The sequence below is a fragment of the Epibacterium sp. MM17-32 genome, assembly GCF_022348205.1.
GTDB lineage: Bacteria > Pseudomonadota > Alphaproteobacteria > Rhodobacterales > Rhodobacteraceae > Epibacterium.
This window is the reverse complement of record NZ_JAKRFC010000013.1, coordinates 1-53,859: the sequence shown is the minus strand read 5'-3', so window position 1 is coordinate 53,859 and position 53,859 is coordinate 1. Positions and strand designations below refer to the sequence as shown.

The 53,859-nt window shown below is 60.3% G+C and carries 66 protein-coding genes and 1 pseudogene (1 of these 67 only partly in view); 28 read left to right on the top strand and 39 right to left on the bottom strand.

Annotated features, from left to right (window positions below):
* The 7 genes in view from MHM88_RS17990 to MHM88_RS17960 are tightly spaced (at most 43 nt apart) and all read right to left on the bottom strand, a layout consistent with a single transcriptional unit that may run on beyond the window.
* A protein-coding gene (locus MHM88_RS17990; protein ID WP_204318809.1) for a lytic transglycosylase domain-containing protein crosses the window boundary here: on the bottom strand, positions 1–142 show its 5' portion. Its footprint begins 1,013 nt before the window's first position; only the first 142 of its 1,155 coding nucleotides appear in the window; the start codon lies at positions 140–142; its stop codon lies beyond the left edge, outside the window.
* Positions 132–299, bottom strand: coding sequence for a hypothetical protein (locus MHM88_RS17985; RefSeq protein ID WP_170846621.1), 168 nt, complete (start codon positions 297–299; stop codon positions 132–134). The genes MHM88_RS17990 and MHM88_RS17985 overlap by 11 nt, the downstream gene beginning before the upstream one ends.
* A complete protein-coding gene (locus MHM88_RS17980) occupies positions 296–2,686 on the bottom strand; it encodes a type IV secretion system protein B4 (RefSeq protein ID WP_239367951.1) in 2,391 nt (796 codons plus the stop codon). Before MHM88_RS17980 ends, MHM88_RS17985 begins: the two co-directional genes overlap by 4 nt.
* Positions 2,661–2,939 carry a VirB3 family type IV secretion system protein gene (locus MHM88_RS17975; RefSeq protein ID WP_239367949.1) on the bottom strand — a complete coding sequence of 93 codons (279 nt, stop codon included), beginning with the start codon at positions 2,937–2,939 and terminating at the stop codon, positions 2,661–2,663. Before MHM88_RS17975 ends, MHM88_RS17980 begins: the two co-directional genes overlap by 26 nt.
* A complete protein-coding gene (locus tag MHM88_RS17970) occupies positions 2,932–3,225 on the bottom strand; it encodes a TrbC/VirB2 family protein (protein ID WP_163851989.1) in 294 nt (97 codons plus the stop codon). The genes MHM88_RS17975 and MHM88_RS17970 overlap by 8 nt, the downstream gene beginning before the upstream one ends.
* Positions 3,222–3,842 (bottom strand): lytic transglycosylase domain-containing protein, encoded by a 621-nt coding sequence (locus MHM88_RS17965; RefSeq protein WP_163851987.1) that lies wholly within the window; start codon positions 3,840–3,842, stop codon positions 3,222–3,224. Before MHM88_RS17965 ends, MHM88_RS17970 begins: the two co-directional genes overlap by 4 nt.
* Positions 3,843–3,885: 43 nt before the next feature.
* A complete protein-coding gene (locus tag MHM88_RS17960) occupies positions 3,886–4,239 on the bottom strand; it encodes a hypothetical protein (protein ID WP_163851985.1) in 354 nt (117 codons plus the stop codon).
* Between the two features lie 224 nt (positions 4,240–4,463).
* Between MHM88_RS17960 and MHM88_RS17955 the strand changes: the two genes are divergently transcribed.
* The 4 genes from MHM88_RS17955 (at position 4,464) to MHM88_RS17945 (ending at position 5,786) form a co-directional block, all read left to right on the top strand.
* Positions 4,464–4,703, top strand: coding sequence for a hypothetical protein (locus tag MHM88_RS17955; RefSeq protein ID WP_204318811.1), 240 nt, complete (start codon positions 4,464–4,466; stop codon positions 4,701–4,703).
* 124 nt (positions 4,704–4,827) lie between these two features.
* Positions 4,828–5,085, top strand: coding sequence for a helix-turn-helix transcriptional regulator (locus MHM88_RS17950; protein ID WP_028284972.1), 258 nt, complete (start codon positions 4,828–4,830; stop codon positions 5,083–5,085).
* Between the two features lie 169 nt (positions 5,086–5,254).
* Positions 5,255–5,482, top strand: a complete 228-nt coding sequence (locus MHM88_RS23230) for a hypothetical protein (RefSeq protein ID WP_058239122.1) — start codon at positions 5,255–5,257, stop codon at positions 5,480–5,482.
* 97 nt (positions 5,483–5,579) lie between these two features.
* On the top strand, positions 5,580–5,786 hold the full coding sequence (locus MHM88_RS17945; RefSeq protein WP_162797850.1) for a hypothetical protein: 207 nt from the start codon (positions 5,580–5,582) through the stop codon (positions 5,784–5,786).
* Here MHM88_RS17945 and MHM88_RS23225 read toward each other — a convergent pair.
* From MHM88_RS23225 to MHM88_RS17935, 3 genes are all read right to left on the bottom strand, one after another.
* Positions 5,690–6,028 (bottom strand): cytochrome c, encoded by a 339-nt coding sequence (locus tag MHM88_RS23225; protein WP_370687511.1) that lies wholly within the window; start codon positions 6,026–6,028, stop codon positions 5,690–5,692. The two genes, MHM88_RS17945 and MHM88_RS23225, sit on opposite strands and share 97 nt — an antisense overlap.
* A gap of 245 nt (positions 6,029–6,273) precedes the next feature.
* Positions 6,274–6,741, bottom strand: coding sequence for a DUF411 domain-containing protein (locus tag MHM88_RS17940; RefSeq protein ID WP_163852060.1), 468 nt, complete (start codon positions 6,739–6,741; stop codon positions 6,274–6,276).
* A 51-nt stretch (positions 6,742–6,792) separates the two neighbouring features.
* Complete coding sequence (locus MHM88_RS17935; protein ID WP_163852058.1) at positions 6,793–7,137, bottom strand: helix-turn-helix transcriptional regulator; 345 nt, start codon at positions 7,135–7,137, stop codon at positions 6,793–6,795.
* 56 nt (positions 7,138–7,193) lie between these two features.
* On the opposite strand from MHM88_RS17935, the gene MHM88_RS17930 reads away from it, so the two are divergent.
* From MHM88_RS17930 to MHM88_RS17915, 4 genes are read left to right on the top strand one after another with little or no spacing between them, the layout of a single operon-like run.
* Positions 7,194–8,042 carry a cation transporter gene (locus MHM88_RS17930; protein ID WP_037207713.1) on the top strand — a complete coding sequence of 283 codons (849 nt, stop codon included), beginning with the start codon at positions 7,194–7,196 and terminating at the stop codon, positions 8,040–8,042.
* A complete protein-coding gene (lspA, locus tag MHM88_RS17925) occupies positions 8,039–8,548 on the top strand; it encodes a signal peptidase II (protein WP_058314162.1) in 510 nt (169 codons plus the stop codon). The genes MHM88_RS17930 and lspA (MHM88_RS17925) overlap by 4 nt, the downstream gene beginning before the upstream one ends.
* Before the next feature lie 37 nt (positions 8,549–8,585).
* Complete coding sequence (locus MHM88_RS17920) at positions 8,586–9,107, top strand: TRAP transporter small permease subunit (protein ID WP_232279250.1); 522 nt, start codon at positions 8,586–8,588, stop codon at positions 9,105–9,107.
* Complete coding sequence (locus tag MHM88_RS17915) at positions 9,097–10,470, top strand: TRAP transporter large permease subunit (protein ID WP_239367947.1); 1,374 nt, start codon at positions 9,097–9,099, stop codon at positions 10,468–10,470. The genes MHM88_RS17920 and MHM88_RS17915 overlap by 11 nt, the downstream gene beginning before the upstream one ends.
* Before the next feature lie 219 nt (positions 10,471–10,689).
* On the opposite strand, the gene MHM88_RS17910 is transcribed toward MHM88_RS17915, so the two are convergent.
* The 6 genes from MHM88_RS17910 to MHM88_RS17885 form a co-directional block, all read right to left on the bottom strand.
* The gene (locus MHM88_RS17910) at positions 10,690–11,385 is read right to left on the bottom strand and encodes a hypothetical protein (protein WP_230802396.1); all 696 of its coding nucleotides are present in this window, start codon (positions 11,383–11,385) and stop codon (positions 10,690–10,692) included.
* 302 nt (positions 11,386–11,687) lie between these two features.
* Positions 11,688–12,050, bottom strand: a complete 363-nt coding sequence (locus MHM88_RS17905; protein ID WP_050532584.1) for an STAS/SEC14 domain-containing protein — start codon at positions 12,048–12,050, stop codon at positions 11,688–11,690.
* Positions 12,022–12,987, bottom strand: coding sequence for a cation diffusion facilitator family transporter (locus tag MHM88_RS17900; RefSeq protein WP_007803480.1), 966 nt, complete (start codon positions 12,985–12,987; stop codon positions 12,022–12,024). Before MHM88_RS17900 ends, MHM88_RS17905 begins: the two co-directional genes overlap by 29 nt.
* On the bottom strand, positions 12,977–13,540 hold the full coding sequence (locus MHM88_RS17895; RefSeq protein WP_007803479.1) for a transglutaminase family protein: 564 nt from the start codon (positions 13,538–13,540) through the stop codon (positions 12,977–12,979). The genes MHM88_RS17900 and MHM88_RS17895 overlap by 11 nt, the downstream gene beginning before the upstream one ends.
* Before the next feature lie 69 nt (positions 13,541–13,609).
* A complete protein-coding gene (locus tag MHM88_RS17890) occupies positions 13,610–14,230 on the bottom strand; it encodes a cation transporter (protein WP_239367945.1) in 621 nt (206 codons plus the stop codon).
* An 82-nt stretch (positions 14,231–14,312) separates the two neighbouring features.
* On the bottom strand, positions 14,313–14,741 hold the full coding sequence (locus MHM88_RS17885; RefSeq protein ID WP_007803476.1) for a helix-turn-helix domain-containing protein: 429 nt from the start codon (positions 14,739–14,741) through the stop codon (positions 14,313–14,315).
* A gap of 213 nt (positions 14,742–14,954) precedes the next feature.
* Between MHM88_RS17885 and MHM88_RS17880 the strand changes: the two genes are divergently transcribed.
* The 10 genes from MHM88_RS17880 to lnt are packed head-to-tail and all read left to right on the top strand — an operon-like array spanning position 14,955 to position 22,407.
* A complete protein-coding gene (locus MHM88_RS17880) occupies positions 14,955–15,521 on the top strand; it encodes an SCO family protein (protein WP_007803475.1) in 567 nt (188 codons plus the stop codon).
* A 5-nt stretch (positions 15,522–15,526) separates the two neighbouring features.
* Entirely contained in the window at positions 15,527–15,949 is a 423-nt protein-coding gene (locus tag MHM88_RS17875) for a disulfide bond formation protein B (protein WP_007803474.1), read from the top strand.
* Positions 15,946–16,605, top strand: a complete 660-nt coding sequence (locus tag MHM88_RS17870) for a thioredoxin domain-containing protein (RefSeq protein ID WP_054540605.1) — start codon at positions 15,946–15,948, stop codon at positions 16,603–16,605. Before MHM88_RS17875 ends, MHM88_RS17870 begins: the two co-directional genes overlap by 4 nt.
* A gap of 22 nt (positions 16,606–16,627) precedes the next feature.
* A complete protein-coding gene (locus tag MHM88_RS17865) occupies positions 16,628–17,098 on the top strand; it encodes a copper chaperone PCu(A)C (RefSeq protein ID WP_008327335.1) in 471 nt (156 codons plus the stop codon).
* Positions 17,098–17,724 carry an SCO family protein gene (locus MHM88_RS17860; protein WP_007803468.1) on the top strand — a complete coding sequence of 209 codons (627 nt, stop codon included), beginning with the start codon at positions 17,098–17,100 and terminating at the stop codon, positions 17,722–17,724. The genes MHM88_RS17865 and MHM88_RS17860 overlap by 1 nt, the downstream gene beginning before the upstream one ends.
* Positions 17,721–19,094 carry a M23 family metallopeptidase gene (locus MHM88_RS17855; RefSeq protein ID WP_007803467.1) on the top strand — a complete coding sequence of 458 codons (1,374 nt, stop codon included), beginning with the start codon at positions 17,721–17,723 and terminating at the stop codon, positions 19,092–19,094. The genes MHM88_RS17860 and MHM88_RS17855 overlap by 4 nt, the downstream gene beginning before the upstream one ends.
* Before the next feature lie 3 nt (positions 19,095–19,097).
* Positions 19,098–19,556 (top strand): DUF411 domain-containing protein, encoded by a 459-nt coding sequence (locus MHM88_RS17850; protein ID WP_007803465.1) that lies wholly within the window; start codon positions 19,098–19,100, stop codon positions 19,554–19,556.
* A gap of 22 nt (positions 19,557–19,578) precedes the next feature.
* Positions 19,579–20,361 (top strand): ZIP family metal transporter, encoded by a 783-nt coding sequence (locus MHM88_RS17845; protein WP_054540603.1) that lies wholly within the window; start codon positions 19,579–19,581, stop codon positions 20,359–20,361.
* 4 nt (positions 20,362–20,365) lie between these two features.
* Complete coding sequence (lspA, locus tag MHM88_RS17840) at positions 20,366–20,839, top strand: signal peptidase II (protein ID WP_007803461.1); 474 nt, start codon at positions 20,366–20,368, stop codon at positions 20,837–20,839.
* On the top strand, positions 20,836–22,407 hold the full coding sequence (gene lnt, locus MHM88_RS17835) for an apolipoprotein N-acyltransferase (RefSeq protein ID WP_009807490.1): 1,572 nt from the start codon (positions 20,836–20,838) through the stop codon (positions 22,405–22,407). Before lspA (MHM88_RS17840) ends, lnt begins: the two co-directional genes overlap by 4 nt.
* A gap of 261 nt (positions 22,408–22,668) precedes the next feature.
* Here lnt and mntR read toward each other — a convergent pair whose 3' ends face one another.
* The gene (mntR, locus tag MHM88_RS17830; protein WP_008327326.1) at positions 22,669–23,127 is read right to left on the bottom strand and encodes a manganese-binding transcriptional regulator MntR; all 459 of its coding nucleotides are present in this window, start codon (positions 23,125–23,127) and stop codon (positions 22,669–22,671) included.
* A 97-nt stretch (positions 23,128–23,224) separates the two neighbouring features.
* On the opposite strand from mntR, the gene MHM88_RS17825 reads away from it, so the two are divergent.
* The 4 genes from MHM88_RS17825 to phnE are packed head-to-tail and all read left to right on the top strand — an operon-like array spanning position 23,225 to position 27,514.
* Positions 23,225–25,102: a cytochrome c peroxidase gene (locus tag MHM88_RS17825; protein ID WP_239367943.1), complete on the top strand. Its 1,878-nt coding sequence runs from the start codon at positions 23,225–23,227 to the stop codon at positions 25,100–25,102.
* Positions 25,102–25,977: a phosphate/phosphite/phosphonate ABC transporter substrate-binding protein gene (locus MHM88_RS17820; RefSeq protein ID WP_163851979.1), complete on the top strand. Its 876-nt coding sequence runs from the start codon at positions 25,102–25,104 to the stop codon at positions 25,975–25,977. The genes MHM88_RS17825 and MHM88_RS17820 overlap by 1 nt, the downstream gene beginning before the upstream one ends.
* Positions 25,974–26,756, top strand: coding sequence for a phosphonate ABC transporter ATP-binding protein (locus MHM88_RS17815; RefSeq protein WP_163851977.1), 783 nt, complete (start codon positions 25,974–25,976; stop codon positions 26,754–26,756). Before MHM88_RS17820 ends, MHM88_RS17815 begins: the two co-directional genes overlap by 4 nt.
* Positions 26,756–27,514: a phosphonate ABC transporter, permease protein PhnE gene (phnE, locus tag MHM88_RS17810; protein ID WP_163851975.1), complete on the top strand. Its 759-nt coding sequence runs from the start codon at positions 26,756–26,758 to the stop codon at positions 27,512–27,514. The genes MHM88_RS17815 and phnE overlap by 1 nt, the downstream gene beginning before the upstream one ends.
* A gap of 3 nt (positions 27,515–27,517) precedes the next feature.
* Here the strand turns inward: phnE and MHM88_RS17805 are convergent, their stop codons facing one another.
* Positions 27,518–28,027, bottom strand: coding sequence for a murein L,D-transpeptidase family protein (locus tag MHM88_RS17805; protein WP_037953501.1), 510 nt, complete (start codon positions 28,025–28,027; stop codon positions 27,518–27,520).
* Between the two features lie 66 nt (positions 28,028–28,093).
* Positions 28,094–30,280: a cation-translocating P-type ATPase gene (locus MHM88_RS17800; RefSeq protein WP_007803450.1), complete on the bottom strand. Its 2,187-nt coding sequence runs from the start codon at positions 30,278–30,280 to the stop codon at positions 28,094–28,096.
* Between the two features lie 360 nt (positions 30,281–30,640).
* On the opposite strand from MHM88_RS17800, the gene MHM88_RS17795 reads away from it, so the two are divergent.
* The gene (locus MHM88_RS17795; protein ID WP_012187176.1) at positions 30,641–30,913 is read left to right on the top strand and encodes a hypothetical protein; all 273 of its coding nucleotides are present in this window, start codon (positions 30,641–30,643) and stop codon (positions 30,911–30,913) included.
* Between the two features lie 47 nt (positions 30,914–30,960).
* Here the strand turns inward: MHM88_RS17795 and MHM88_RS17790 are convergent, their stop codons facing one another.
* From MHM88_RS17790 to MHM88_RS17780, 3 genes and pseudogenes are all read right to left on the bottom strand, one after another.
* Positions 30,961–31,626, bottom strand: a complete 666-nt coding sequence (locus tag MHM88_RS17790) for a L,D-transpeptidase (protein WP_007803448.1) — start codon at positions 31,624–31,626, stop codon at positions 30,961–30,963.
* A gap of 193 nt (positions 31,627–31,819) precedes the next feature.
* A complete protein-coding gene (locus MHM88_RS17785) occupies positions 31,820–32,542 on the bottom strand; it encodes a cytochrome c biogenesis CcdA family protein (RefSeq protein WP_007803446.1) in 723 nt (240 codons plus the stop codon).
* A pseudogene (locus MHM88_RS17780) lies at positions 32,530–32,649 on the bottom strand (IS5/IS1182 family transposase); the annotation flags it as partial. The pseudogene MHM88_RS17780 and the gene MHM88_RS17785, both read right to left, overlap by 13 nt.
* Before the next feature lie 109 nt (positions 32,650–32,758).
* Here MHM88_RS17780 and MHM88_RS17775 point away from each other — a divergent pair.
* The gene (locus MHM88_RS17775) at positions 32,759–33,403 is read left to right on the top strand and encodes a hypothetical protein (protein ID WP_163851973.1); all 645 of its coding nucleotides are present in this window, start codon (positions 32,759–32,761) and stop codon (positions 33,401–33,403) included.
* 7 nt (positions 33,404–33,410) lie between these two features.
* Here the strand turns inward: MHM88_RS17775 and MHM88_RS17770 are convergent, their stop codons facing one another.
* The 5 genes from MHM88_RS17770 to MHM88_RS17750 form a co-directional block, all read right to left on the bottom strand.
* A complete protein-coding gene (locus MHM88_RS17770) occupies positions 33,411–34,736 on the bottom strand; it encodes an APC family permease (protein ID WP_163851971.1) in 1,326 nt (441 codons plus the stop codon).
* Between the two features lie 48 nt (positions 34,737–34,784).
* A complete protein-coding gene (locus MHM88_RS17765; protein ID WP_370687510.1) occupies positions 34,785–37,073 on the bottom strand; it encodes a copper-translocating P-type ATPase in 2,289 nt (762 codons plus the stop codon).
* A gap of 135 nt (positions 37,074–37,208) precedes the next feature.
* A complete protein-coding gene (lgt, locus tag MHM88_RS17760; RefSeq protein WP_027238585.1) occupies positions 37,209–38,129 on the bottom strand; it encodes a prolipoprotein diacylglyceryl transferase in 921 nt (306 codons plus the stop codon).
* 105 nt (positions 38,130–38,234) lie between these two features.
* On the bottom strand, positions 38,235–38,621 hold the full coding sequence (locus MHM88_RS17755) for a DUF302 domain-containing protein (protein ID WP_007803435.1): 387 nt from the start codon (positions 38,619–38,621) through the stop codon (positions 38,235–38,237).
* Positions 38,622–38,761: 140 nt separating this feature from the next.
* Positions 38,762–39,250, bottom strand: coding sequence for an EF-hand domain-containing protein (locus tag MHM88_RS17750; protein WP_092813086.1), 489 nt, complete (start codon positions 39,248–39,250; stop codon positions 38,762–38,764).
* 463 nt (positions 39,251–39,713) lie between these two features.
* On the opposite strand from MHM88_RS17750, the gene MHM88_RS17745 reads away from it, so the two are divergent.
* Entirely contained in the window at positions 39,714–40,325 is a 612-nt protein-coding gene (locus MHM88_RS17745) for a hypothetical protein (RefSeq protein WP_054540624.1), read from the top strand.
* 76 nt (positions 40,326–40,401) lie between these two features.
* Here the strand turns inward: MHM88_RS17745 and MHM88_RS17740 are convergent, their stop codons facing one another.
* The 4 genes from MHM88_RS17740 to MHM88_RS23145 all read right to left on the bottom strand — a co-directional run bounded on the left by MHM88_RS17740 (position 40,402) and on the right by MHM88_RS23145 (position 43,705).
* Positions 40,402–41,067: a L,D-transpeptidase gene (locus MHM88_RS17740; protein WP_012187180.1), complete on the bottom strand. Its 666-nt coding sequence runs from the start codon at positions 41,065–41,067 to the stop codon at positions 40,402–40,404.
* A gap of 42 nt (positions 41,068–41,109) precedes the next feature.
* Positions 41,110–41,595 carry a disulfide bond formation protein B gene (locus tag MHM88_RS17735; RefSeq protein ID WP_239367994.1) on the bottom strand — a complete coding sequence of 162 codons (486 nt, stop codon included), beginning with the start codon at positions 41,593–41,595 and terminating at the stop codon, positions 41,110–41,112.
* Positions 41,596–41,735: 140 nt separating this feature from the next.
* Positions 41,736–42,998: a multicopper oxidase family protein gene (locus MHM88_RS17730; protein ID WP_239367939.1), complete on the bottom strand. Its 1,263-nt coding sequence runs from the start codon at positions 42,996–42,998 to the stop codon at positions 41,736–41,738.
* Between the two features lie 125 nt (positions 42,999–43,123).
* Positions 43,124–43,705, bottom strand: a complete 582-nt coding sequence (locus tag MHM88_RS23145; protein WP_012187183.1) for a L,D-transpeptidase — start codon at positions 43,703–43,705, stop codon at positions 43,124–43,126.
* Between the two features lie 179 nt (positions 43,706–43,884).
* Here MHM88_RS23145 and MHM88_RS17720 point away from each other — a divergent pair, with 179 nt between their 5' ends.
* Both MHM88_RS17720 and MHM88_RS17715 read left to right on the top strand, forming a co-directional pair.
* A complete protein-coding gene (locus MHM88_RS17720; RefSeq protein ID WP_239367937.1) occupies positions 43,885–44,721 on the top strand; it encodes a DUF305 domain-containing protein in 837 nt (278 codons plus the stop codon).
* Positions 44,722–44,733: 12 nt separating this feature from the next.
* On the top strand, positions 44,734–45,498 hold the full coding sequence (locus MHM88_RS17715; RefSeq protein ID WP_239367935.1) for a glutaredoxin: 765 nt from the start codon (positions 44,734–44,736) through the stop codon (positions 45,496–45,498).
* Positions 45,499–45,519: 21 nt separating this feature from the next.
* On the opposite strand, the gene cueR is transcribed toward MHM88_RS17715, so the two are convergent.
* Both cueR and MHM88_RS17705 read right to left on the bottom strand, forming a co-directional pair.
* Positions 45,520–45,918, bottom strand: coding sequence for a Cu(I)-responsive transcriptional regulator (gene cueR, locus MHM88_RS17710; RefSeq protein ID WP_038008399.1), 399 nt, complete (start codon positions 45,916–45,918; stop codon positions 45,520–45,522).
* Positions 45,919–45,930: 12 nt separating this feature from the next.
* Entirely contained in the window at positions 45,931–48,441 is a 2,511-nt protein-coding gene (locus tag MHM88_RS17705) for a heavy metal translocating P-type ATPase (RefSeq protein ID WP_152449575.1), read from the bottom strand.
* 152 nt (positions 48,442–48,593) lie between these two features.
* On the opposite strand from MHM88_RS17705, the gene MHM88_RS17700 reads away from it, so the two are divergent.
* Positions 48,594–48,794: a heavy-metal-associated domain-containing protein gene (locus tag MHM88_RS17700; protein ID WP_163852054.1), complete on the top strand. Its 201-nt coding sequence runs from the start codon at positions 48,594–48,596 to the stop codon at positions 48,792–48,794.
* A gap of 42 nt (positions 48,795–48,836) precedes the next feature.
* Here the strand turns inward: MHM88_RS17700 and MHM88_RS17695 are convergent, their stop codons facing one another.
* The 6 genes from MHM88_RS17695 to MHM88_RS17670 all read right to left on the bottom strand — a co-directional run bounded on the left by MHM88_RS17695 (position 48,837) and on the right by MHM88_RS17670 (position 53,810).
* Positions 48,837–49,568 carry a DsbA family protein gene (locus MHM88_RS17695; RefSeq protein ID WP_163852052.1) on the bottom strand — a complete coding sequence of 244 codons (732 nt, stop codon included), beginning with the start codon at positions 49,566–49,568 and terminating at the stop codon, positions 48,837–48,839.
* A gap of 1 nt (position 49,569) precedes the next feature.
* Complete coding sequence (locus MHM88_RS17690) at positions 49,570–50,052, bottom strand: cytochrome c (RefSeq protein ID WP_007803408.1); 483 nt, start codon at positions 50,050–50,052, stop codon at positions 49,570–49,572.
* Entirely contained in the window at positions 50,049–51,443 is a 1,395-nt protein-coding gene (locus MHM88_RS17685) for a multicopper oxidase family protein (protein ID WP_239367933.1), read from the bottom strand. Before MHM88_RS17685 ends, MHM88_RS17690 begins: the two co-directional genes overlap by 4 nt.
* A 43-nt stretch (positions 51,444–51,486) precedes the next feature.
* Positions 51,487–52,404, bottom strand: a complete 918-nt coding sequence (locus MHM88_RS17680; RefSeq protein ID WP_054540598.1) for a cytochrome c — start codon at positions 52,402–52,404, stop codon at positions 51,487–51,489.
* A 2-nt stretch (positions 52,405–52,406) separates the two neighbouring features.
* A complete protein-coding gene (locus MHM88_RS17675) occupies positions 52,407–52,979 on the bottom strand; it encodes a cytochrome c (RefSeq protein ID WP_054540597.1) in 573 nt (190 codons plus the stop codon).
* Between the two features lie 372 nt (positions 52,980–53,351).
* Positions 53,352–53,810: a cytochrome c gene (locus MHM88_RS17670; RefSeq protein ID WP_163852047.1), complete on the bottom strand. Its 459-nt coding sequence runs from the start codon at positions 53,808–53,810 to the stop codon at positions 53,352–53,354.
* Positions 53,811–53,859: the final 49 nt, after the last annotated feature.

The following is a 53,859-nucleotide window of genomic DNA, read 5'->3' as shown; positions in this document are numbered from 1 at the left end:
GGATCGCGAGGTCTGCCTCGCGATCGCCAGTCTCGACGATATCACGCGCGGTCAGCCCACTGTCATTGGTCGGCACGCCCTGAGACAAGGCGAGACCTGGCAGCAGGCAAAGCGCTAGGATATGAGGCAGGCTAGACTTCAATGTCCCCCTCCGGGGTGCCAAGGGGCGTGAAGTCACAATCAGGCGCGACGGGTGCTGTGGACGCAAGGAACGTGAAGCAATTGGCCTGCGGCTCCCGATACTGGGTGCAGGAGGCCAGCGCGCCGAGCGCAGCCAAAGCGATAAGAATACGGATCATGAAAGCCTCCAAAAATCTGGGCGGTCGCGGTAATCGGCGCCGACGAGCGCCTCGCCTTTCTCCATGCCGCCGAGGATGGTGAGATTGGGCCCGAGAGCACTGAGATCGGCATCGACCACGATCGAGCCCTGATCGTCGCGGATCAGTGCGAGGCGGCTGTTGCTGCCCGTGTTGAGAAGGACGTCGAGCTCCTTCTCCGTGAGGTTCAGCATGGCGTAGTCCGCAGGCTGCGCGCGGATATTGGGCAGCAGGATCTGCGTCGGAACGGCTTCGACGATGGTCTTGCCGGTCCGGGTGCGCTCAAGCTGGCTGGCATATTGCGTCATCATCACCGCGACGGTGTTCTGCTTGCGCGCAGTCACGAGCCAGTTCGACAGCCGTTCGGCGAAATATGCGTTGTCGAGCGCCTTCCAGGCCTCGTCGATCACGATGATGGTGGGGCGGCGGTCCTCGATCTCGCGCTCGACCCGGCGGAAAAGATAGGAGAGAACAGCCATCCGCTCCTTGTCGGCCTCGCTGTCGAGAATGCCGGTCAGATCGAAGCCCACCACATCGCCTTTGAGCGAGAACGTGTCCTCGAGGTTCTGCCCGAAGATCCAGCCGTAGCGGCCGTCTTCGGTCCACTCGAGCAGGCGCTGGTGCAGATCGCCGCCATCATCTGTGGACACAAAAAGCGATGCGAAATCCCGCCAGTTCCGCAGGGCCGGATTGGAGGCCTGGGCATTCTGGCGCACGACTTCCTGGATGCGGTTGGTCTGCGCCGGGGTCAGGGGTTTGTCGGCGCGGTAGAGCAGCGTTGTGAGCCAGTCCGAGAGCCAGGCGGTGCCACGACTATCGGTTTCAGTCCAAAGGGGATTGAGACCCGTGGGCTGACCGGCGTTCAGGGATGCGTAGCGCCCGCCATTTGCGCGCACCGCCATCTCTATGCCGAGGCGGTAGTCGAAAACGAAGATCCGCGCGCCTGCGCGGCGGGCCTGGGTCATCAGGAAGGCCGAGAGTACCGACTTGCCCGACCCCGGCCGCCCCATGATCAGGGTATGCCCGCTGGTCGGTTCTTTGTCCGGGCTGCCTTGCTCGTGATAGGAAAACCGGTAGGCGCTCTGCTCCGGCGTGGGCAAATAAGTGACGACCCGGCTCCATGGGGTTTTCGCGGCGGGTTTGCCGAGCTGTGTCCGGTGAAAGGCCGCAAAATCCGCGAAGTTGCGATTGGTGACGGCGCTCGCGCGGACACGCTTGGGTTGGTTGCCGGGATGTTGGCTGAGGTAATGTGCTTTTGATGCGACCCGCTCGCCGATCATTTTCACGCCCTCGGTCGCGGCGGCGTTCACGATCTCCGCGCTGAGGGTTTGCAGCTCTTCGAGCGTTTCGCAGAAGAGCGTCACGACCATATGGTGTTCGCCGAAGCTTTGGCGCTTGGCCTCGAGATCATCGGCGGCGATGTCGAGGGCTTCCATGAGCGAGAGGGCCGCGTCCTGGCTGGCCTGCATCTGGCGCTTTTGCCGCTTGATACGGCCCGCCATGAGGTTCGAATTGATCGGCGTGAAGGAGTGCGTCACGATCATGTCGACCGGCAGGTTCAGCATGTCGAACATGGTGCAGGAGGTGCCTTCCGAGTATTCCCCGATGGTGAAACTCTTGCCGTAGCGATGCCCCACGACGCCTTCCGAGAGCTCGAAATGATCGCCATGAAACGTCACGCGGGTATTGGCGACGTTGACGGACAAAAAGCCGTAGGTGTTTGCCGGGTAGAGCGGCAGCTCGGTGCCCGTGTTGAGCGCGCCCAAAAAGCCCACCAACTCTCCCGATCCGGCTGACAGCAGGCGCGGCTTGAGCTCGGTAAGCCCCGAGAGGAAGACGTTCACGGCCTCACCGAGGCGCTGCAGGCGTTTGCGGGTCTCCTCCTTCAGTCGGTCCGGCGCGCTGCGGCTCAGGAACGGCAGGAGGCTTTTCGGAGGCGGGCGGTGAATGACGGTGAGCGTCAGCGTCTTGTCGCGCAGCCCGCTGGTCTCGAGTTTCGCGCGCCAGCGCCGGTCGACTTCTCCCGCGAAGCTGTCCTCACGGATCGGGTCGAGATCAGGTTTGATGGCCTTGGAGACCTTGTGGAGGTAATAGCTGAATTCCGGCCCAAGTTGCGCGACGATGCGGGCAAAGAGCGCCGTCACCTTGTCGAGATAGGTATCGTCGGTCGTGTAGCTGTTGATCCCCTCGAGCCGGATACACCGGAAGAGCTCGTTCACCCGGGTCCGCACGGTTTGGTCGTCGACGAGGCTCACATAGGGCAGCATATGCGCGAGCCGGGTTTCTCGGGAATACCAGTCCGGCGTCAGGGTGCGGGGATCGAGCGTTTCGTCCAGGGCTTCATTATGGCGTATAGCTGTCCCCGCCATGGATGCTTCTGTTCCGCGTGGGCGGCGTCTCCTGCAGTGCCGTCATCATCACGTCGATGAAACGCGGGTCCCAATCCGCGGCCTTCCAGAGCACCGGATAGAGCAGGGCGGCGAAACCCAGCACCGCGATGTGCTGGACCCAGACGAACAAGAGCACCGAACCGAAGAGCCAGACCATCGCGTACATGATGGGCAGGCCCAGAAGCTTCGGCGGGCGCACGAGGCCGAGAAAGAGAGGCGCGCGCTCAGCCACCGGCAAAGACCGCGGCAACGATGGTGGGGGCGGCGGCAACACCAGCGATGCCCACGAGGACCCAGAGCGCCTGGCGCAGATCGATGATGTTGAAGAACCAGCTGAGAAAGACCCCGAGAACGGCAAGCGTCGCGATGACAACGCCAAGTGGGCCGGTCAGCGCATCGACGATGCCCTGTAACAGGCTCTGGATCGGGGAGAGATCAATGCTCTGGGCGAGGGCGGGTTCGGCAATCAGCAGGAATAGCGCCAGCGTGGCGACAAAGAGGTTTGAAATCTGTTTCATGAATTTGATCCTTCCAATCGGGCCACGACGGCCATGACGCGGGCCACGTGGTTCTGGGTTTCTCGGTAGGGGGGAACGCCGCCATACTGGCGGACCGCATCGGGTCCGGCGTTGTAGGCAGCCAGCGCAAGATGCGGATCGCCGAAACTCTCCAGCATCATGGCAAGGTAGCGGGCGGAGCCGTCGAGGTTCTGCAGCGGATCACGCGGGTCGACGCCCAGATCACGCGCCGTCGCTGGCATCAATTGACCAAGGCCAATGGCACCTGCACTCGAGATCGCATCCTGCCGGTAGGCGCTCTCAACCTCGATATTGGCGCGATAGAGCGTCAGCCAATCCGTCACGGAAAGCCCCGCGCGACGCAGGCCGGGATGGCCGGCATAGCGCAAGGCCGTGGTCTGAATCCCGGAGAGGACATCGGCGCGGGGCAGGGGAGCGGGCCGCGAGAAGGCTGCAAAACGCAATGCGTCAGGTTCAGTATCGGGTTCATCTTCACCGAGGATCGCTAGCTCATCAGCAGCAGACCCCTGACCTATGCCGTCATTGTAGTTGCGGGCAAAACTGTCCTGAGACCGGGATGGGGTCAGAGAGCCGTCGCTCTCCATGACCAGCACCATCTGTGCCGAGGTTGGCGCGGCCAGAAGGCTGAAGAGAAGAAGGCTAGTCGCTGGCGCGCTTGTCGGTGGCCGCCAGCTTATGCGAAGTCCGTTGGCCTTCTTCGAGTGGCACATCGGCATGGGAGAACCCGATGCCAATGAGGAAGGAGACCACGCCAGTGATCGTCTTGAACTCGCGGATCTTGATGTCGTTGTAGGTTGTTCGTGTGCGGGCGGTGACCAAGAGCTTCTCAATACCTTCGTCAGACACGGCACGCATGATCCAGACCCCGTAGTAGCTCGGGCCCTTCTTGTGTGCCGATTCCTGGCACAGGATTTCTGCGCTATAGCCACTTTCCACGAGTTCGCGGAAACGTGCTTCCGTAACCACATTTGGTGCTTCGATGTCCCAGTTCATGGCCCGGCTCACGCTTTCTTCAAACACGCAACAACCGGGCATTCCCACTTGAAGCCCAGAGTTACGATAGTATATTATTAATCGCAAGATATATTGCGACAGATACGGCTGTATCTCGGTTACACAAACACTAGGCACGGCCAATGGAGTCTATCAAGGAAAATAGGGGTTTCAGAAACCTGTGGTTGAGCCGGTGGGTGAAGATACAGGCTGTGGCCTTGCTGATGCTCGCTCCGGTCGCAAGCGAGGCCGGGTCATGCCTCGCCCCGGTCCAGCCGTTCGTTCCAAGCGATTCGCAGGCCGCTCGGGATTATGCCGACATCATCCGACGGGACTTTGAGGTCTACATAACGGACATTCAGGACTACTTCCGCTGCCTCGAGCAGGAGCGCGCGCGCGCCTTCGAAGAAGCCCGCGAAGTCAGTCAGGACTACGGTCGGTTTCTGGAACTGGTGGGGGATTGATGGGCGATTGGGTGTGCATCAGACTTGCAGCCCATGGAAACCAGACGCCGGTAACACCCTCAAATATCTACTTTTTAGATAACAGATTTCATCCGCTAGCGACGTCACAAAAGGTATGTGACGCGTGGCAAAGACAATCAGAACAAATGGCCAGTTGGCGCTCGTCCGTGCGTTGGTTGATGCACGTCAGAATGCGGGTCTCAGCCAGCAGCAGTTGGCGGCGAAGCTCAAACGCCACCAGTCGTTTGTGGCACGTCTCGAAAGCGGCGAGCGTCGTATCGACGTCGTGGAGTTTACAGTTCTGGCGAGGGTTATCGGCTTTGATAAAGATGAAGTCCTGTCGATTGTCGAAGCCGCCACGGAGCCCGACCACAGGATATGAAGCCAATGAATTGTTGAGAACGCGGAAACCCATTTTCCCGGTCTGATGATCATTCCCTCATCGAGGACCAGGTAGCCAAAATCAACGAAGTCCGGCGCGCGGTCGTAGTGAACGCTCTGCAACCCCACGCCGCAATTCGCAGCGCCACAGTGCAGGAAGTCAGTAAACAGTGAACGATGATAGGGGTGAGGGCGTCGCGATCGCCAATCTGATCGGGACCGATGGGTGCAGTGTTGTTGGTTGGGTTTATCGTTGGAGTACAGGCTCACATGCGGTGATGTGGGACGTCCAAGGGCCCCAGCCGGTATCGGAAACCCGGCCGGATATAAGTGACGAACAGAAGCAAGAAATCGACTTCGATGCGCTCACGCGGATTCGAAAAAGTGACAGTGGATAGGATTCTCACGCAGCCGCCAGTTCATATTGATGGAAAGGGTCTGCGAGCGTACCGGTCATTTGAGCTGATGGCAGCGAAGGTCTCGAAGGAGCCCAGAGTGAGCGATGCTGCGCGCTCCACCAATGTCAGTTTTGGTGGTGATCGGCGAAATTGTGTATTTTTGGAAGCACCGCCAAAAGCTCTACAAAGTGTTCGCGGTGCGCGGTATCACGGGAACCCCGCACGCATGTATGCGATGATTTTCCAGATTTCTTCTTCAGTCAGCGCTTCCCTGAAGGCTGGCATTTCTGTTCCGAAGCGCTGACCGCCCTCAGAAATTGCCCAGAGCAGATACTCGTCTCCCGACATCGGCATCTGAACAAACCATCTAAGGAGAGCCGGAGAAGGCACGAGAGACCGACCGGCCTCACCATCCCCGAGACCCTCGGCTCCATGACAACTTGCGCAGTTCGCTGTGTATAGCGTCTGGCCTTCCGCGATAACTTCAGGCGTCGCGCGAATAGTGTTCCGAGCACCCCGATAAGCTGCGGGCACGCCCTCGTTCATGTAAGTCCAGTGTCGTTGCATGCGCTGCTGCTGGCCTGGTCCCATGTTTCCGTGCCCCCAGCCAGGCATGCGTTCAGACCACATGTGGCCCGGTCCCATCGGCCCGTGGCCCCACCAATCGCCTCGTTGCTGCTGTGCGACGGCCACAGTGGCAATGATGACAAACACCGCGCCCAAACCCATAAATCGTAGTCTATGCTGTGTCATCGTCTTCTCCCTATTATTTCTGATCGTCTAATTTCACCTCAGGCTGCGTCATAACTCGTGAACACTTCGGTGCTACCGTCGCGCCGGATCAGGAATACTTCGTAGGCTTCCCGCTGATCTTCCGGCCCCATTCCGGGTGATCCATAGGGCATGCCTGGAACGGCGAGACCGACTGCATCTGGACGTTCGTCCAGAAGGCGACGGATGTCTGCAGCCGGCACATGGCCCTCGATCATGTAGCCATCGATCTCGCCCGTGTGGCACGACATCATGTCTTGAGGGATGCCATTGTCCAACTTGTGCCGAACCAGCAGAGTGCCAAAGCTGCGCTCCTCGGTTACACGAAAGCCTTCCGCTCGAAGAATATCGACCCAAACCCGGCAACAGCTGCAATTCGGGTCCTTAAGAACGTGGATCGACGGAGCTCCCTGCGCAATCGCGGCGAAGGGTGCAATGATGGTAAGACCTACAGCGGCTATAATAATTTGACGGCGCGTTACATCAATATCAGTCGTCCTTTAGCTCTGTCCTAGTCTATTTCATCGCTTAGTGGCTGCTTATCTCCCGCGATAGTTGTCGCAGGACTCAACGCCCCCTGCGACCACATCGAGAAGTGCGTCCACATCGCTCAACAGCGTTGCGATACGTGCGCTACTGATACGGTAGCGGATGAAGCGCCCATCTCGGTCGCTGTTAACTAGCCCGCACTCCAACAAGCATCGCAAGTGGTTGGATACGTTTGGTTGTGATAGTCCCGTACGCTCGACGAGTTCGTGAACAACCAGCGGCTCCCCGCACAGCGCGCCGAGAATAGACAAGCGGCTTGGGTCGGCAAAGCCGCGAAATAGTTTTGCTCGTTGTTCAATGGTACCGACCTTGCGGTCCACAACGATCTGCGTCATATCATTGCTCACTGATATATTATCCTTTGATCCACTTTAGCAGGAGAACTGCGATCATGGCCAACGCAGAAAGCGCGATAGCAGATATCCCATCCTTTCGTTACCGCGTTTCCGGCATGGATTGCGCCAAGGATGCCGCCCAGATCGAGCGGGCGGCGCAATCTGCGGGTATCGCGCCTGACGCCGTGAAAGTGTCTACTGCAACGCACATAATGACTTTGACAGCTCCCGAAGCGCGCTTGCCGGAAATTGAAAAAGCCGTCGAGACAACAGGGTATGGGTTTGACCGCATCGAGAGCGACGAAGATATTCAGCAAGGTGCGGCCCATCAGGACCCTGGCTATCGCCGCGCGCTCTGGATCGTTGTGATCCTGAATGTTGGTTATGGCGTTCTTGAAATGATCGGCGGGTTCATTGCCGGATCACAGGCCGTGAAGGCCGACGCGTTGGATTTCATCGGCGACGGCGCAATCACCTTCCTCGGCCTGTTGGCCATCGGCTGGAGCCTCGCTTGGCGAGCGCGGTCGGCCCTGATCCAGGGCATCTTCCTCGGCCTGCTTGGTCTTGGAGTCTTTGGCACGACCATCATAAGGGCATTCGAGCCGACAACCCCAGACGCCACTTTGATGGGGATTCTGGGCCTGATTGCTCTTGTGATAAATGTCATCTCCGTGCTGCCGTTGCTGCGGTACCGCAAGGGCGACGCGAACATGCGCGCTGTCTGGCTGTTCTCGCGCAACGACGCCATCGGCAACGCCGCAGTCGTTATCGCCGCCGGGCTGGTGGTTTGGCTAGGCAGCGCATGGCCCGATCTCATCGTAGCCTTCGGGATCGCCGGACTGTTCCTGCACTCGTCATGGGCGATCATCCGCGACGCGCGGGCCGATCTGAAGGCGGTGGCATGAACAGCCGCGTTCTCGGTGGGCTTTGCGCCATCGCCGCGTTTGGTGTTGATCAGGGCACCAAGGCTCTTGCCCTGAACTCCCCGGCGCTTGAGAACGGGGTCGAGGTTCTGCCCTTTCTCAACCTCGTGCGGGTTTTGAACGATGGGGTCAGCTTCGGTATGCTCGGCGGGGTCGTACCCTGGTGGGGTCTGGTCGCACTTGCTGCCGTGGTCGTGGCATGGCTGCTGATCTGGCTGTGGAAGGCTCCGGACAGGCTGACAGGTGCGGCGCTCGGTCTGATCATCGGAGGCGCGCTTGGCAATATCCTTGACCGTCTGCGCTATCAGGCCGTCCCTGACTTTCTCGACTTCCATTACGGGTCATACCACTGGCCGTCCTTCAACTTGGCTGACGTGGCGATCTTTTGTGGGGCAGCATTGCTGTTCTGGGACAGCTTTCGCACCTCGAAAGTCAGGCCGGAAAATCGGGAACAAGACAATCGCAAGGGAGATGTCACGGGGGGATAACAGCTAACAGGCAAAGAACTTTGGGAGGGAATTCGGCTTGAGATTTTTGGATTGGATTGACCGTGGCATTCGCGGCATCGGCGTCGTGACTGCGTGGCTGACAGTTGTTTCGATTGCTGCTTATGGCGCGCTTCAGATGCTGGATCGCAAGCTACAACTTGGCGTGTCGAGCTATTTGCCGGACCTGTCCACGTCACTGCTGTTCATCCTAATTTTCTTGACCTTTGGGTATACCTATCTGCGCGACGGTCACGTGCGCGTTGATGTTCTTCGCAGACATTGGTCCGCCCGCCGCATTGCTTGGATCGAACTGATTGGCGGCCTTTTTGTCCTTCTGCCGCTCGCCGCCATCCTGACCTATTACGGATGGGACGGTTTGATGCGCACCACGAAATACGCGGAAACCCAGTTGTGGGCACAACGCATTGCCGGGGTCATCGGCCCCATCTTGCTGGCTCTTGCCGGGATGATCGTAGCCCTTCGCAACATCGCCTTTCTGACAGGGAGACGTGCGCAAGGTGCACCGGAACAAGCAAGCGGCCTGCACAATGGTGAATGAGGTCCTCACGGTTGCCATGCTTGTCGTGATGGCGATTGGGGTTTTCAGTGGCTTTCCGGTGGCGCTGGTGCTCGCGGGGACAGGCTTCTTGGGGTTTGTCGCTGCGGTTTGGGTGGGGATCACTGATTTTCAGCATCTGGGGCTGATCTACCTGCGGGCCCGTGGTGTACTGACCAATGAATCAGTCCAATTCACCAGCGTTCCAATGTTGATTTTTCTTGGCCTGATCCTGAATGCCAGCGGGATTGCCGAAACCATGTTTCGCTTGCTGGGGCGTCTTCTGACAGGCGTTCCCGGTCGCTACGCCATTGCGACTTTGCTGATCGGCCTCGTTCTTGCGCCCGCCGCCGGGGTGATCGGTGCTTCCGTCATAACTGTGGCGTTGGTGGCCTATGCCCCGATGATGGCGTCGGGCTACGCACCGCGAACCGCAGGAGGCGCTGTCGCAGCTTCTGGAGCATTGGGTGTCGTGTTCCCGCCAGCCGTGATGCTGTTCTTCATCTCGAACGTGTTCTATCTGCGCATCGGATTGATGTATGTGGCCCTCATCGTACCTGTGCTTCTGATGGTCATGGCCTTCGCGGTCTACTTTGCGGTCACCTTGAGAAAAACGGTCGAAATCCCGCTGGACACACCCAAGACCAATCTTGTGTCAGACCTCTTGTTTGTACTCGCGTCTGTCGCGGTCATCGCATCCATTCCGCTCAGCATCATTCTGGGCTTTGCGACACTAACAGAGGCGGCTGGAGTAGGGGTTTTTGGCGCGCTATTGGTCGCGCTGGCGCGAAAGCGCTTGTCTTTCTCATCGTTGAACTCTGTCACGGTGCAGACAAGCACGATGACGTCGATGGTCTTCTTCATCGTATTGGGCGCATCGGTATTCTCGCTCAGTTTCCACCTGGTCGGTGGACCGGACGTCATCTTCGAGTGGATATCCGCATTCGATCTCACCCGGTGGGAACTGTTGGCGATCCTCCTTGGCGTGATCATCATACTTGGGTTTGTTTTTGACTGGATCGAGGTGCTGCTGGTCTTTGTACCCGTACTGATGCCGATTATTTCAGAGCTCGACTTCGCAGATCACGTCGGCTCTGCCTACTTTGCGCAGATCTGGATCGCTGGCCTGATTGCGTTGGCCTTGCAAACGTCCTTCCTGACGCCTCCTTTCGGCTATGCCCTGTTCTTTGCCAAGATGGCCGCACCGAAGGGTATCAATCTGTCTGATATCTATCGCGGAGCGGTACCCCTTGTTGCCATTGAGATTGCATTGATCGCGGCGCTGATCTCGTTTCCTCAGCTTATCACTTGGCTGCCCGAAATGGCCCTTGGGGATGCCGATGCGCCGCAATTGATACAGCGGTGAGTGATGTAGCCTGCAGCGGGGGAAAGCATTCCCTTGTGGGTTCTCTAGGTTTAACCGTTTTTTCGGATTGAGCTGAAGCGGCCACTGGCGCAGCCGCAGCGAAATGGTGCTTAGTCCGCTCTCCGGACAAACGCACCGAAAGCAGCGAAGGGCCGGTATTTGAACAACTCAGCACGCTAAAATTCTCGCAGCATGATGGCAAAGCTGTCTTTGTCAGCGCTAGTAGTTCACCTGTTCGAAGCCGTAATTGCCCTCATAGTCACGCCAATCGACGAAGACAGATCGGTGATAGATACCCGGGCAATTCTGGCCCCAACGTTCAAGTCCCACATGGGCCTCGGGCAGGGCAGTTATGGAAGATCGCTGCCATGAGAAATCGCCTTGGGTCCCGTAGGTGCCGAGGACCACGGTCGCGCTTCGGTTACAATCCCCATCGCGCCCGGACTCGTGCTGTCGTGCATACCGTACATCGAAGACGCGGATGGACCGCACGAAATTGAACTCTGGCCCGCTGATATCGATGTCCGCGCGGTCCTGAACAAGCCGAAGGGTGAAGTCTGTGGGAACGAGATTATCTACTGGCAAGGATTGGAGCGGTCGACGGTTGTCGGTCCGGTACAAGGCTTCAATTATGCGGTCAGCGTTGTTTGATTGCCGATCGCTCTCATAGGACGCGCCCATGGGACAGCGCCAGATTTGCAGCGGCGGTTCCACTGGCCAAGGCGTAATCCGCCGGATGAACTCGGCGCGGGCTCGGGCGCAAGGGACGGAAGCGGGCCAGCCGCCAGACAGGCACAAGAGGATCGCGCAATCGATCGGGTAGGTCTGCGCGCGGGCGGGTGCCGGCAGCGAAAAGCTTGTCACGGCCAAAGCGACTGCGACCGAGGGGAGGAGCTTCTTGAGTAAATGGCGCATACTGGGGGACCTCCGTGAGAGGAGTTCAGCATACATACGATAATATACTATCGCAACGAAAAATATAAAGCCGCATAATGAAGTTTATGTTAACCAACTGGCGCCCTGAGCCGCTAAAACATTACGATTTGATAATGCCCCGGCAAGGGCAGTGCCACCGTACCAAAGTTACTCCTTTGCGAAAGGAGCGACCATGTTCAGAACTTTCGGATTGCTCTTGGGTCTCGCAACTGCTGTAGTTCTTTTGTTTATGGTTTCGAACAGATGCTGTCTTCTGCGAAGGCATCTGATTGAAAGCTACTCTACCTTTCACTTGCCCAGGCGATTGCCGCCTTCATTTCCGCCGGGTCGAACTGACGGAGTTCTGCCGTGGTCAGCACGTCGGCGAACCTGGTTCCCCACTCCAACAAAGCCCCTTCGCCCACCACAGCGACGCGGCGGAAGTCATTCCTATGGGCTGTGTCGATTTTCAGATCTTCGAGCAGAGCGGACGGCCCATCGTAGCCTTCGAACCTCGTGAGATCGAGAACCAGGCCGGGCTTACTTGTCTCTTGCAGGCGCTCATGAAGCAGGGCGTGCATCCGTTTCAGGTCGCTTTCGCTGAGCTTGCCCTCGCAGGCGAGGCCAATCGTGTCGTCATGAGCTGTCAGTGTCTCGGTGAACATGGTTTTCCTCCTCTTTTTCCGGTTTGCCGTGACCGTAAAGGTCAGCGTTTTCGTGTGCGCGGTCTTCGTGCTCAAATTCCAGACTCGAATGACCGATGCTGAAATCGTCCTTCAGCCGGTCCTTGATCGCGGCCTTGATCTTTTCGATTTGACCCCAGCCGTCCGCTGTCAGCACGACGTGGCAGTCCAGAGCCGCCTCGTGCTCCTGCATCTGCCACAGATGCACGTGATGAACGTCCGCGACACCATCCACACCCCGCATCGCCTGAACGACGGTTTCATTATCGATGTCCGGTGGACTGCCGAGCATCAGCGTCCGAATCGGACCGCCGATCTCGGTAAATGCGAGGTAGAGGATGTAGAGAGCGATGCCGATGGTGATCGCCGGGTCGACCCACCGCATGTTGTAGAGGAGGATGAGCGAGCCGCCGATGATGACCGCCACGGAGGCCAAAGCGTCCGATAGGTTGTGCAGGAAGAGCGCACGGATGTTCACGCTGCCTTTCTGCATCGAATAGGTGAGCAGCGCCGTCAACGTGTCGACGACCAGTGCCACACCGCCCAGGATCACCACCGTCCAGCCCTGTACCTCTGGTGGGTCGATCATGCGCATGCCACCCTCGTAGATCAGGTAGAAGCCGATCAGGATAAGTGTCGTGTAGTTGATGAGCGCTGCGACGATTTCTACCCGCCCATAGCCGAAGGTCATGCGCTTGTCCGCCGGGCGGCGAGCGATCTTACGCGCGAAGAAGGCGATCACCAGCGACGCCATGTCCGAGAAATTGTGGAGGGCATCCGCGATCAGCGCGAGGCTGCCGGAAAGGATTCCGCCGACGATCTGCGCGACCGTCAGGAGGCCGTTGGCCCAGATGGCGATGGAGACGCGACGATCACCGGATTGAGGATCGATGTGGGCGTGGCCGTGATCATGCGGCACGGTTCGTCTCCTCATGGCGGTGGTTCGGCCGATCGAATCCGGGGACCGGCGGCAAGATTCCGCGGCGGATGCGGCGAACCCTGGCATTCATCCAGTGACGGATGACGTGGCGATAGAGCAAGTCGCGCACAAATCCGAAGTTCTGGCGGTGATTGACCCATCCGTCGCCCAAGTCCACCTCTACCCAGGAGTGGAGGATTTCGGACGGCGCGAGGGGATAGACGAGTTCCGGAACGACGCCTCTCTGAAGCGCCTTGTGGATTGTGAACCCGTGCAGTCGGCAGCGAACTCCCACGCCACGCAGCAGGGCCATGAGGAGCGTGCCCTTGGTGTTGCACTGCCCGTGGCCATCTGCGAGGACCTCGGACGCCGGAATGTCGTCGGCGCGGTTGTAGCCGAAGGTAATCTCGTTCCTGACGAAATCGTAGATGGCCCCAATTCGGTCGTCGCTGGGAAGGTCTGCCCAGCCGCGCTCCTCGATCAGTTTTGCAATTGAGGTCGCGTCAAAATCCAGCAGCCGGGTTTTGGCCAAATGAGGGTCGGCGGGGTTCACGGGATATCTCCTCGAATCGTTCACGAGAATATGTAGTTGCTACAGTCACTGTAGCTTCAAGCCCCGATTTCAGGCCGAGTCCTTGGTTACCTGATCGTCATTGTGCACCGCCTTGTGGTGTTCACCATGCGCGTCTCTCAGGATTCCGACGCCACCCCAGGCCGCGATGCCGGCGACAATCACGCCCACGACAAGGTCCGGCCAATTCGTTCCGAGCCAGGCTACGAGCCCGCCTGCGACGACGATTCCGAGATTGGCCGCGAAGTCGTTCCAGCTGAACGTATTCGCCGCTCGGATGTTTACGTCTGGATCGCGAAGCCGTGCCAGCAGCCAGACGCAAAGTGCGTTGATGGCCGCCGCTACCAGCGCCATGACAATCATGATCGTGCCAAGAGGATCCGATCCGCCGACGTAGCGGCGCCACGCGTCATACAGGATTCCAAGGGCGAAGAGGATCAGCAGGCCGCCCGAAACGTTCGCCGCTCCGCGCTTCCACTTGGCGGAGCGGGACAGCGCGAAGAGGCTGATCGCGTAGACGAAACTGTCCGACAGATTGTCGAGGCCATTGGCGATAAGCGCGCTTGACTCGCCGAATGCGCCCGAGGCGAAGAAAGCGACTGCCAGCCCGGTGTTGAGACCCAGCACGATCCAGAGTGTGCGTCTTTCCGTTGCGTTTCTCTGCTCCGCCATGCCGGGTATCCAAATTAGTGAATTGCCAATGAGTAACTAACACCGGGCTTTTTGCGTTCCGATCAAAGGTCGTCGAAATTGCTCAGGCGCCGATCTCTTCATGGTCGGTCAGGCATTCGGAATGGTCGCGCAGTACCTCGAGCACACGGCAATCAGAAGTCTGTCCGCCGCTGCACTCATGCACCATCCGCTTCAATTCCGTCCGCAGCGCCTCGAGCCGCGCCAATCGTTGCTCGACCTGTTTGAGTTGCCGACGGGCTATTGCATCCGCCTCAGCGCAGGACTTTCCCGGATGATCGCTGAGATCGAGGAGCTCACGGATCGCGTCCAACGAGAACCCCAGTTGCCGTGCGTGCCGGACGAATGACAAGCGGTCGAGTTCGGCGTCGCCATAGCGTCGTTGGCCCCCCTCGGTCCTGCCGGGCTCAGGCATAAGTCCGATCTGCTCGTAATACCGGATGGTCTGCACCTTTGTTCCGGTCTTCTTCGCCAGCGTCCCAATCGTCAGCATTTCCGCTCCCCACATTACCTACAGTGGGTGTAGCTTTATGCGGTGCGCATCACAAGCTTCACCCGAGTTTCACAGATCGGTGATTGTTGGCCGATCGATGACAATCACGCTTGAACCTACAGTAGCTAGAGGATGTAAACGCACACAAAATATAGAATCAGGTTCGGGCGGAGCGGCGTGAGGCTTTCAGGTCTTCAGAAGGTATTGTGGGTGTTGGCGGGCGCGGCGGCGTTCGTTTTCATCTGGCTGTTGCTATGGTCCGACTACCGTGCCGATCTTGCCCGCACCGAGAGTGAACCACCGTTTCTTGCTGATTTCGAACTGACCGATCATCGCGGCATGGTCCAAACGGACGAAGATTTCGCAGGGCGCTGGATGCTGGTCTTCTTTGGCTTCACCAATTGCCCCGACGTCTGTCCGACAACACTGTCCGAAGTCGCGGCCGTGATGGAGGGCCTGGGCGATGAGGCAGCAATGGTTCAGCCGATTTTCATAACGATTGATCCGGAGCGGGATACGCCGACTGCACTTGCCGAGTATGTGCCCCTGTTCGACGCAGGGATCATCGGGCTGACCGGTACACCGGAGCAGATCGCCGCGACATCCGAAACCTTTCCGATATTCTTTGAGCGGATCGAGCAGGCGACTGCGCCGGGCGGATACACGATGGGTCACACGTCGCATCTTTTCCTTTTCGACACGCAAGCAGGCTTCGCGGACTCCTGGCCCTACGGCACGCCCGCCGAAGAGATCCTCGCCGATCTGAGACAGAGGATCTGATCGTCATGACCCGACTTTCCGGAGAGACGGCCCTTGGCCTGGCCTGGATCATCGCGCTCACCGCGTCGCTTGCCGTGCTCTTCATCGGCGAGGTTCTGGGGCAGACACCTTGCGTGCTCTGCTGGTTCCAGCGTGCCTTCATGTTCCCCTTGGCCATCATCCTCGGGCTTGGGCTGTGGTGGCAGGATCGGCGCGTGGGTCGCTACGGGATCGCGCTGGCTTTGGGCGGTGCCGCCGTCGCGCTTTGGCACTTGGGCCTCTATGTCGGCGTTATCCCCGAGCGTATCCAGCCCTGCACGGCGACCGGCCCATCCTGTACCGACGACAATCAACTGGTCTTCGGCATTCCGATTCCTTTGATGGCGCTCGTCGCCTTCGCGATGATCGGTCTGCTGTCGGCTCTCTCACTGAAGGAAACACAAAAATGAAACGACGCGGCCTCATCCTGTCCGTTCTCGCGCTCGGGGTCGCCGGTTTCGGCGGTGCCGCCTGGTATGCCACCCGCCCCGACCCGATTGCCGCGTCCGATCCCATCGACCCTGAAATGGCCGACGCGCTGATCCGACCCTATTCCCCGATCCTCGGGCCCGAGGATGCGCCCGTAACCATCGTTGAATTCTTCGACCCGGCCTGCGAGGCATGCCGCGCTTTCTATCCGGTCGTCGAGGATATCATGGCGGAGCACGGAGACGCGGTGCGCGTTGTAATCCGCTATACGCCTTTTCACGGCGAGGCGTCGGTAGAAGCGATCCGTGTGCTCGAGGCGGCGCGCATGCAGGACGTGTTTGAACCTGTGCTCGAGGCAGTCTTGCGAGAGCAGCCCAGATGGGCGTCTCACGGGACCCCGGCACCCGGATTGATCCTTGAGATTGCAGCAAGCGGAGGTCTGGATGTCGAAGCTGCCCGGACACAGATGCTGGCCCCCGGTGTTGTGGCGGTGCTCAACCAGGACCGCGCCGATGTCGAGACAGTCGGGGTCCGCCAAACGCCCACGTTCTTCGTGAACGGCAAGCCTCTCGATCCGTTCGGTGAGGCCGAATTGCGGAGGCTGGTGGCAGTGGAAGTTGCGGCAAGCCAAAGCTGATTTGCGGAGGCAGGAGAAACGAGTGGTGAAGAAGTTGAGATATACCAATGCATTGGCCGTGCTTTTGACGGTTGCAGGGCTGTCGGCCCCCGCACTGGCCGGTTCGGAGGATGTCGTGGTCGAGAATGCGTGGTCCCGCGCCTCGATCGGCGTCAACAGGCCAGGTGCCGCCTATATGACCGTGCGCAACACGGGTGAAGACGCCGTTACGCTGACCGGACTTGCGACACCGCTGGCAATGATGCCCGAGATCCATGAGTCGAAAACCAACTCCGATGGCGTCAGTTCCATGGCGCCTGCAGGCGAGATCACGATTGAGCCCGGCCAAAGCGTGGCATTGGAGCCGGGCGGGTTGCACGCCATGCTCATGAAGCTGCAAGAGCCGATGACCGAAGGCGAGAATTTCCCGCTGACACTGACCTTCTCGGATGGCGGCAAGGTGACGGTCGAGGTCCCAATCCTCGGAATCGCCGCGCGTGGACCGGAGGGCTGATGCAACGTCGGCAGCTCCTTCTATACGGCGCAGCCGGTGCCGGCGTTCTTGGCCTGACGCTCTTCGTGGGCTGGTGGCGGGTGGACGGGCCCGGTGCGCCTGAACCAAAAGGGCAGCGGCCCCTGCCCCTATCGGCGATGGAGTTCCGGCTGACCGACCACGAGGAAAATGAGGTAGGGCCTGGCAACCTGATCGGTCGTCCCACAATGGTGTTTTTCGGGTTCACCTACTGCCCGGACGTCTGCCCGACGACCCTATCGGATATTTCCGGCTGGCTTGAGGAACTGGGCGACGAAGCATCAGAGATGAACGTGGTCTTCATCACGGTCGACCCGGAGCGGGACACGGTCGAGGCCATGGCCGAATATGTCGGCTATTTTCATCCGGTCATTCGTGGCTGGACGGGGCCGGAAGACCAAATTGCCCGCGCTGCAGAAGGGTTTCGTGCCTCATTTGAGCGCGTCCCGACTGAGGGCGGCGGCTATACGATGAACCATACGGCAAGCGTATTCCTGTTCGATGCCGAGGGTGAGCTCGTCACCATGATCGACTATCACGAGCAAAGAGAATTCGCGGTGCCGAAGATCCAGCGCGCACTGACAGAAGACGTAGAGGGGGCAACATGAAGATAAGAACTGTCTTGGCGGCCGTTGCGGTCGCAGGCGCATTTTCGGTGACCGCCATCGCCATCTCTGGCGTTCTGTCCAAAGAACCGGTGCCCCCTGCGATTGCTGAAGCGACCCTCTGGACTCCCAATCCGCTTGCGCCGCCTCGGATTACCGAAACCAATTCGGTCCGCCCTACACTCGCCCAGGCGGATATCGCATTCGAGTTCAGACCCCGGCCGCTCCTGACCGTTTCCCCCGCTGATACCTCCTTGCCATCTATCGAGCCCCCGCTGGTCACCTGGTCGCGGGAGATTGCGTCGGGCGAGACGCTTGATGCGGTCCTTTCCGATGCGGGGCTGGATGCTTCGGATCGCGCCGAAATCGCCTTGGCGATTGGCACGGAATACGATCTGCGCCGTCTGCGTCCGGGTCACATCATTACGGTGGTTTCCACAACGGACGACAACCCGCGTCGTGTAGAGCTCGCCGTCGAAGACGGTGTCCGGATAGAGGCGGTCTTCGGCGAACAGCTTGCCGCCCGCGTGTTGGACCCGGATCCCGAATTGGTGACTTTCGCCGGCGAGGCGGTGATCGAGAGCTCGATTTTCGCCGCCCTGAACACGGCAGACATCCCCGCCCGTTTTGCGGTGGACCTGGCGCAGATGCTGGGCGGCACCGTGGATTTCCGTCGTGATCTTGCGGGTGGCGAGACGATGCGCCTCCTTTGGCGCGAGGCCCGAGACGGGAACAAGAGGATTGGTCAGCCCGAGCTTGCCTTTGCCGCACTGGATATCGATGGCTCGGTCTATGAAATCGTCTGGCCGAACGACGGCAGCGGCCAAGCGACGATCTATGTCGACGGAGAAGTCCTGCGCGTGTTTGCGCAACCGGTCGAAGGTGCACGGCTGAGTTCTGTGTTCGGGCGCCGCACCCATCCGGTCTACGGCAATGTACGGATGCACACAGGAGTCGACTTCGCGGCGGCGCGCGGCACGCCGGTACAGGCGACGGCGCCGGGCCGCGTTAGCTTCATCGGCCGACGCGGTGGGTATGGCCGGGTCGTCGAGATCGCTCATGGCTCCGACACCCTGACGCGCTATGCGCATCTGAGCGCCGTACCGGACGGGCTCACACAAGGGCAACGCGTGATGGCCGGAGATATGATCGGGCGGGTCGGTGCGACGGGTACCGCGACAGGCCCCAACCTACATTACGAAGTGCTGGTGGACGGTCGCCCAACCGACCCTCTCTCTGACGACCGATTGGCAGAGGCGGCCGAGCGTGAAGCGGACGACACGGCCGCGCTTGAGCGACTGCGTGAGGCGCGTTCACTTCTTGCTGAGAGGCTCGCCAGCGAATTTGCACAGACGACAACCGAAAGGCTTTGATCCATGAAACGATTTACTCCCGCCCTTGCCATCGCATTTGCCTTGCTTCCTGCGGCGCAGGCCGTCGCAGAGGCGATTCAGATCGACGTCCGGAAGACAAACGGCTGCGGCTGTTGCCTGTCCTGGATGAAGCACCTCGAGGAGAATGGCTTCGCGCCGATGGGCGAGGACATGTTCGGAGGATCTCTTGTGCGCTTCAAACTCGACAATGGCGTGCCGCAGCGCATGGTCTCCTGCCATACGGCTTTGGTCGACGGCTATGTGATCGAGGGCCACGTGCCGGCGGCTGACATCCAACGCCTGCTGGAGGACCGGCCAGACGCGGTAGGCCTGGCGGTGCCGGGAATGCCCTACGGGTCGCCCGGCATGGGACCGGAGGACGACCGGGAGGCTTACGATGTCTTCCTGATCCACGAAGACGGATCGACCGAGGTCTACACCAGCTACTCGGCTCCTGACTGAACTCGCGGCAGAACCTTAACAATTGGAACCCCTCTCCCCCATAGCGCTTGGCTTTCTTGGAAGCCTGGCCGCCGGATCGCTGACCGCGGTCGGGGCGGTCCCCGTTCTTTTTGGGCGCATCCCGTCCCGGGCCACGCGCGATCTGCTGCTTGGCTTCGCGGCGGGTGTCATGCTCGCGGCTTCGTTCTTCTCGCTGATCATCCCGGCTCTCGACGCAGCTGAAGGACAGTTCGACAACGGTGCTCTCCCGGCGGCCATCGTATGTGTTGCGATCCTGCTTGGCATGGGCGCGGTCGCTCTGATGAACGAACGGCTACCGCATGAACATTTCAAGACGGGGCGGGAAGGTCCCGACGCCGCATCGCTGCGGCGCGTCTGGCTTTTCATCATCGCGATCACTATCCACAATTTTCCCGAAGGGCTTGCCGTCGGCGTCGGGTTCGGGGCTGACGGTTTGTCGGGCGGGTTGCCACTTGCGATCGGTATTGGATTACAGAATGCCCCCGAAGGTCTGGCGGTGGCGGTTTCGTTGCTCGGCGAGGGCTATTCCAGGCTTCGCGCCTGGGGCATCGCCGCTCTGACCGGTCTCGTCGAGCCCGTCGGTGGACTTCTCGGCGCAGGGATTATCAGTCTTTCGCAACCGCTGCTGCCCTGGGGTCTCGCCTTCGCAGCAGGTGCGATGCTCTACGTCATCAGCCACGAGATCATTCCGGAAACCCACCGATCCGGCCATCAGAACAGGGCGACGCTCGGCCTCGCCGTTGGTCTTGTGATCATGTTGTTCCTCGACGTCTGGCTGGGATAAGCTGATGAGAACTTGCCTCTTCGTCGGTCTGCTTGCTGCGCTGATCGCCTTTCTTGTCGATCAGGCAACGAAGGCAATCGTTGTGTCCAATGCGACTGTTCTTAGTTCCGGCGTATCGGTCTTTCCCGGCTTCAATCTCATCTACCTGCGCAATGACGGAGTGACCTTCGGGCTTCTCGGCGGCGCGCCGTGGTGGAGCCTTGTCTTACTGGCGCTTGGCATCTGCGTCTGGCTGGCGTTCATGCTGGTCCGTACCAGCAGCCGGGTCGAGGCCATTGCCTATGGTGCGATCATCGGCGGTGCACTCGGCAATATTCTGGACCGCCTGCGCTATCGTGCGGTGACGGATTTCCTCGATTTCTACATCGGGACGGCGCACTGGCCTGCCTTCAACATGGCCGATGTTTTTGTGGTTGGCGGCGTGATGCTGCTGCTCATTGCGCCGTGGGTTGGCGCTCGACTTCAGACCGATTCATGAAGCCGGGATTGCCGCAGTTCGTTAGTGAGGACCTGAACCTGTTCCAGCGCATGGGTCTTGCCCTTGCTGCCGGCGGATTGACGGTTTTGACTCTTCCGCCGTTTTCTTGGCTCATCGCGGTCCCTGTCGCCTTCTCCGTGCTCTTTATCGTTCTCCGGAACATCTCAACCTCGCGCGCTTTCCTTGTCGGTTGGGCTTTCGGACTGGGCCAATTCGGGATTGGAATTTCCTGGATCGCCGAGAGCTTTTACGTCGATGCCGAACGTTTCGGCGCACTGGCGATTCCGGCGGTCGCGGGTCTGTCCGCCGGACTTGCCATCTTCCCGGGCATGGCGGCGATGCTTTTTGCCGCCATCATGCAGCGCCGAGCTGTCGGCGGCATTGCGGCGGGCCTGCTGTTTGCAACCTGCTGGGTGGCCACGGAATGGCTGCGGGGTCATGTCCTGACAGGGTTTCCCTGGAACCTTGCCGCTTATGCCCTTGTCGACTATGCCGCCCTGCGCCAACCCGCCGCCTGGGTCGGAAGCTACGGTTTGGGCTTTCTCACGGTCTTCATCGGCATATTGCCAGGTGTGTTGACTGTGGCGGCGCCAAAGAGACGCGCGCCTGTTCTCGTGCTCTTCGCCGTTGCTGTGGCGGGTTTCTGGGTTGGCGGTGCGCTTCGGTCAGGGCAGGACGTGCCGCCGACAGACGTTGCTTTGCGCATCGTCCAAGGCAATGTGCCACAAGTCGAGAAGTGGGTACCGGGCAGCCGCCAGCGAACCTTGGAAAAATACCTGGGCTTGTCCGCGCAACCCGGACGTTTCGATTTGCTGCTTTGGCCGGAAACGGCCTTCCCCGGCTTTCTGGACGAAGATGCTGCGGCACGCGCGCGGATATCTGCAGCTTTGCCAGACGGCAGGATCCTACTGACAGGTGCGCCTGACCGAGTGGAGGGCGATGGGGGAACCAGATATTTCAACACGGTTCAGGCCTATGACGGCAGCGGCGAGGTTCTGACGGGGTATGCAAAACATCATCTTGTTCCGTTCGGGGAATATGTGCCCCTGAAAGGCTGGCTGCCCATCGAGCGGCTGACCGAAGGGTTGGGCGATTTCACGCCGGGACCAGGGCCGCGCACGCTGGCGATCCCTGGCGCGCCTCTGGTCGCGGTGGCGATCTGTTACGAGATCATCTTTCCGGGCCACGTGGTCGATGACCTTTTCCGCCCCGACTGGATATTCAACGCCACAAATGATGCCTGGTTCGGAACCAGCATCGGACCCGAGCAGCACCTCGCCTCCGCGCGGATGCGCGCGGTCGAGGAGGGACTTCCCGTGGTCCGGGCGGCCAACACTGGGATATCCGCGATCATCGACGCCAATGGAAATGTCGTCGCGCGTCTTGATACCGGGGAAACAGGCACCATTGATGCCGGCCTGCCGGGCGCGCGTACTCCAACGCCCTATGCGCGGTTCGGCGACTGGACCTTGTTGGTTCTTGTTTTTGGGTGCTGGGTCTTCGGCTGGCTGGCCAGTTTGCTCGGACGAGATCCCGATGCGCGGCATTTTGGAACGGAGGTATCCTGATGCTTGTGATCGTGAGCGCTATCGGAGGCGCGATCTGGGGTGGCTATCTGGCACGACGGAGGAGGGGGAATCACCTGGATATCCTCCAATATGCGGTAGCGTCTGCGATCGCCTTCGGACTTGTCGCCCTGTTTGCAACCATCGTGCTGTCGCGGGTTCTCGGCTAGCGAGCTTCGAAATTGCGCAAACGTGTCAGCGGCTTGAAGACCTGATAGCTCGAGGTCCCGATAGAGAATCGCGCGAATGTGCATCTAGGCGAGCTCATTTCTGATTGAGCCGTCGCTCGAACGCCTCCAATGTCGTCCCGCTGACGTGATGCTCGATCCCTTCCGCATCGCGTTCCGCGGTCTCTTCGTCGATTCCCAGGCTCAGAAGAAAGGCGACGACGACCCTGTGGCGGCGTCGACAGATCTCCGCGAGGTCCTGCCCGGCATCGGTGAGGAATATCGCGCGGTATGGCTCCCGCCGGACCAGACCAGCAGCCTTGAGCCGCGAGATGTTCTTGGTCACGGTCGGCGGCTTCACGCCAAGCCGCTCGGCGATCTCGACCGGTCTGGCCTCCCCGCGCGTCTCGATCAGTTCCGCGATCAGTTCGACGTAATCCTCCGCCATCTCGCTTTCATGTGCCTGACGCACGGTCGCAAAGCCATCGGCCTGCGCCTCGGGAGCCCGGTCGACCGCTTCGAATGGCTCACGCCCTTGTGATTGTAGCTTTGTCATACTCGGGACTTTGCAGCGAAACAGCGGGATTGACAACTTGTTTGCTTCGGGTAGATAAGTTAGCCATGTCTAACTTTTTACTTTGGAGGCCGTGGTGATGCGAAATATTATGAGAGTGCTGCTCGCCACACTCGCAAGTGCGCTCCTCCTGTCCGGACCTGTCGCCGCGACGCCGGCCAAGGAGGCGCCTTGGCTTCCCGAGGCAGCGGCCTACCGTCTGACGCTCTTTCTTGGAAATCTCGAGCCTCTGCCCTGGGACGACATCGAGACCGCCTGGACGGAACCCTACCGGGGTTCGGAATTCTCTGTCGGGGCGCTGGCGTGGCTGGACCGCAAAAGCGATATCGAGCCTGACGGTCTCTTGGACGCTATAATGCGCGAAGACCTGCAGGCGGTCTTCGCCGAGGCGACGCGGCTTGTAGCGCTCAGGATTGAGGAGAATTTGGACCGTGCTCTCGCGGCCGAAGAATCGGCGACAGCACAGCAGGCCGTGCGAACGGCACGCGAACTCTACCGTGTGTTTGAGGATGGTATCGCGGCGGCCGATCCTGAAGCTGCAAGACGCATCGGCCTCGCCTGGCTGGAACTCAACAGCAGCACAGGTTCCGCTGGTGTTCTCGGCGCTGGCGCAACATCCGCGGATCGAGATACGATGGCAACCGCGCGCGCGGCCATTTCCGGCTATCTCGCGGAGAACTACCTCATTGATGACTTTGCTCCGCGTCGGACGCTCAGCGCCTTGCCCGAAACCGCCGTAGCCAGTGGCCGCACCATCGAGGTGCCGCCAAGCCTGCCGCCGGGCTCTGACATTTTCGATCAGGAGCCCCTGCCGCTGCTCGTTCTCAACTTCGAGGAGCAGGGCATCGACGAGACGGATCTGCCGCTTGTTGCCTACGGCGACATGCTGTTCGACAGTGCGCAAATCTTCGGCAGCCCCGCGCGCGATCTCGGGATCGCCTGCTCGACCTGTCACAACCGCTCGGACGTCAACCAGCGGCTCTTCATCCCCGGCGCCAGCCACCAACCGGGCGCGATCGACGTGGACGGCGCCTTTTTCAACTCGATCTTCAATGACAGGCGCGACGATCCGCTCGACATTCCCAGCCTGCGCGGCTTGCGTTTTACCGGTCCCTACGGCCGCGACGGTCGTTTTGCTTCCCTGCGCGACTTCACCCGCAACGTTGTTGTCAATGAGTTCGGCGGCGCGGAGCCGACGCCTTTCATGCTGGACGCGCTGCTCGCCTACATGCTCGAGTTCGACTTCCTGCCCAACTCCATGCTGACACCAGACGGTCAGTTGACCGAAGCCGCACCCGAGGCTGCGCTGCGCGGCGAAGCGATCTTCAACACGCCCTTCGCGGGACTCGGCGACCGCTCCTGCGCCAGTTGCCATGTGCCGGACGCGAACTTCCTCGACCGGCAGGCCCACGACATCGGCTCCGTCGCGCCGGCCTATGAAGGCGCCCGCGCCGGTGCACTGGACACTCCGACGCTGCTCGGCACTGCCTATACCGCGCCCTATTTCCATGACGGATCGCTGCCGACCTTGGCGGCTGTCGTAGACTGGTTCGACGAGACGAAGACGCTCGGACTGACCGAAGCGGAGCGAACTTATCTGACCGCCTATCTGGAGACCGTGGGCGCGGCGGACGAGCCCTATGAAGCATTCGACACCGAGAACACGACCTTCCGGCTGGCATTCTCCGAATTGACGACCTTCGCCTCGACGCTCGACACATTGCTGCCGCGTCGCGATGCGGAGCACATCCTGCTCCTGACCGACACCGTGGCAGCGGACCTTTCGGCTGACGCCAGCACCATGTCGAACCTCGCCGCACGGCCCGACGTCTACGCGCTAGCAGAGAACCTGGCCGAGGTCAGCGCCGCGGTGCGCAACGAGGACTGGGAGGCCGCCGGAGCAAGCTGGAGCGCATTCAAGGCCGAGGCCGCTGATATTGAAGAGGGGGCCTTCTGATGGCGAAGCACCTGAACCGCAGAACCGTGCTTCTTTTGGCTGGCGCGAGTGCGTTATCTCTGGCGTCCCCGCTCGCTGCGCAGAATGCTGGGTTGCGGCTCGCCTTCATCCCGCAGGAGAACCCGGAGAAGTTGCTGGGTGACATCGAGGCCATCACCGGCTGGCTGGCCAGTGAGATCGGCGTCCCCGTCGAGGGGTTCGTCACCATCGACCATGCGGCCGCGGTCGAAGCTTTGAGAAACGGCGACGCAGATATCTCCTTCATGGGCGCCCTGCCCTTCGTTCTGGCCGAGGCCGAGATCGGTGCCGTGCCGCTCCTCTCGGAGGTCTATCGCGACACGCCGAGTTACACGGGCCGCATCTTCGTTCGGCGCGACAGCGGCATCGGCGCGCTCGCCAACCTGCGGGGGCGCGACATCGCATTCGCGGATCCGATCTCGGAATCGGGCTATCTCTATCCGCTCGCCGAATTCGTGGAGGCCGGGCTGATCGAAGGCCCCGGACAGGCGGAAGTATTCTTCGGCCGCGTCTACTTCGCGGGCGGCTACCAGCAGGCCATGCAGGCCATGGCTGAAGGCCTGGTCGATGCCGCAGGCGCCAGCCAGTACGCCGATCTGCTTCTGACACCGCTGCAGCAGGCAGAGGTGACCTGGATTGCGGAAAGCGAGCCAATCCCGAGTCACCTCGTGATCGCACGTCCGGGGCTCGACGCCGGCCTTCAGGACCGGTTCATCGACGCGATGCTGAGGCTCAACGCACCAGAGAACCGCGAAAAGCTGCGCTATCTCTACGGCCCGGACGGCTATGTCAGGGCCGACGGCGCCGCATATGACGGCGTGCGCGACATGGCGCGCCGATACGGGCTGTTGGAATGAGCATTGCCGCCCAAATCGACGACCTGAGCTTTGCCCATCCGGGCACGGACCTCCCAGCGCTGGAAGGCGTGTCGCTTCGCGTCCCGGCGGGCGAAAGCGTCGCTTTGCTCGGCCCGTCCGGGGCGGGCAAAACGACCCTGCTGGCGCTGCTCGACGGCAGGCTCCAAGGCTGGAGCGGGCGGGTCTCGGTTCTGGGTGCGCCGCTCGATCCCGACCACCCGCCGCCGCGCGCGCGCCGTCCGGATACCGGTTTCGTGTTTCAGGAGTTTGCGTTGGTCGAACGCTCCACGGTTCTGCGTAACGTCCTTAACGGCCGCCTGGGACGCATGTCTCCCCTGCGCGCCCTGTTTGGGTCACCGACCGCGCATGATCTGGAGATTGCCCGCGCGGCACTCACCGATTGCGGCATTGCCGATCTTGCCGAACGCCGGGTCGACAGTCTCAGCGGCGGTCAGCGGCAGCGCGTGGCCATCGCGCGGTGCCTGGCGCAGGAACCGCTCCTAATCCTCGCCGACGAACCGGTGAGCAACCTCGACCCTGCGCGTGCATGTGAGATCCTGGCGCTGCTGACCGGGGCGGCGCAAGCGCGCGGCGCGACGGCGCTGTTTTCGTCGCACCAGCCCGACCTGGCGCGGCGTTTCGCGCAGCGCATCATCGGCATTCGTGGCGGGCAGATCGCCTTTGATGTGCCGACCTCCGAGTTGAACGAGGATGCGACAGCGGAGCTCTATCGGGAGGTTGAGCCAATCCCCGGAATCAGCCTCAGGGCGGTGTCCTGATGGCGTTCCGCGGGTTTGGCGGCTTTGCGACGAGCGGTCTGATCGCAGCCGCGATCCTGTGGTCCTTCGCCACGACCGATGTCGAGTTCTCGCGACTTCTGTCGGCCGGCCCGCGGATCGCCGATTTCCTCGGTCGCATGTTTCCGCCTGACCCGACGGTGATGGCCGAGATCAAGAAGGGCAGCGCGGAAACGCTGAGGATCGCGATCCTCGGCACCCTCGGTGCTGTGATCCTGTCCGTTCCCCTCGGCATTCTCGCGTCTGAGACGATGGTATCGCCTGCGGTGTTTCGGCCGATCCGAACGCTGCTTGCCTTCATCCGGGCGATTCCGCTGATCCTCGTGGCCATGCTCATGGTGGGCGCTGTCGGGCTCGGGCCGCTGCCCGGCATCATCGCGGTCGCCTTTCATGCAACGGGGATGCTCGCCAAGTTCTATGCCGAGGCGATCGACGGCGTGTCCCGCGCGCCGATCGCAGCACTTGAAAGCGCGGGCGCCGGGCCGCTCGTGCGGCTCAGATACGCGATCTGGCCGCAGATGGCGCCGGTCGTCGCCCGCGACACGATTTTCCGGTTCGAGTTGAACCTGCGCGAGTCGCTGATCCTCGGCATTGTCGGCGCGGGCGGGATCGGCTTTTACATCCAGACCTACGTGCGCTCTTTCCAGTATGATAAGGCGGCCAGCGTCACGATTGCCGTCGTCGTCATGGTCATCGCCATCGAAGCCATCAACGTTGCGCTGCGCCGTCGCTTCACCTGACGATCAGGCATAGATGTCGATGGGGGTTCCGTCCCTGACCATGGCGTAGATATCCTCGATTTGCCGGTCTGTGACGGAGATGCAGCCTGCGGTCCAGTCGCGCTTGTTCATCGGGTCGATCCCCTTGCGCGGCCCCCCGTGGATGAAAATGTCGCCGCCCGGCGATTTTCCTTGCGCCTTCGCAAACGCGATATCGGCCTCGTTCGGGAATGAAATGCCGATGGAGAGGTGGAAGAGGCTGTCCGGGTTGCGCCGGTCAATCAGATAGGAGCCCTCCGGCGTGCGGCCGTCTCCTTCGAACTGCTTGTGGCCTTCGGGCGCGAAGCCCAATCCGATGGGATAGGTCCGCAAGACATCATCCGTTCCGTCAAGAACCAGCAGCCGCTGCGCCTTGTATATACGCAGCCGGGTCACTTCGGGTCCGTTGTAGGACCGGAACTTGCTGGCACAGCCAGACAGGAAGGTGGCCAATCCGCCCAACAGCAAGACCCGCCGTGGAATTCTGGTATTCATCACTGCTCGACGCCCCTTTTGCGAGGTCTGGTTGATGTCAGACGTTACTCTACCGAAACCGCCGGATCAATGACCGTGCGCCAGTGCTCCTTTCGCCATCTGCTCGCCCACCGGTTCTCCGCCTGAAGGCCCGGCCTCAACCTGATGGCCGTTCAGGAGCCGAAGTGCGTTGGCGACCACCAGCAGAGACACGCCTACATCCGCAGCAATGGCGCCCCACATTGAGGCCATACCGAACGCGGTCAGCCCGACGAACAGCGCCTTGGTCGCCAGCGATATGCCGATATTCTGGTGGATGATCGTCATGGCACGGCGCGAATGGCCGATAAGCCAGGGTACCTTGCCGATGTCGTCGGTCATCAGCGCGATGTCGGCCGTCTCGATCGCGGCATCCGATCCGACAGCGCCCATGGCGATGGCATAATGCGCCCGCGCCATGGCCGGTGCGTCATTCACACCGTCGCCGATCATCGCCACCATGTCGTGGCTTTCGACGAGTTCCTCAATGGCCGTCACCTTGTCTTCTGGCAAAAGTTCGGCGCGCACCTCGTCGATGCCGACTTCGGCTGCCACCGCGCGCGCGGTGCGTTCGTTGTCGCCCGTCAACATCACGATGGTCTTCACACCCTGCGCATGCAGACGCGCAACGATCCCCTTTGCATCTGGGCGGATGCGGTCGCGAAGCTCCAGTACGCCGGTCACGCCGGTCTCGTCACCCACGGCAACGAGGGTGCTCCCTGCCCCTTCGATCCGATCCCGCAGATCCGCCGGAATGGCATTGCCGAACCCCTTCTCTTCGGCGAAGCGATCCGAGCCGAGCCAGATAGCGCGCCCGTCGGCGCGTCCTTCCAGACCGCGCCCGGGCACGGTACGGGTGTCCTCTGCGGCAGACACGGAAACACCATCGGCTTCGGCGCGCGAGAGGATGGCGCGTGCCAGCGGGTGTGAAGACCGCGCCTCCAGGCTTGCTGCCAGCGCCATGAGATCGCGTGCGGAAACGCCGACCAGTGGGTGAACCGCCGCCACCTCAGGCTCGCCCATGGTGATCGTCCCGGTCTTGTCCATCGCCAGTGCCGTGGTCCGCCCCGGCGCCTCGACATAGGCGCCGCCCTTGATGAGCACCCCCGCCCGTGCCGACGCGGTCAGCGCTGCCACGATGGAGACCGGCGTAGAAATGACCAGCGCGCAAGGACATGCGATGACCAGAAGGACCAGAGCATTGTAGAACCAGTAGTCCCAGGCGCCGCCGAGCAGCAGTGGCGGCACCAGCGCGATGGCGATCGCCAAAGCCATCACGATGGGTGTGTAGATGCGCGCGAACTTGGCCACCCACTGTTCGACCGGCGCGCGGCGGGCATGGGCATCGCCCACCATGCGAATGATTTTCGCGAGCACCGTGTCCGAGGCGGCCTTCGTCGCCCGCACCGTCAGTGTGCCCTCGCCGTTGATCGTGCCGGCATAGACCTCGTCGCCTGGTTCCTTGGGCACTAGCGCGCTTTCCCCAGTAATTGGGGCCTGATCGACGGCCCCTGCCCCGTCCACGACCTCACCGTCGAGGGGGATCCGGTCGCCGCCGCGCACGATAAACCTTGCATTGACTGCCACGGCCGCGGCCGGAACGTCGGATTCAGATCCGTCGTCGTAAAGAACCCGCGCCGTTGGCGGCGCCAGATCGAGGAGCGCGGAAACCGCATTACGCGCCCGCCCCACGCTCCAGCTCTCAAGATAAAGCGAAAGCGAGAAGAAGAAGGCGACCGTCGCGGCCTCAAAAAACTCGCCGAGGCCGATGGCGCCCGCGACGGCCACCACCATGAGCAGGTTCATGTCGGGGCTAAGCCTCCGCGCCGAAGACCAGGCCTTGGGCGCGACAAGCCAGACGCCAAAAAGAATCGCGACGGCGAAGATCCCTGCTTCCACCATAGGCATAGGCACCTCGCCATGGCCCGCAAAGAGCCCGAGCGCGCCGCCCATGCCGGTCTCGACAATGTGAAAAAGGAATCCCGCCGCCCAGAAGCCGCCGCTCAACGAGGTAAAGCGCTTCTGACGTGCCAGATGCGCCGCCTGGTCCTCTGCTGCGTTGTCGGCATCCCATGGCTTGGCGCTCATGCCGGTCGTTGCGACCAACTGCGTGACTTCGTCGTCTGGTATCCTCTCGGCGCTATCGAGGATGGTCATTCGCCCGTTGATCACGTCGAATGCCAGGTGTTCGGTTCCGCCCACTTTCGGCCCGACAACCCGGTTCAGGATCGCCACCTCTTCGGCGCAATCGAGCCCGGAGACCTGAAAGCTCCTTCCGCCAGACGGCGCTGGCGCCGTGGACGCGACGTCCTTGCTGGCGTCGCAACAGGAGTTGCCTCTTGGGTCAGAATGCTCTTGATCACCCGGATGGCCGTGATCGTTGCGGTTGCCGTCGGAAGACATGGATTGACCTCAGGATTCATTGATTCCACATTGACATAGCCCCTACAGTAACTAGAGCTTCAAGGGCAACAAGTGGATATTCGTCCAGCAAGAAAGGCGCCCTGCGGAGGCTTGAAGCTAGCCGCCCCCTTGAAACGACGCGGTTGGAGCAACGCTTGCCGGTACGAAGCGATCAGAATGAGTGAGGTAGACATGCAGAAACGAAACGCGCCGATTATCGCAGCGACATTGGTGCTTGCTGGCTGCGCGGTGCCAACGCTGGACGACGGCGGCGCTCGCAACGAAGTGGGAAGTGTTCCCGAGGCCGTCATTGCCCTTGCTGCGCCTGGTCAGGATCTCACCACGGCGCGGCTTCGTCCCGAGGATGGCTGTTATTGGTATGAACACAGCGGTCCGGTGGAAAACACCTTGGTTCCGCTACGCTCGGCAGGTGGCAACCCCATCTGCACTTCGCGCCAGTCCTGATCAGCCCATAGATGCGTCAAGCCCACGCGTAACACATGATGCGCCAGTCAACTTCTCGGGGTGACGCTGTCTTCCGCCGAGTACAGGAATGCCGTCGAGCCAATCTCGACGTTGGGATAGAGATCATTGATGTGTGCCATGACCATTCGGACGCAGCCGGAACTCGCACGGCCGCCAATGCTTCTTGGATACGGTGTCCCGTGAATCCTTAGATAGGTGTCTCGGTCGCCGACGAAGAGATAGAGGGCTCGCGATCCGAGCGCGTTTTCAGGTCCGGGTTCCATACCGTCAGCGATATCGGCGTAGAGCTCTGGGTCGCGGTCGATCATGTTTTGTGTCGGCTGCCAATGCGGCCACCTGACCTTGCGCTTGATCGTATAGGTGCCCGGTTCGTAAAGTTTACCGCGCGCGATCGCCACGCCATAGCGCATCGCCGTGCCGCCTTCTTCGATGTGGTAGAGATAGCGCGCAACAGCATCGACATGGATATCACCGGGTACAAGTCCGTCCTTCGCGAGGACCCGCTGTGGCAGGAAGCGAGGGTGAAGGCCCCAAGGGTTGGACGTGGCCGGGTCGTAGCCGGGAGGTGTAACCTGTGCGTCCCAAGCTGCCTTCTGCGCATCGGTAGGCCACGTGTCTGCAAGGAGCGGGCTGGATATCGATGCCGAAAACAGCGCGGTGGTCGTCTGGATGAAATGTCGTCTTGTCAGCATATAGATTGCTCCGTTCACGCATTGGACGGCAAACCGAACCTTACCCCGAACGCAGTGTTGTTCGCCCGGGAAGGAGTGAGGCGTTATTGGCAACTTGCTCCATGGTGCCGTTCTTTGTCGGTGGCTTAACTCCTAAAGCTACTAGAGGTTCAAGAAAATTTTCTGTTATCAATAGACGCTGCTACTAATGGAGCTATCCGATCCGTCCCAGAACCGGAAATACGTCGAGCATCCAGTATGACAGCGCGCTCAACTGCCCTGTCATCATCGCCAGCCCCATCAAGATCATCACTATGCCCGCAAGCTGGTGGAGGCGGCGGCCAACCCGGCCGATGGCCCGCAACCGTCCCGCGATCTGGTCGGTGAATCCGGCCACGATCAGAAACGGTATTCCAAGGCCGGCGGAATAGACGGCAAGCAGCATGATACCTTCGCCCATCGTGGCACTCGCCGCACTGGCTGTCAGGATCGCGCCGAGGATCGGGCCGATGCACGGAGTCCAGCCGAAACCGAAGGCAAGACCGAGGACATAGGACGCAGCGGGTTGGCCCCCGGGGATGTTGAGATTGAATCGGAAGTCGCGTTCCATGACCGAAACACGCGCGGCTCCTATCATGAAGAGCCCGAAGAAAATGATGATGCCGCCCCCAACGAGGTTGAGTTCATACCGCCACCGAAGCAGGGCCTGACCCATTGCAGTCGCGGATGCGCCAAGTCCCATGAAGATGGTGGAGAAGCCGAGGACAAAACACAGGCTCAGCCAGACCGCGCGCGACGGCGAAGCGCCGACCACCCCGCCCTCAGCGGCTGTGCGCCCGGTTACGTAGGAGACATAACCTGGCACAAGAGGTAGCACGCAGGGGGACAGAAATGATATCGTGCCGGCTAGGAGGGCGGCGGTGAGGGCGCGCGCCAAGTGATGTCTTCGTCGACCCAGATCAGCAGGGACCCCCGCTTGCGCAGCGATGCGTTGTAGCTGGACCAGTTGGTCGTACGATAGCGGGCGGGAGATGGGTTGCTCATGGAATGCGGCTAACAGCATGGGTTCGCGAAGGGAATCCTGAGGCGTCAGACTTGTGCAACAACGCCCCGTATCATCGACCTAGTGGTGCCCACATGGCAGGCTATTTCAATGGATAGATTTTTCTCTATCAGTATGCCCGCGGCTCAGTTTCTTAGAAATGTCCTGCTGTTCAGCTTCGCTGCATTACTGCCGGTCCTGTTGTTCTATGTCTTACTGGCTCCGGGCTTTGCTCCGGCTCTTGCTGCCGGCGGACCGGCACTCATGCGCTTTCTAAGGCAGGTTGCGACCAACGGTTTGCCCGTGGTTTTTGCCGTCAACTACGTCAGTTTTTTCCTTTTCGCCATGACAAAGCAACCAAAGGCGGGCTCAAGAGACACGGTGTTTTTCGTGCTGGTCGATGTCTTGCTCAGAACCCTTCTCTTTCCAGGTCTCCACGTGCTTACATACGTTCTATCTGCCGACTGGTTCGGGTCATTCGGCGGCAATCGTTCAACCGCTTTGGCGGTTGTATCCCCGACTCTTGCGCGTTCGGCGTTTTTCGAGAACATCTCCGGCGTTTACCTCTATGCGACTATGATAAGCGCGTTGCCGCTCTACGTCTCGGCTCTCGGGCGGTCGGAATTTCTTGGACCGGTTGTTCGTCGCTTGCCCATGAACACGGGCGTGATGTTGCTCGCCTTGGCTGCGTTTGCCTTTTCGGTCGGGCTGATCACGATCGGCGCACAAGCCATCGCAGCTCTTCATGCCAGGTGACGGCACGCTAATCACCGTGGGCGTGTGCAGCTTGCGGTGCCATCCACTTCGACAAGTAAACGCGCTCGAAGGCGAACACGGCGATCATCCCGACAGCGGCGTAGAGAACGATCATCGGGTCGCTTTGAAGCTTCATCACGGTGAAAGCTGCCAGTACAATCGCATCGAGCGACAGGGCACTCAAAAGCACGATACCGGAGGCGCCCACATCTGTTCGACGATAGCGGAACACGCCCCAGTGTATGATCATGTCCATTACAAGGTAGAAGAAGGCACCGAGGGATGCGATCCGGCCCAGGTCGAAAAGCACGGCCAGCGCTGAAGCGATGACAACGGTATAGACCAGCGTGTGGCGCTGGATAGGGCCGGACATTCCGAAGTGGCTGTGCGGGATCATTTCCATGTCCGTCAACATCGCCAGCATGCGCGACACCGCGAAGACGCTGGCCAGAACGCCGGACGCGGTTGCGACAGCGGCCAGGATCACCGTCAGTATGAAGCCGGTTTGTCCAAGGGCGGGCTGCGCCGCTTGTGCCAGTGAATAGTCACGCGCCGAGATGATCTCCTCGATCGTCAGACTCGAACCAACCCCGAAGGCTACCAACAGGTAAACGACGACGCAGATCCCGATCGAGAACATGATTGCTCGGCCAACGTTGCGGTTGGGTTCGGTGATCTCGGCCCCGCTGTTGGTGATCGTCGTGAACCCTTTGAAGGCAAGGATAGCCAGCGCCGTGGATGCTATGAAACCGGTTATACTGTAGGATTGAGGCGTCTCGGAGGCCGCGGCGAACGCAAAACCACTGGACCACAGGGCCGCGATGCCGAACAGAGCTATGCCTCCGATCTTGATCGCTGCCATGATCAGCGAAAATAGCCCGACCGAGCGGTTTCCGGCGATGTTCACCAGAAAGGCGAAAACGATTACGGCCACGGCCAGAGCGGGGACCAATGGGCCACCTTCGATATCGAAAGGGCGCAAGACATAGGTGGCGAAGGTCCGGGCGACGAGGCTTTCCGCGATCACCATGCTGAGCGCCATCAGCAGTGCGGCCCCGCCCGCGATGGCTCCGGGGCCATAGCATTTCTGCAGGATCATGGCGATGCCACCCGAGGACGGCCATTTGTTCGACATCCTGATGTAGCTGTAGGCGCTGAAGCTTGTGACGACCGCGCCGGCGATGAATGCAAGCGGGAAAAGCGGGCCGGCGAGCTGCGCGATTTGCCCCGTCAACGCAAAGATTCCAGCGCCGATCATCACGCCTGTCCCCATCGCAACGGCTCCGCCCAGACTGATGGAATTTTCGCGGTACGTTTCTTTTTCGCTCTGCATAAATGGCCCCCTTTTAATTTTGGTTCGTCCGAACGCTGTTGCGCGCTTCTAGATACGAACGCCGCGAAGGCGCAGCGAATTGAGCACCACCGAGATTGACGACGCGCTCATGGCGAAGGCAGCAAACATCGGACTGATGAGGATGCCAAAGAAGGGAAACAGAACTCCCGCCGCGACCGGCACGCCGGAGGCGTTGTAGATCAGCGCGAAGAACAGGTTCTGGCGGATGTTGCGCATCGTGGCCCGGGCGAGCCGCCGCGCACGCACGATACCATCAAGGTTGCCCTTGACCAGCGTGACGCCCGCGCTTTCGATGGCCACATCGGCGCCGGTGCCCATGGCGATGCCGACATCGGCCTGCGCGAGCGCGGGGGCGTCGTTGACGCCATCCCCGGCCATGGCGACCTTGTGGCCCGCCTCTTGCAACTCAAGGATGATCCGCGCCTTGTCCTCCGGCAGCACGTCGGCCCGGATCTCATCGATTCCGAGCCGCGTGCCGATGGCCTTGGCCGTGCGTTCGTTGTCGCCGGTCGCCATGATGACGCGGAACCCCAGTTCATGCAGATCCTCGATGGCTTCTGGCGTGGTCTCCTTCACTGGGTCGGCGACAGCAACTAGACCGGCGATCTCGCCATCCAGCACAACGAACATGACCGTCTCGCCTTCGTCGCGGCGGGCATTGGCCTTGGCGGTCAACGCGCCCGCCTCGAGCCCCAATTCGCGGATCATCGCCAAATTGCCGAGCGCGACCGCTTTGCCGTCAACGACCCCCTTGACGCCCTTGCCAGTGACCGCCTCGAAGTCCCGTGCCTCGTCCATTTTGACATCTCGCTCCTCCGCACCCCTGACGATCGCTTCGGCCAAGGGGTGCTCCGATCCGCGCTCAAGCGATGCGGCGAGACGCAAGACCTCGGCTTCGTCGTGGCCGGGTTGCGGGAGTACGTCGACAAGCCGCGGCTTGCCTTCGGTCAACGTGCCGGTCTTGTCGACGATCAGGGTATCGACTTTCTCGAACCGCTCCAGCGCCTCGGCGTTCTTGATCAGCACCCCTGCCTGAGCGCCCCGTCCTGTCGCTGTCATGATCGACATCGGTGTCGCCAGGCCAAGCGCACAAGGACAGGCGATGATCAGAACCGCCACCGCCGAAATCAATGCGTAGGAAAGCGCAGGCGCGGGCCCCCAGATCGCCCAGGCGATGAAGGACAGGACCGCGATACCGATGACGGCCGGAACGAAATATCCCGCCACCTTGTCGGCGTATTTCTGGATCGGGGCGCGCGAGCGCTGCGCGTTCGACACCATCTCGACAATTTGAGCCAGCATCGTGTCGGACCCGACACGCGTCGCCTCCACCACAAGACTGCCCGTGCCGTTGATCGTCGCACCAGTTACTGGGTCGCCTTCGGTCTTCTCGACCGGCACAGGTTCACCGGAGATCATGCTTTCGTCGATCGAGGACCGGCCGTCCAGAACCACGCCATCGACAGGCACCTTGTCACCGGGCCGTACGCGCAGCCGGTCGCCGACCTGTACGTCCTCCAGCGGGATCTCCTCTTCGGAGCCATCGTCCCGCATGACCCGCGCGGTCTTGGCGGCCATATCGAGTAGCGCACGGATCGCCTTTCCGGTTCCTTCACGTGCGCGCAATTCCATCACCTGACCGAGCAGCACGAGCGTCACGATCACCGCCGCCGCCTCGAAGTAGACGCCGACATGGCCTTCGGAGTCTCGGAACCCATCAGGGAATATGTCCGGTGCGAGAACGGCAACGACGCTGAAGAGCCAGGCGGCCAGAACGCCCATGCCGATCAGGGAGAACATGTTGAGGTTCAATGTGCGGAACGAAATCCATCCGCGTTCCAGAAACGGCCAGCCGCACCACAAGACCACTGGCGTTGCCAGGATCAATTCGATCCATTGTGTAATGCTTTCGCCAAAAAACGTCCGGACTGCGGGGAAACCGACGAATGGCCCCATCGTGAGGACAAGGAGCGGGATAGTCAGAACTGTGCCGACCCAGAACCGCCGTGTGAAATCCACCAGTTCGGGATTTGGACCTTCATCGCCCGGCACACCGGATTCCAGTTCCAATCCCATACCACAGATCGGACACGCGCCCGGATCAGGCTGCCGCACCTGAGGGTGCATCGGGCAGGTGAAAATGGGACCATCATGTCCTGTAGGAACCAGATCATATCGGCCATCGGCCGGCGTGGCACCCGCGTGGTGTTCGTGATGATCATGTGCTGAATGGACCTCGAGCTCCGATTCCGGCACGAGGTGCATCCCGCATTTCGGACATTTGCCGGGCTCAAACTGCCGCACCTCAGGGTGCATGGGGCAAACGAATACCGAGGAAGCTGCTGTGGTTTCAGAACTGTCGGGGGTGCTCATTTTGCGGTCCTTTCCGAGAATGCTTCTCTTGCTTGGGGCTTCCATCCACAGGAGGGTCAAGAGAGATCAGTACGGCGATTACATTGCGGCTCTGCGGGGTGGCGCTGTCCGGCCCCGTTCCCGCCGGGCGAACACGATCAACGCCAGCCCGACCAGCACCATTGGCATGGAGAGCAACTGGCCCATGGTCAAACCCCACTCACCAAAGTGGAGCGCATGGCCAATTGGGTTATCTTCCGTCACGAACTGCTGGTCCGGTTGCCGGAACATCTCGACGAAATTTCGGGCAAGACCATAGCCGGTCAGAAACACGCCAGCCAAGGCACCGGGCATTTTCAGCCAGCCCCGGCCCCAAGCGAGATAAATGAGCAGTATTCCAAGAATGAGCCCCTCCAATACCGCCTCGTACAGCTGGGACGGGTGTCGGGCGCAGAGGCCGCTAACCCCTGGGCAGGCCTGCGCGACTTCGCCGGGAAAGATCACCGCCCAGGGAACGTCCGTCGGCCGCCCCCACAACTCATTGTTGGTGAAGTTCGCCAGCCTTCCAAGAAACAAGCCTGGTGGTGTTGCCAAAGCCAGCAAGTCGCCAGTGCTGAGCAATGACGCGTTCTGTCTAAGGCAGAACAGCAAGGCCGCGATGACAACTCCCGCGAACCCCCCGTGGAAAGACATGCCGCCTTGCCAGACCATCAGAATTTCCAAGGGATTGGCGAGATAATATGCGGGCTGGTAGAACAGTACAAAGCCCAGGCGACCACCAGCAATCACGCCGATGATGATCCACGTCAGAAGATCTTCGATCTGCGTTCGGTCAAGCGGCGGTCCAGCTGACGTCCAGAGCGCGGGACGGCTTATGGCACTCGAACAAATGCGCCAGCCAATCAGGATACCGAAGATATAGGCTAGCGCGTACCAGCGGAGTGCGAATGTGACCCCCCCGATGTCGAAGGAGAAGAGGTCGGTTCCAATATCCGGAAATGGCAATCCCGCTGGCAGCACTGGGTGAGTTCCTCATCAGGAATTTACGTGGGGATTAGATGGCATTGATCGAGCACCGCTAAAGGCGCTCGATCTGCGACAGGGCATCCAACGCCCATCCCGCCATCACGCGGTGTCGAGGGCGTCCCGAAGGAGATCGCGGACTTCGCCGGCGACCGCGTCCAGGTCTTGGTTCTGCACCGCCTGCATCGAAGCGACAGGATCGACCGCGCTGACCTCGGTGTCGCCGTCCAGTTGCCGCAGGATAACATTGCAGGGAAGCATCGCACCGATGCGAGGCTCGATCTCGATGGCTTTGTGCGCCATGCCCGGATTACAGGCCCCCAAGATGCGGTAAGGCGGCATGTCCGCATCAAGTTTCTTTTTCATCGTCGCTTTGACGTCAATCTCAGTCAGAACGCCGAAGCCCTTGTCTGCCAAAGCATCCCGAACACGCATCTCTGCGTCATCGATTTTGGTGTCTTTCAGGACGCGATCATAGGTATAGGCCATGGGAATTTTCCTTTCCGTGTCTCTATTTGTTGGCATACCGAGGCTAAACGGTTCAGGTCGCGGTTCGGTTCAATGTCCCGACCGCGAATGGTTTTGGGGTTGTGAGGACGGGTGCCGGAAAAAAACCGGCACCCATTGGCTCAGTTGTCCTGCATCATGGAGCCGTTGCCCATGCCCTGACCGTTGCCAGGCCGCGCAGGCGCATCTGCCATATTCGACCGCATCATCTGCATCCGCTCCATCCTATCGGCAGGAGCGGCCATCTCTTCCGGCGTCACCGCGCCGTCGCCATCGGCATCGAGGTGTTGGAAGCGATCCACCATCATTTCGCGGATCATCGCGCTGTGGAGAGCTTCAAATTCAGTAATCGAGAGGCTTCCGTCCCCGTCGCTGTCAAACTCGGAAAGCTTGGCCTCCAGCAGCGTGCGCATTTCTTCCGGCGTCGTTGTGCCGTCTCCATCAGTGTCGAACATTTGCATCATGCCGCCAGCCATGCCTGGGCTCATCATACCACTGCCCATGCCTGCGCCCATCATGCCTGCGCCCATCATGTTTCCGTGCATGCGCTTCATCATGTCCATCATTCCGCCCATGTTCCCCATCATACCGGGACCACCGTTCTGCATCATGCCTGGTCCGCTCTGGGCGCCAAATTGTCCCCCACGCCCGTGGTTGGCGTCCGCGAATGCGGCACCGCCAAGGGCGGTTGCAGCCAGGGTCATTGCAGCGAGTAAAGTGTTGCGTTTCATTTCGATCACCTCGTGTCAGTGTTGCGATACCCAGCATATGGGGGGCACCTGCAGATGCGGAATGCCACGCGAGCCGGTGTTTTGTATCGCGAGGTCACAAAGGCGGGGTCTGTTACAAATTGCGACAAATCAATTCGGGGCGAACGCTCCTCTTCATCTGAAACATGCGATATCCAGAAAAAAATGTGTCGAGGATCCGTATACCAACCGAAACCGAACCCATGTTTCGGTAGAGGTGAAATCCGGAAGAGTTGATGTCGAGATTGCTAGAGGCCCTGAATATCCCGAAAATTCAGTCATTCAACTCATGGCAGGAGGCTGCAAGGTGCGCTTTTCCAATCGCATTTTCTCAGTTCTAACCGTGGTGATTTTGGCGGGGTGCGGTGCAGGAAACGACATGCGCCCTGATGCTTCAGCCGAAGTCATCAGTAGTGCATCCTACCGTCACGACGGACCGGCTGCGCTGACGCTGTACACCATGATCAGCAACAGATCCGGGGCGGGTGCGCATAGCAGCGTCATGATCAATGGGTCGCAGCGCGTTATCTTCGATCCGGCAGGAACGGTCCGGCTGAGCGCGGTACCGGAACGGGGAGATGTGCTTTATGGCATTACTCCACAAGTGGCCGATTTTTACGCACGGGCTCATGCACGGGAGACCTACCACGTCGTCATACAAGAGATCGATGTGTCCCCCGAAGTCGCGGAGCAGGCCTTGCGGCTTGCAATTGCCAGCGGCCCAGCCGCTTCCGGTTTTTGTAGTGCCAGTACCTCCGCGGTACTCAGACAATTACCAGGATTTGAATCCATCGGACGCACATTTTTTCCAAAGCGCCTGATGGCGGATTTTGGCAAGTTGCCGGGCGTGCGAACCACAAAGCTGTTCGAGAACGATGAGGACGACAAATCCGTAGCGATCGCACAGTTCGAAAGTTCACTTGCGACACAGCCGTGAGTGTTCGTCCAACAATTCATTGGAAGATGTCCCTGCACGACGCAGTCCTCGGCGTGTGAGCCAAAGATGCAATAGGTTAGCTTCGAGCGGTAACGCTGTCTTCGGCCGAGTAAAGGAACGCCGTCGATCCGACAGCGACATTCGGATAGAGATCATTGATGTGGGCCATCACCATGCGCACGCATCCCGAACTGGCCCGGCCGCCAATGCTGCGAGGGCTCGGCGTTCCGTGAATTCGAAGGTACGTATCCCGATCTCCGACGAATAGATACAAAGCCCTGCTGCCCAAGGCATTGTTGGGGCCGGGCTCCATACCGTCGGCAAACCGCTCGTAAGCCTCCGGATCGCGTTCGATCATTGACTGCGTTGGCGTCCAGTGCGGCCATTCGACCTTTCGGCGGATCGTATAGGTGCCGGGTTCATAGAGATCGCCCTTGGCAATCGCCACCCCGTATCGCATCGCGGTGCCACCTTCCTCGATATGGTACAGATAGCGCGCGATCGCATCGACGTGAATGTCACCCGGGCGCAAACCGTCATTCGCCAAAACGCGTTGCGGCAGCAGCCTGGGATGCAGCCCCCATGGGTTGGTTGTTGCCGGGTCATAGTTGGCGGGCGTGATCTGCGCATCCCAAGCTGCTTTTTCGGCTGTTGACGGCCAGGTCTTAGCGAATGCTGGCGAACTCAGAGAAGCTGAAAACAGCGAGCCGGAAAGTGCAAGGAAGTGTCGTCTTGTAACCATGAAGCGAAGCCCTTTGTTTGTTTTCGATGAATGCGGGACGATTCAAGAAACGTCCGCGACCCCATGCCACCGAACCTTTTGATGTCTTGCGATCGCGACCAACCAGAGGCAAGCAAGGACACCGCTTAGGATCGCGTTCCAACTCGCCATGGACAACGTCAGTAATTCCCAGACAACCTCATCGCACAGAACAAAAGTCGAAGCACTTGAGCTGGCAGAGGGCAGCAATTCCGATACCGACATTTGGGAAACATCGAGGCCGGATCCCGTGCAAGAAGTCGGTCCCTCCCACCAGCCGCGCTCGACACCGGTATGAAACACCCCCAACGCGGATGTGCTGAGTGCCGACAGGGCACCGATTATCAGGATTGGCAAAATCGGCAGAGCAAAGAGCAACAGAGCGCCCATTCCAATGGCGATTGCGTGTGGGTAGCGTTGCCAGATGCACATTGCGCACGGCGCGTAGCCAAGAGCCTGGAAAACGAAGGCCCCCAACAGCAAGGCGGCTGATCCTGCCGCCGCAGTCATGCCGAGAGATTTTGGTGTCAGGGTCAATGAACGCTCCCATTGGCAGTCGATGGACCTGTTTCTCGCTTGTCAGGTTACGTAGACGGCGAAAGGCCTGTTATCATTCAGAGATTTGTAACGGTATGTATCCGTCTCGACCCTCAGCCGACTCTGATCCACGTTGCCATACCGTCGGCTTGGTGGCTCAACATGTGGCAATGCAGCATCCAGGATCCCGGATTGCCCAAGACGACGAGAATATCCCGCGTCTCGCCGATCTCCAAATAGGTCGAGTCCCGGTATGGACCGGCTTCACCCGCCGCATCGAGTTCCCAGAAATGGTGGCCATGCAGATGCATGACGTGTGGGAACCCGGTTTCGTTGCGGATCGAAATGCGCGCGGTCGTCCCCTGCGCGGCGGATAGGAAAGGGGTTCGAGGCAGGCCCGATACGTCATTGAGCGCCCACGTCCCTGTGCCGTTGTGGGACGCGCTTCCCGCACCTCCCTGAAGCACCAGCTCCGCGGTTTGGCCGGGGTCTTGCGGGGCGGGCATTCGGTTGGCGGGCAACGCGGTGATGGGCGCTTTCGCGGGCTCACGAGAGCCGGAAACAGCGATTTCGCCAAGGCTCAACGTCCGCTCTCCAAAGCTGTCGTCAAATCTAATAGGCCCGGTCGCATCACCAATCACATCGCATCTTTGCCCCGGAGCTAGGAGGATGGGTTCGAGTGTCTGTGGCTGCGCCAGGGGCATACCATCCAGTGCAACGATCTTGCCTGCCAGACCGTCCAGCCCGACACGGTAAACCCTGTCGATAGAGGGATTTATCAGGCGCAAGCGCAGGCGGTCGCCTTGTCTCACATTCTTGCTGGTTCCATTGGAAACAAGCGCCGTGACCGTATTGCCGATACGGCCCTCGGTCGCGAAATGAGCCGGGTTGAACCCTTCGTCGTACTGTCCGGACTGATCCAACAAGACATCGAAGAACTGAACAACGATGTCATGGTCGACAGCCGGCGCATTTTGCTCCTCGACGATGAAGGCGCCGAAAAGACCGCGGCTGACCTGATCGTAAGACAGGTAATGCGAGTGATACCAATACGTGCCGGCATCCGGGACGCCGAATTGATAACGATACGAGTCGCCCGGAATGACCACATCCTGAGTGAGGACGTTGACACCATCCATCCGATTTGGAACCCGCAACCCATGCCAGTGAACGAGAGCGCCCTCCTCCAATCGGTTATCGAGGGTAATGCGGGCGGTTTGTCCTTGTCGCATTCTGACTTCTGGGCCCGGCAGACCACCGTTGAAGCCCAACATCGACACGTCGTACCCAGCAAGGTGCGCCTTGATCGATTGGGGCGCGAGGATCAACTCGTGTGTCGCTGCTGGCAAGCGGGTACCAGCCAGCGCAACGGTCATCCCGCCAAGGAAAGACCTCCGGCTCAAAGACAATTCCGTCACCTCATGAATGATAGACTGGCTTTCGCCAGCTGCCGCACTTGTGCCATTTCCGGAAGAGGAACTTCAAGGCGACAGAACACTCCTCACGCCGTTGTCACTTTGGGATACAGGAAGACGCGGGCGCCGATTTCAACGCGTTCGTACAGATCCTTCACATGTTCATTCGTCAACCGCGCGCATCCATTCGACACGGCAGACCCAATTGTCTCCGGGGCGTTCGTTCCATGAATGCGAAGATAGGTATCGCGTCCCTCGGCATCGTAGAGATAGAGCGCGCGGGCCCCGAGCGGGTTGTTTGGCCCGCCTTTCAGTCCATCCTTGTACTTTGCGTATTTGCGTGGCTCGCGCCGGATCATGGCGTTCGTTGGCCGCCACCATGGCCATTTGGCCTTGCGCGCTACCGTGAACTCTCCGGGTTCGTACAAACCTTTGCGCCCTACCCCGACCCCGTAGCGGATCGCCATCCCGTCCTCGAGCATGAAATAAAGGAAAAAATCGTCGGGAACGACGTGGACATCGCCTTTAACCCAGTCACCACGACGGGTGTTTACCAATTGTGGTTCGAACCGTTCGGGCAATTTGACTTTGTGGGCCCAGGCAGTTGTGGGCAGAAAGCAACCCATCGCTCCGGCACAAATCAATTCTCGTCTCGTGAAATTCTGCATGGCGCGATCTCCTCGGACCCATGAAAATTCAGTGCGCGTCAGGGGCAAAGAAAAGAAGCCGTGAACCGGGGCAAACGACGCGCCTTTGTTGCCTTGAAACTACGAAAATTCGTGCTTTTGGAACTCTCCAGCGCTGGAATGTTGTTGTTTTACAGAGAACTGCAAGGAGGTGACTGGAAATGCACTACTCACGATTCTTTATGATGATCGGAACATCGACCGTGGTCATGTTCGTTCTGATGTACCTGAACACCTATCTTTGGGGCCATATCTTCTTTTCGGAGACACGCCTTTACATGGCCATCCTGATGGGGGCGACCATGGCCGTGATCATGTTGGCGTACATGTTGTCCATGTATCAGAACACCAAAGCCAACATCGCGATTTTCGTTGGCGCAATAGTCCTTTTCGCGGCGAGCCTCTGGCTGGTTCGCGGGCAATTCACGGTGCAGGACAGGTCCTACATGCGCGCCATGATCCCGCACCACTCGATCGCCATCATGACGTCGGCTCGTGCCGAGATCACCGACCCGCGCGTCCGGGGGCTCGCAGACGACATTATCTATGCGCAGGACAAGGAAATCGCCGAAATGCGCTACCTTATTGCTGACATTGGAGCAAACGGCGAAGCATCGGCCACGCGAAGCGAAACGCCGGCGCAGGTTGTGGATGCGCAACAGGCGCTTCAAACGGAGGTCGTGTCGAAGGTCGATCCTGAGTTTCTGACGGAAGACGAAATCGCTGCGGTGTTCCCGAATGGCGGAAATTGCCGCTTTGCTTACACCTCGGACAGTCCGGCTGTACTGGTGACTGGTGAAACCGGCGAAGGGTCTGCAGCCGCAATGAAGATCAGCGGTGATCTGGTGCGCCTGAATGCGCAGGGCGAAAATGCATTTTCTGAAGGCCCGCTGTCGGCCGAGATCGCAGAGACGAACGGTGACCTGACCGATCTGATCGTCAGCGCGGGAACCGACTACGAAGCCGGGTTCCGTGGTCAACTTACGTGCAGCGGATAAGGAGGAAAGGACATGCCCCGCGACACAGACAGTAAATCCGCGCAGCTTTATCGCATGGTCATGCCGGGCCATGTCTGCCCCTACGGTCTGAAATCGAAAGACCTGCTGGAGCGGCAAGGCTTCGAGGTGGAAGACCATCCGCTTGACACCCGTGAAGACACCGATGCTTTCATGAAGAAGCACGGGGTCGAGACGACGCCGCAGACTTTCATCGGGGACGAACGGATCGGCGGTTACGATGATCTCAGGGTGTTTTTCGACATTGACCCACCCGAGGAAGAGCAAAGCGACACGACCTACCAGCCGGTCATCGCGATCTTTTCCGTTGCCGCGCTGTTGGCATTGGGCCTGTCTTGGCACCAGTACGGGTCGGTCCTTACCTTGCGGGGGTTCGAATGGTTCATTTCGCTGTCCATGACCATTCTCGCGATCCAGAAATTGCAGGATGTCGAAGGGTTTTCGACGATGTTCCTCAACTACGATCTGCTGGCGCGCAAATGGGTGCGATACGGCAAGGTCTACCCGTTCGGCGAAGCGTTGGCAGGTGTCCTGATGACTGCCGGCGCGCTGCTGTGGCTCTCGGCGCCTGTCGCCCTGTTTATCGGCACGGTAGGCGCTGTCAGCGTGTTCAAGGCTGTTTATGTCGACAAGAGAGAGCTGAAATGCGCCTGCGTCGGCGGTGACAGTTCCGTCCCGCTGGGGTTCATTTCGCTGACGGAAAACCTGATGATGATCTTCATGGGGATCTGGATGCCGGTCCGCGCGATCTGGTTCTGAGGTACAGCCCCTTCTTGCCTGTCACTTGGCCAACCGCTCCGGCGACAGATCCTCGATGATGGGGCAGTCGGGCCGGTGATCCCCGGCACATTTTTCCACCAGTTCGGCGAGCGTCGCGCGCATGGATTGCAGTTTCGCGATCTTTTCCTCGATCTGGCGCAGATGGTCTTCCGCAACCGCCTTCACTTGCATGCTTTCGCGGTTTTCATCCTCGTAGAGCGACAGGAGCGTCCTGCAATCTTCGATGGTGAACCCCAAGGCCCGTGCGCGACCCAGAAACGCCAGCTTGTGAACGTGGTTCTCGGTGAACGCGCGATAGCCGTTCTCGCTACGGTTCGGGCGGATCAGACCGATGTCCTCGTAGTAGCGGATCGTCTTGGCGGGCACACCCGATTGTCGGGCAACGTCTCCGATGTTCATGTCGGACCTCCGTTATTCTGCTGGAGCAGGAGTGGCGGCTGCCATCTCTGCCGGGATTGCGCGCTGCTCGTCCATCGCAGGCGCGATGCGCCGCAGCCGCAGGGCATTGGTCAGGACAAACACCGAGGACAACGCCATCGCACCCGCCGCAAGGATTGGTGACAGGAGCAACCCAAAGGCCGGATAGAGCACCCCGGCAGCGACCGGAATAAGTGCCACGTTGTAGGCAAAGGCCCAGAACAGGTTCTGCCGGATGTTGCGCATGGTCCGCCGCGATACTTCGAAGGCGTTCACCACGCCGCGCAAATCGCCCGACATCAGGACGACATCCGCAGATTCGATGGCCACATCGGTGCCGGTTCCAATGGCGATGCCCACATCGGCATGCGCCAGCGCCGGGGCGTCGTTGATCCCGTCGCCGACAAAGGCGATGCGCTTGTTCCCTTGGCGCAAACTGTCGAGCGCCGCAACCTTGCCGTCCGGCAGGACGCCGGCGATGACGTGGTCGATACCGGTTTCGCGGGCGATGGCTTCGGCGGTTTCGCGTTTGTCGCCGGTGATCATCGCAACCGCAAGACCCTTTTCGTGCAGCGCTGCGATGGCTGCGCGGCTTGCCGGTTTGACCGGATCGGCCACGCCGATCACGGCGGCGACACGCCCATCTATGGCAGCGTAAAGCGCCGTGCGACCCTTGCTTGCGATCTTCGTTTCCTCTGGAGCCAATGCCGAGACGTCAATGCCTTCGCGCGCCATGTAGCGGTCGGCCCCAACCAACACCTCCACGTCTTCGACCACGGCGCGCACGCCGTAACCTGTGACCGATTGAAAGCCTTCGGCCGCCACAAGAGGTGCGCCCTCGGCCCGGGCGGCGCGGACGATGGCGTCCGCGACAGGATGCTCGGAGAGCGACTCCACGGCAGCGATCTTCGAGAGCGTTGTTGGGCGATCGAACCCTTCCGCCAGCACAAGGTCAGTCAGTGCGGGTCGCCCCTCGGTCACCGTGCCTGTCTTGTCGAGGGCGACCACATCAACGGAATCAAGTTGCTGCAAGGCGTCACCTTTACGGAACAGGACACCCATTTCCGCAGCACGTCCCGTCCCGACCATGATCGAGGTCGGCGTCGCAAGCCCCATCGCGCAGGGGCACGCGATGATGAGCACCGACACACCGGCGACCAGCGCCATCGTCAGGGCCGGATCAGGCCCGAAAAACAGCCAGACCAGCACGGTCGCCGCCGCGATCGCCATCACGGCAGGCACGAACCACAAGGTGATCCGGTCGACCAATCCCTGGATCGGCAGTTTGGCGCCCTGGGCCTCTTCGACCATGCGAATAATCTGCGCCAGGGTCGTGTCGGCGCCGACCCGCGTGGCGAGGAACTGCAGGCTTCCGGCGCCGTTGACCGTCCCGCCGGTCACCGTATCTCCGGCACCTTTTTCAGCGGGGATCGGCTCGCCTGTCAGCATGCTTTCGTCGACGCGGCTGGTCCCCTCGATGACCTCGCCATCGACCGCGATGCGTTCACCAGGGCGCACGATGACGATGTCACCCTGAACCAGCGCATCGATCTCGATCTCGACGCTTTCTCCGTCCCGCATCACGCGTGCAGTCCGCGCCTGAAGCCCTAATAGCTTCTGGATGGCCGCGCCCGTTCTCCCCTTGGCGCGCGCTTCAAGAAACCGCCCCAGAAGGATCAGAACGACGATGACCGCTGCCGCCTCGAAATAGACGGTGCGCAGCGTGTCAGGCAGGACCGACGGTACGAATGTCGCAACCACGGAATAAAGGTAAGCCGCCCCGGTGCCGACCGCGACGAGGCTGTTCATGTCGGGGGCACCCCGGAACAAGGCCGGGAAACCCTTGGTATAAAACGTCCGGCCCGGGCCGAAGAGAACGATTGTCGTCAGCACGAACTGAAGAAGCCAACTCGTCTGCTGGCCAATCGTGGTCTCGATCAGCATATGAACGGCCGGAATGACGTGGCCACCCATTTCGATCAGGAAGACCGGCAAGGCGAGGATGGCCGCAAAGGTGACCCGTTTGGCAAGCGCCTGAGCCTCTTCCTCCTTGCGCGCAACTCTGTCGTCACCGGCCTGGGCCGTTGCCACGGTTGCTGGATACCCTGCCGCGCCGCTTGATTCGATCAGATCGGATGTCGTGACAAGACCTTCGACGTAAACGACCGTCGCCGTCTCTGAGGCGAGGTTGACGTTCACCTCGACCACCCCGGGCACCGCGGCAAGCGCCTTATCGACCCGCCCGACGCAAGAGGCACAGGACATCGCTGCAATCGTGAGTTCGGCCCTGGCCTTCCGCGCGGGGTAGCCCAGCTCGCGAAGGGATTCGATGATGTCGGGAATGCGCTTGAGCGCGTCCACGCTCATGCGAGCAGTTTCCGAGGCAAGGTTCACCGACACATCCTCTACGCCGTCGATTGCATTCAATGCGCGATCGACCCTGCCAACGCAGGACGCGCATGACATGCCTTCGATCGGCAGGCTGATCTGTTTGGGTTCGGGCATATGTGTCACCTGTTTTTCCATTCGAAGTGGAATATGAGGCTTCCAGTTACTGGAGGGTCAATGGGAGGGCGCCAAATAAATTTCTTCACTTGACCTTCCAGCGGGGGGAAGCCCCATGTCACCGATAGAAATCAGATCAAGGAGTGGTTCCGATGAAGTTCAGCGTTCTGGACATGAGCTGTGGGCATTGCACCGCAGCAATCGAAAGCGCGGTGAAGAGCGCAGATCCGAATGCAGGCGTAGAATGTGACCTTTCTGCCCGACAGGTGCATGTCGACAGCGTGTTACCAGCCGATCAGGTCCAAGCGATCATTCGGGATGCGGGCTACAACGTGGAACCTGCGGCCGCTTGATGCAGTGCCTGGACCACCCAAGGGTGGTCCGGGCACAGAATTTCAGTCTTCGACTTTGCGGGCTTCCTCGACCAAGTCGGCAAGCTGCGCCTTTTCGACGAAGCCCGGGACCAGCGCATCCCCGATCACGAAAGACGGCGTGCCGTTAAAGCCCAGAGCTTGGGTCAGTTGCATGGAGGTCGCAATGTGCTCTTCGACCTCGGGGGCCTCCATGTCCTTGCGCAACTGCGCGATATCCAGGCCGATCTCCTCGGCCACGCGCAGCACGGAGGCCTCTTCCGCGCGGCCTTCCAGCCCCATCATTGCCCAGTGAAACTCTTCGTATTTGTCCTGCTTGCGCGCTGCCAAGGCCGCTTTCGCGGCAAACACCGATCCGTCTCCGAGAATGGGCCATTCACGATAGACGAGGCGAATGTTGGGATCGTCTTCGATCAAAGCCCGCACCTCGGGTTTGACCCGCCGACAATAGGGACAGTTGTAGTCGAAAAATTCCACAACAGTGACGTCCCCTTCCAGGTTGCCGAGAACCGGCGCATTCGGATCGTTCTCGATCAGATCGCGCTGGTCATTCAGAACTTGGGCCTGACTGAGCTCCTGCGCTTGCGCCTGCCTTTGTTCGAGGATCGCCACGGCCTCCATGACAATCTCCGGTTTCTCGCGGATTGCCTCGAGCACAAGTTCCTTGACCCGGGACTCTGACAGTTCGTCCGCGAGTGCCGGTAGCGGAAGCAAGGCAGCTATCGCGACCGTCGTGAAGGCTTGTCTGAAACGCATTTTAGTTCTCTCCCCGTTGTTCGTCGGCTTCTGTCCGCGCGGCCTGGACTTCGCGGATGCGGTCTGGCCAGGTGGACCGGATGAAGGCCAGGATGTTGTGAATTTGCTGGTCGGTCAGCACGTCTGCGAAACCGGGCATGCCACTGTCGAATTCGACGCCCTGACGCGCCAGAAGCGCCGCACCCCCCAGTTTTGTGTAATCGAAGAGCAGGCTGTCAGGATGATGCCAGGTGTGACCCGTCTCATCATGTGGTGGTGCTGGCAGGCGCCCATCCGCGCCGGGCGTTCGCCATTCCGGCTGGCCTTCCAGACCCGCGCCATGACAAGACGCACAGTTTTCTGCGTAGAGCAACGCGCCTTCTTCGATGTCGTAGCTCTCCGCCCTGGACGCGCTGCCGACATCCGAGGATGCACTGGTCGAGAGCCAATACGTGAAGGCGGCTGCTGCGACAGTGATCGGAAGGGACCAAACGAGATATCTCATGTGACCCGTATCCAGGTTGTCATGCCAGATGCGGCGTGGCTGAGCATGTGGCAATGGAACAGCCACTTGCCGGGATTGTCTGCCGTAAAGGCGATCTCCCGGGACTCGTTGCCGGCCAACAGGATCGTGTCCCGCATCGGCCCGAACGCGCCGTCGGGGCGCAGCTCGCGGAAATGCATCCCGTGCAGGTGCATCGCATGTGGGAAAACGGTCTGGTTCTCGATCTTCAGGCGCACCGGCTCGTTCAGGGATAGATCGGCCAGTGGCGTGTCGGTCATTTCGGCGACATCATTCAGGGCCCAGAATTTGCCCGCTTGGGCAAGCTGACGGAATCCAAGACGTTCCCCGCCAAGCAATGCGGACTGCATTCGCCCCATTGCCCCGCCGGACATGACCAGTCGCAAATCACGCGCATCGGCAAGGTCCGGGGCGTGTGCCGCGGGGTTCGGCGGCAACGGCAGTGGCTTGCCTCTTGGTACTGAACTGGCTGTGCCGTTGACCAGAAAACTCACCAACGGGGTCAGTTGATCATCATCGCCGATGCGAAGCAATTGGGCGGTGCCGCCTTCGCCTTCGGTCACATCCACAATTAAGTCGACGCGCTGTGCCGGGCCGAGGATCAACTCGCCGTCAACCGACTGGGGTTGGCCGGTTGGCATTCCATCCACGGCCACCGTCCAGCCACTGAATCCAGAGAGCCTCAGCGGGAAAATTCGAGCGCTTGCTGCGTTGATGATCCGCAAGCGAATGCGTTCGTTGCGCTTCGCGGGCAAGGTCAGGTCATAGCGCCCATTGGTCGTGATAAAGTTGCCGATGCGTCCACCGTGGCTCATCATCATAGGCTGTTCGAAATTGTCGAACAGCTGCCCGCTCTCAGGGTCGAGCAACCAGTCCTCCAGAACGATGACTTCCTCGCGGTCTATGTCCGGTCCATCGACCTCTTCGACGATCAAGGCACCGCGCAAACCACGCGCGACTTGCTCGTATGAGCGATTATGCGCGTGATACCAATAGGTGCCCGCGTCCGGTACGACGAAGTCGTAGTCAAAGGTTGCACCTGGTGCCACGGCTTTCTGGGTCAGTCCTGAAACGCCATCCATCGCGTTATCGATCCGGATTCCGTGCCAGTGAACCGAACTGGGATCGGGTACCTCGTTGCGGAACCTGCGACGCACCCGATCGCCTTGTGCAACCCGGATTTCCGGGGCCGGAACAAGACCGTCATAGCCCCAGATCTCTGTTTCCGGGTAGGTGTCCGGAAGAAGTTGTCGACGCGCAACCTTGGTAACCACGTCCTCGAACGGGGTTGCGGCATAAGCCGACCGCGGGATGGCGGCCGCACAGGCCGCCAGAGTTGCATTGCGCAAGAAATCCCTACGTGTTTGTTTCATTTCGATCCTCGAGAAAGCGGGGGCGTGTCGCCCCCGCGTGATGTTAGTTCGAAGCGGAGTTCTCCGCCTCGACCGTGTCCTTGTTCAGTAGGAAAAGCGCCATCGCTTCGCGATCGGCAGGTGTCAGAAACCGAGTTCCGTCGCGAACGACTTCCGCCATGCTGCCGCCGAACGCATCGCCCGAAGGGGTGATGCCGGTCTGGAGCGCATAAGCGAGGTTTGAAACCGTCCAGTCATTTTTGGCCAGGTCTTTTGGCCGTATCGCGGGTGCCTTGCTGCCACCGGGAAGCTGGGCGTTGCCTGCAAAGGAAGCACCGATATCGCGGCCTCCCGCAAGATTGCGCGGCGTATGGCAGGCTCCGCAATGTGCCGCACCGCGCACCAATTCCCGTCCGCGATTCCATGAGTCGCTTCGCCCTTCAACCGGTTCGGTATCCGGATCGTAGAAGAACGCCGCTCGCCAGAGCTTCAGCCCCCATCGTTGGTCGAATGGGAAGCTGACATCGTTTTCTGGTGCAGGCTTGTCCACGGGCTGCACGGTTTGAAACGCCGCCCAGAGGTCAGCGATATCCTGGTCAGAAAAATCCGCATAGAACGTATATGGGAAAGACGGATAGTAGGGCGTTCCATCGGGGCCGATACCCTGCCGCACGGCTTTTGCGAACTGTTCTGCCGTCCATTCGCCCATGCCATGTTCGGGGTCTGTCGTCAGGTTGGGCGGATAGAACGTTCCGAACGGGGTTTCGAGCGGCGCCCCTCCGGCAAGTGGCGCGCCGCCCGCTTCGAAATTGGTATGACAGGCAATGCACCCACTGGCGCGCGCCAGATACGCGCCCCGGTCGACATTGCCCGCTGATGCGATCGGCGCCACCGCACTGCCGACAGGCCATGCAATCACCGCGCCGAGGCCGGCCGCGCCCAGCACGGCGACCCCGCTGACCAGTGTCAAAAACCGTCGCATGGTCAGTCTTCTTCCGCCCGGAAGCGTTCATGGCACGCGGAACAGACCTGGGTCGTCATCGCGAATGCCGCGTCGGCGGGCATTTCGGCAATGGCGGCCGCATCCATCATGCCGCCTCCGCCCATCATCGTGCTCCCGCCCATCATGGACCCACCGCCCATCATCGAGGTGCCACCCATGGAGGTATTGCCGCCCATGCCGCCCAATCCATTGTCGGCTGCGCGTTCCAGGCCTTCGGAATATTCTTCCAGCTGACTCGCCAATGCTGCGAAGCGGTCCCAGTCGGTCCACACCTCGTCTTTGGCTTCCGAGGGCATGCCCCCTGTGCCCTCAGGGAACAGGTTCGTCATGCTCTCACCGGCGTGCTGCTGGAACAGGCGCGCGGCATCGCGCACTGTTTCTGCGTCATAGGCCGTTTCGCCCCTCATCATCGGGGCCACGGTCTTGACCGCCTTCCCCATTGCAAGCATGGCGTCCATGCGCTCTTTCACGATGCCGGTGGCACCGCTATGCGCGAATGCCGTGACCGCAGTACCTGCAATCAACACTGCCGCTACGATAGTCGTCTTTTTCATGTCTTCGATCCTTCTTTGGGTCTGCTTTTCGAGCGATGTGAAATCAGACCCACCGTCGTGGCGGTGGAGGATCGCTGGCGGAGCGCAACTCGGTTCGTTGGGTCGCGCCGTCTTGCATGACTGCCGTCAGAAACTGCGGCTCGTAAACCACGTTTGGCTGGAGAAACACCACCGCCGTGACAGAACAATCGAGTCCCGGATGACAGTGGCCAGAGGCCTCGTTCGTCGATGACCCTACATCTTCGTGAGCGTGAAATTCTTGCGCCAAGGACGCTTCACCATGAAAAGCTGGCGCCTCAGGCACTCCGAGAACCACTAGGAAAAGGCCGAAAACGATCGACAGAATCCATCCGTTTGTCTTCGACCAACGCATCAGTCAATCCCGTTGGCCCGCTGTAGTTCGCGGACATAGGCGGCAACCATCTTGACGTCTCCCTGGGTCAATCCCTCGATCCGTGGCATGTTACCGAAATTCCAGTGATGCGCACGCACGCCATTTTGAGCGGCCAAAACAAAGGCCATGTCGGAATGGTGGCTTGGTTCGTAGATCTTGTGCACAAGAGGCGGCGCAACACCGTTTTGACCGGCAGCATTTTCACCGTGACACTCAGAACACTTTGCCTCGAATATGCTCTTTCCAAGCGCCGCCTGTTGCGAGAGATGAGAAGGCAGCTGGACCTGAACGATCGGGCCGCCTTCAGCGATCTCACTTGTGTCGGGTGGCGTCATGGAGTGGCCAACCGCTGTATCTTCCGCTCCAACGAACTGCCAAACGGCAAAACCCCCGCCGATAACAAAAACGGCACCAATCAGCGCAGTCAATTTGTCCATGCCTGTATCTTCCGCCTTGCCCGTTGGGTCAGATGAGTTTGACTTGAGT

Excerpts from the sequence above, each read along its gene's own strand:
- MHM88_RS17775 (WP_163851973.1), top strand. The coding sequence starts at position 32,759 with ATGGATAGATTTTTCTCTATCAGTATGCCCGCGGCTCAGTTTCTTAGA.
- MHM88_RS17820 (WP_163851979.1), top strand. The coding sequence starts at position 25,102 with ATGGCGAAGCACCTGAACCGCAGAACCGTGCTTCTTTTGGCTGGCGCG.
- lspA (WP_058314162.1), top strand. The coding sequence starts at position 8,039 with ATGAACAGCCGCGTTCTCGGTGGGCTTTGCGCCATCGCCGCGTTTGGT.
- MHM88_RS17970 (WP_163851989.1), bottom strand. The coding sequence starts at position 3,225 with ATGAAACAGATTTCAAACCTCTTTGTCGCCACGCTGGCGCTATTCCTG.
- MHM88_RS17850 (WP_007803465.1), top strand. The coding sequence starts at position 19,098 with ATGAAACGATTTACTCCCGCCCTTGCCATCGCATTTGCCTTGCTTCCT.
- MHM88_RS17720 (WP_239367937.1), top strand. The coding sequence starts at position 43,885 with ATGCACTACTCACGATTCTTTATGATGATCGGAACATCGACCGTGGTC.
- MHM88_RS17930 (WP_037207713.1), top strand. The coding sequence starts at position 7,194 with ATGGCCAACGCAGAAAGCGCGATAGCAGATATCCCATCCTTTCGTTAC.
- MHM88_RS17855 (WP_007803467.1), top strand. The coding sequence starts at position 17,721 with ATGAAGATAAGAACTGTCTTGGCGGCCGTTGCGGTCGCAGGCGCATTT.
- MHM88_RS17675 (WP_054540597.1), bottom strand. The coding sequence starts at position 52,979 with ATGAAAAAGACGACTATCGTAGCGGCAGTGTTGATTGCAGGTACTGCG.
- MHM88_RS17915 (WP_239367947.1), top strand. The coding sequence starts at position 9,097 with ATGGTGAATGAGGTCCTCACGGTTGCCATGCTTGTCGTGATGGCGATT.
- MHM88_RS17935 (WP_163852058.1), bottom strand. The coding sequence starts at position 7,137 with ATGACGCAGATCGTTGTGGACCGCAAGGTCGGTACCATTGAACAACGA.
- MHM88_RS17860 (WP_007803468.1), top strand. The coding sequence starts at position 17,098 with ATGCAACGTCGGCAGCTCCTTCTATACGGCGCAGCCGGTGCCGGCGTT.
- MHM88_RS17700 (WP_163852054.1), top strand. The coding sequence starts at position 48,594 with ATGAAGTTCAGCGTTCTGGACATGAGCTGTGGGCATTGCACCGCAGCA.
- MHM88_RS17680 (WP_054540598.1), bottom strand. The coding sequence starts at position 52,404 with ATGCGACGGTTTTTGACACTGGTCAGCGGGGTCGCCGTGCTGGGCGCG.
- lspA (WP_007803461.1), top strand. The coding sequence starts at position 20,366 with ATGAGAACTTGCCTCTTCGTCGGTCTGCTTGCTGCGCTGATCGCCTTT.
- MHM88_RS17685 (WP_239367933.1), bottom strand. The coding sequence starts at position 51,443 with ATGAAACAAACACGTAGGGATTTCTTGCGCAATGCAACTCTGGCGGCC.
- phnE (WP_163851975.1), top strand. The coding sequence starts at position 26,756 with ATGGCGTTCCGCGGGTTTGGCGGCTTTGCGACGAGCGGTCTGATCGCA.
- MHM88_RS17735 (WP_239367994.1), bottom strand. The coding sequence starts at position 41,595 with ATGACTGCGGCGGCAGGATCAGCCGCCTTGCTGTTGGGGGCCTTCGTT.
- MHM88_RS17985 (WP_170846621.1), bottom strand. The coding sequence starts at position 299 with ATGATCCGTATTCTTATCGCTTTGGCTGCGCTCGGCGCGCTGGCCTCC.
- MHM88_RS17730 (WP_239367939.1), bottom strand. The coding sequence starts at position 42,998 with ATGACCGTTGCGCTGGCTGGTACCCGCTTGCCAGCAGCGACACACGAG.
- MHM88_RS17750 (WP_092813086.1), bottom strand. The coding sequence starts at position 39,250 with ATGATGCAGAACGGTGGTCCCGGTATGATGGGGAACATGGGCGGAATG.
- MHM88_RS17825 (WP_239367943.1), top strand. The coding sequence starts at position 23,225 with ATGCGAAATATTATGAGAGTGCTGCTCGCCACACTCGCAAGTGCGCTC.
- MHM88_RS17755 (WP_007803435.1), bottom strand. The coding sequence starts at position 38,621 with ATGGCCTATACCTATGATCGCGTCCTGAAAGACACCAAAATCGATGAC.
- MHM88_RS17805 (WP_037953501.1), bottom strand. The coding sequence starts at position 28,027 with ATGAATACCAGAATTCCACGGCGGGTCTTGCTGTTGGGCGGATTGGCC.
- cueR (WP_038008399.1), bottom strand. The coding sequence starts at position 45,918 with ATGAACATCGGAGACGTTGCCCGACAATCGGGTGTGCCCGCCAAGACG.
- MHM88_RS17740 (WP_012187180.1), bottom strand. The coding sequence starts at position 41,067 with ATGGTTACAAGACGACACTTCCTTGCACTTTCCGGCTCGCTGTTTTCA.
- MHM88_RS17690 (WP_007803408.1), bottom strand. The coding sequence starts at position 50,052 with ATGAGATATCTCGTTTGGTCCCTTCCGATCACTGTCGCAGCAGCCGCC.
- MHM88_RS17870 (WP_054540605.1), top strand. The coding sequence starts at position 15,946 with ATGAAACGACGCGGCCTCATCCTGTCCGTTCTCGCGCTCGGGGTCGCC.
- MHM88_RS17905 (WP_050532584.1), bottom strand. The coding sequence starts at position 12,050 with ATGTTCACCGAGACACTGACAGCTCATGACGACACGATTGGCCTCGCC.
- MHM88_RS17885 (WP_007803476.1), bottom strand. The coding sequence starts at position 14,741 with ATGCTGACGATTGGGACGCTGGCGAAGAAGACCGGAACAAAGGTGCAG.
- lnt (WP_009807490.1), top strand. The coding sequence starts at position 20,836 with ATGAAGCCGGGATTGCCGCAGTTCGTTAGTGAGGACCTGAACCTGTTC.
- MHM88_RS17770 (WP_163851971.1), bottom strand. The coding sequence starts at position 34,736 with ATGCAGAGCGAAAAAGAAACGTACCGCGAAAATTCCATCAGTCTGGGC.
- MHM88_RS17960 (WP_163851985.1), bottom strand. The coding sequence starts at position 4,239 with ATGAACTGGGACATCGAAGCACCAAATGTGGTTACGGAAGCACGTTTC.
- MHM88_RS17980 (WP_239367951.1), bottom strand. The coding sequence starts at position 2,686 with ATGGCGGGGACAGCTATACGCCATAATGAAGCCCTGGACGAAACGCTC.
- MHM88_RS17890 (WP_239367945.1), bottom strand. The coding sequence starts at position 14,230 with ATGGCGGAGCAGAGAAACGCAACGGAAAGACGCACACTCTGGATCGTG.
- MHM88_RS17795 (WP_012187176.1), top strand. The coding sequence starts at position 30,641 with ATGCAGAAACGAAACGCGCCGATTATCGCAGCGACATTGGTGCTTGCT.
- MHM88_RS17955 (WP_204318811.1), top strand. The coding sequence starts at position 4,464 with ATGCTCGCTCCGGTCGCAAGCGAGGCCGGGTCATGCCTCGCCCCGGTC.
- MHM88_RS17765 (WP_370687510.1), bottom strand. The coding sequence starts at position 37,073 with ATGCACCCTGAGGTGCGGCAGTTTGAGCCCGGCAAATGTCCGAAATGC.
- MHM88_RS23225 (WP_370687511.1), bottom strand. The coding sequence starts at position 6,028 with ATGAACGAGGGCGTGCCCGCAGCTTATCGGGGTGCTCGGAACACTATT.
- MHM88_RS17875 (WP_007803474.1), top strand. The coding sequence starts at position 15,527 with ATGACCCGACTTTCCGGAGAGACGGCCCTTGGCCTGGCCTGGATCATC.
- MHM88_RS17910 (WP_230802396.1), bottom strand. The coding sequence starts at position 11,385 with ATGCGCCATTTACTCAAGAAGCTCCTCCCCTCGGTCGCAGTCGCTTTG.
- MHM88_RS17670 (WP_163852047.1), bottom strand. The coding sequence starts at position 53,810 with ATGGACAAATTGACTGCGCTGATTGGTGCCGTTTTTGTTATCGGCGGG.
- mntR (WP_008327326.1), bottom strand. The coding sequence starts at position 23,127 with ATGACAAAGCTACAATCACAAGGGCGTGAGCCATTCGAAGCGGTCGAC.
- MHM88_RS17790 (WP_007803448.1), bottom strand. The coding sequence starts at position 31,626 with ATGCTGACAAGACGACATTTCATCCAGACGACCACCGCGCTGTTTTCG.
- MHM88_RS17965 (WP_163851987.1), bottom strand. The coding sequence starts at position 3,842 with ATGGTGCTGGTCATGGAGAGCGACGGCTCTCTGACCCCATCCCGGTCT.
- MHM88_RS17695 (WP_163852052.1), bottom strand. The coding sequence starts at position 49,568 with ATGCGTTTCAGACAAGCCTTCACGACGGTCGCGATAGCTGCCTTGCTT.
- MHM88_RS23145 (WP_012187183.1), bottom strand. The coding sequence starts at position 43,705 with ATGCAGAATTTCACGAGACGAGAATTGATTTGTGCCGGAGCGATGGGT.
- MHM88_RS17815 (WP_163851977.1), top strand. The coding sequence starts at position 25,974 with ATGAGCATTGCCGCCCAAATCGACGACCTGAGCTTTGCCCATCCGGGC.
- MHM88_RS17715 (WP_239367935.1), top strand. The coding sequence starts at position 44,734 with ATGCCCCGCGACACAGACAGTAAATCCGCGCAGCTTTATCGCATGGTC.
- MHM88_RS17705 (WP_152449575.1), bottom strand. The coding sequence starts at position 48,441 with ATGCCCGAACCCAAACAGATCAGCCTGCCGATCGAAGGCATGTCATGC.